This window comes from Phenylobacterium koreense, from assembly GCF_040545335.1.
GTDB classification, from domain to species: domain Bacteria; phylum Pseudomonadota; class Alphaproteobacteria; order Caulobacterales; family Caulobacteraceae; genus Phenylobacterium; species Phenylobacterium koreense.
The window spans coordinates 1,329,629-1,385,693 of sequence record NZ_JBEPLU010000001.1; the positions used below are offsets into that span (position 1 = coordinate 1,329,629).

The 56,065-nt window shown below is 68.4% G+C and carries 52 protein-coding genes and 1 riboswitch (2 of these 53 cut by a window edge); of the genes, 18 read left to right on the top strand and 34 right to left on the bottom strand.

All coding sequences use genetic code 11. The features are described from left to right. The 3 genes from ABID41_RS06630 to ABID41_RS06640 all read right to left on the bottom strand — a co-directional run. Window positions 1-100 carry the 5' end (the start) of an A24 family peptidase gene (locus tag ABID41_RS06630; protein WP_331929729.1) on the bottom strand. It extends 428 nt beyond the left edge of the window, so 100 of the gene's 528 nt are visible here — the first part of the coding sequence; its start codon is at window positions 98-100; the stop codon falls past the left edge of the window. Window positions 101-182: 82 nt separating this feature from the next. Then, the gene (locus ABID41_RS06635) at window positions 183-353 is read right to left on the bottom strand and encodes a Flp family type IVb pilin (RefSeq protein ID WP_331929727.1); all 171 of its coding nucleotides are present in this window, start codon (window positions 351-353) and stop codon (window positions 183-185) included. 56 nt (window positions 354-409) lie between these two features. After that, window positions 410-583, bottom strand: a complete 174-nt coding sequence (locus ABID41_RS06640; RefSeq protein WP_331929725.1) for a Flp family type IVb pilin — start codon at window positions 581-583, stop codon at window positions 410-412. Window positions 584-889: 306 nt separating this feature from the next. Here ABID41_RS06640 and ABID41_RS06645 point away from each other — a divergent pair, with 306 nt between their 5' ends. From ABID41_RS06645 to ABID41_RS06655, 3 genes are all read left to right on the top strand, one after another. Then, complete coding sequence (locus tag ABID41_RS06645) at window positions 890-1,303, top strand: pilus assembly protein N-terminal domain-containing protein (RefSeq protein ID WP_354297340.1); 414 nt, start codon at window positions 890-892, stop codon at window positions 1,301-1,303. Window positions 1,304-1,366: 63 nt separating this feature from the next. Then, a complete protein-coding gene (locus ABID41_RS06650; protein ID WP_331927895.1) occupies window positions 1,367-1,975 on the top strand; it encodes a TadE/TadG family type IV pilus assembly protein in 609 nt (202 codons plus the stop codon). Further along, on the top strand, window positions 1,975-2,487 hold the full coding sequence (locus ABID41_RS06655) for a TadE/TadG family type IV pilus assembly protein (protein ID WP_331927893.1): 513 nt from the start codon (window positions 1,975-1,977) through the stop codon (window positions 2,485-2,487). The genes ABID41_RS06650 and ABID41_RS06655 overlap by 1 nt, the downstream gene beginning before the upstream one ends. Window positions 2,488-2,489: 2 nt before the next feature. Here the strand turns inward: ABID41_RS06655 and ABID41_RS06660 are convergent, their stop codons facing one another. From ABID41_RS06660 to ABID41_RS06685, 6 genes are all read right to left on the bottom strand, one after another. Next, window positions 2,490-3,914, bottom strand: a complete 1,425-nt coding sequence (locus ABID41_RS06660; RefSeq protein ID WP_331927891.1) for an MFS transporter — start codon at window positions 3,912-3,914, stop codon at window positions 2,490-2,492. 204 nt (window positions 3,915-4,118) lie between these two features. Next, window positions 4,119-5,291: a pyridoxal-phosphate-dependent aminotransferase family protein gene (locus tag ABID41_RS06665; RefSeq protein ID WP_331927889.1), complete on the bottom strand. Its 1,173-nt coding sequence runs from the start codon at window positions 5,289-5,291 to the stop codon at window positions 4,119-4,121. Window positions 5,292-5,367: 76 nt separating this feature from the next. Beyond that, window positions 5,368-5,799 carry a nuclear transport factor 2 family protein gene (locus ABID41_RS06670; protein ID WP_331927887.1) on the bottom strand — a complete coding sequence of 144 codons (432 nt, stop codon included), beginning with the start codon at window positions 5,797-5,799 and terminating at the stop codon, window positions 5,368-5,370. 23 nt (window positions 5,800-5,822) lie between these two features. Further along, complete coding sequence (locus tag ABID41_RS06675) at window positions 5,823-6,599, bottom strand: tyrosine-protein phosphatase (RefSeq protein WP_331927885.1); 777 nt, start codon at window positions 6,597-6,599, stop codon at window positions 5,823-5,825. Next, window positions 6,596-7,693, bottom strand: coding sequence for an endonuclease/exonuclease/phosphatase family protein (locus ABID41_RS06680; protein ID WP_331927883.1), 1,098 nt, complete (start codon window positions 7,691-7,693; stop codon window positions 6,596-6,598). Before ABID41_RS06680 ends, ABID41_RS06675 begins: the two co-directional genes overlap by 4 nt. A gap of 57 nt (window positions 7,694-7,750) precedes the next feature. Beyond that, window positions 7,751-9,199, bottom strand: coding sequence for an AMP nucleosidase (locus ABID41_RS06685; protein ID WP_331927882.1), 1,449 nt, complete (start codon window positions 9,197-9,199; stop codon window positions 7,751-7,753). Window positions 9,200-9,324: 125 nt separating this feature from the next. On the opposite strand from ABID41_RS06685, the gene ABID41_RS06690 reads away from it, so the two are divergent. The 3 genes from ABID41_RS06690 to htpX all read left to right on the top strand — a co-directional run bounded on the left by ABID41_RS06690 (window position 9,325) and on the right by htpX (window position 13,312). Beyond that, window positions 9,325-10,575, top strand: a complete 1,251-nt coding sequence (locus ABID41_RS06690) for a dicarboxylate/amino acid:cation symporter (protein WP_331927880.1) — start codon at window positions 9,325-9,327, stop codon at window positions 10,573-10,575. Between the two features lie 105 nt (window positions 10,576-10,680). Beyond that, window positions 10,681-12,219 (top strand): putative bifunctional diguanylate cyclase/phosphodiesterase, encoded by a 1,539-nt coding sequence (locus ABID41_RS06695; protein ID WP_331927878.1) that lies wholly within the window; start codon window positions 10,681-10,683, stop codon window positions 12,217-12,219. Between the two features lie 124 nt (window positions 12,220-12,343). Beyond that, a complete protein-coding gene (htpX, locus tag ABID41_RS06700) occupies window positions 12,344-13,312 on the top strand; it encodes a zinc metalloprotease HtpX (protein WP_354297341.1) in 969 nt (322 codons plus the stop codon). Between the two features lie 16 nt (window positions 13,313-13,328). Here the strand turns inward: htpX and fabV are convergent, their stop codons facing one another. The 8 genes from fabV to ABID41_RS06740 all read right to left on the bottom strand — a co-directional run bounded on the left by fabV (window position 13,329) and on the right by ABID41_RS06740 (window position 21,443). Beyond that, window positions 13,329-14,495, bottom strand: a complete 1,167-nt coding sequence (gene fabV / locus ABID41_RS06705) for an enoyl-ACP reductase FabV (protein ID WP_331933000.1) — start codon at window positions 14,493-14,495, stop codon at window positions 13,329-13,331. A gap of 357 nt (window positions 14,496-14,852) precedes the next feature. Continuing rightward, a complete protein-coding gene (locus ABID41_RS06710; protein ID WP_331933001.1) occupies window positions 14,853-15,650 on the bottom strand; it encodes an enoyl-CoA hydratase/isomerase family protein in 798 nt (265 codons plus the stop codon). A 74-nt stretch (window positions 15,651-15,724) separates the two neighbouring features. Continuing rightward, the gene (locus ABID41_RS06715) at window positions 15,725-16,219 is read right to left on the bottom strand and encodes a Csu type fimbrial protein (protein ID WP_331933002.1); all 495 of its coding nucleotides are present in this window, start codon (window positions 16,217-16,219) and stop codon (window positions 15,725-15,727) included. Then, a complete protein-coding gene (locus tag ABID41_RS06720) occupies window positions 16,216-18,543 on the bottom strand; it encodes a fimbria/pilus outer membrane usher protein (RefSeq protein ID WP_354297342.1) in 2,328 nt (775 codons plus the stop codon). Before ABID41_RS06720 ends, ABID41_RS06715 begins: the two co-directional genes overlap by 4 nt. Continuing rightward, the gene (locus tag ABID41_RS06725; RefSeq protein WP_354297343.1) at window positions 18,524-19,261 is read right to left on the bottom strand and encodes a fimbrial biogenesis chaperone; all 738 of its coding nucleotides are present in this window, start codon (window positions 19,259-19,261) and stop codon (window positions 18,524-18,526) included. Before ABID41_RS06725 ends, ABID41_RS06720 begins: the two co-directional genes overlap by 20 nt. 8 nt (window positions 19,262-19,269) lie before the next feature. Next, window positions 19,270-19,770 (bottom strand): Csu type fimbrial protein, encoded by a 501-nt coding sequence (locus tag ABID41_RS06730; RefSeq protein WP_331930112.1) that lies wholly within the window; start codon window positions 19,768-19,770, stop codon window positions 19,270-19,272. A 164-nt stretch (window positions 19,771-19,934) separates the two neighbouring features. Continuing rightward, the gene (locus tag ABID41_RS06735) at window positions 19,935-20,249 is read right to left on the bottom strand and encodes a hypothetical protein (protein WP_331930110.1); all 315 of its coding nucleotides are present in this window, start codon (window positions 20,247-20,249) and stop codon (window positions 19,935-19,937) included. A gap of 171 nt (window positions 20,250-20,420) precedes the next feature. Next, window positions 20,421-21,443 (bottom strand): ribonucleotide-diphosphate reductase subunit beta, encoded by a 1,023-nt coding sequence (locus tag ABID41_RS06740; protein ID WP_331930108.1) that lies wholly within the window; start codon window positions 21,441-21,443, stop codon window positions 20,421-20,423. A gap of 112 nt (window positions 21,444-21,555) precedes the next feature. Here ABID41_RS06740 and ABID41_RS06745 point away from each other — a divergent pair, with 112 nt between their 5' ends. Then, a complete protein-coding gene (locus ABID41_RS06745; RefSeq protein ID WP_331930106.1) occupies window positions 21,556-22,194 on the top strand; it encodes a glutathione S-transferase family protein in 639 nt (212 codons plus the stop codon). Between the two features lie 12 nt (window positions 22,195-22,206). Here ABID41_RS06745 and ABID41_RS06750 read toward each other — a convergent pair whose 3' ends face one another. After that, a complete protein-coding gene (locus tag ABID41_RS06750) occupies window positions 22,207-23,085 on the bottom strand; it encodes a lipid A-modifier LpxR family protein (protein ID WP_354297344.1) in 879 nt (292 codons plus the stop codon). A gap of 255 nt (window positions 23,086-23,340) precedes the next feature. After that, window positions 23,341-25,206 carry a ribonucleoside-diphosphate reductase subunit alpha gene (locus ABID41_RS06755; protein WP_331930102.1) on the bottom strand — a complete coding sequence of 622 codons (1,866 nt, stop codon included), beginning with the start codon at window positions 25,204-25,206 and terminating at the stop codon, window positions 23,341-23,343. Between the two features lie 325 nt (window positions 25,207-25,531). Beyond that, window positions 25,532-25,700: riboswitch (yybP-ykoY riboswitch) on the top strand. Window positions 25,701-25,716: 16 nt separating this feature from the next. On the opposite strand from ABID41_RS06755, the gene ABID41_RS06760 reads away from it, so the two are divergent. After that, on the top strand, window positions 25,717-26,274 hold the full coding sequence (locus tag ABID41_RS06760; RefSeq protein WP_331930100.1) for a TMEM165/GDT1 family protein: 558 nt from the start codon (window positions 25,717-25,719) through the stop codon (window positions 26,272-26,274). A 170-nt stretch (window positions 26,275-26,444) separates the two neighbouring features. After that, on the top strand, window positions 26,445-26,804 hold the full coding sequence (locus ABID41_RS06765; protein WP_331930098.1) for a hypothetical protein: 360 nt from the start codon (window positions 26,445-26,447) through the stop codon (window positions 26,802-26,804). Here ABID41_RS06765 and ABID41_RS06770 read toward each other — a convergent pair. The 3 genes from ABID41_RS06770 to ABID41_RS06780 all read right to left on the bottom strand — a co-directional run bounded on the left by ABID41_RS06770 (window position 26,801) and on the right by ABID41_RS06780 (window position 32,207). After that, window positions 26,801-28,588, bottom strand: coding sequence for an SLC13 family permease (locus tag ABID41_RS06770; protein ID WP_331930096.1), 1,788 nt, complete (start codon window positions 28,586-28,588; stop codon window positions 26,801-26,803). The two genes, ABID41_RS06765 and ABID41_RS06770, sit on opposite strands and share 4 nt — an antisense overlap. Before the next feature lie 126 nt (window positions 28,589-28,714). Then, the gene (locus tag ABID41_RS06775) at window positions 28,715-29,917 is read right to left on the bottom strand and encodes an OmpA family protein (protein WP_354297345.1); all 1,203 of its coding nucleotides are present in this window, start codon (window positions 29,915-29,917) and stop codon (window positions 28,715-28,717) included. 487 nt (window positions 29,918-30,404) lie between these two features. After that, complete coding sequence (locus ABID41_RS06780; RefSeq protein ID WP_354297346.1) at window positions 30,405-32,207, bottom strand: cation:proton antiporter domain-containing protein; 1,803 nt, start codon at window positions 32,205-32,207, stop codon at window positions 30,405-30,407. Between the two features lie 85 nt (window positions 32,208-32,292). Here ABID41_RS06780 and ABID41_RS06785 point away from each other — a divergent pair, with 85 nt between their 5' ends. The 6 genes from ABID41_RS06785 (at window position 32,293) to ABID41_RS06810 (ending at window position 39,772) form a co-directional block, all read left to right on the top strand. Continuing rightward, window positions 32,293-32,682 (top strand): DUF2946 domain-containing protein, encoded by a 390-nt coding sequence (locus ABID41_RS06785; RefSeq protein WP_354297347.1) that lies wholly within the window; start codon window positions 32,293-32,295, stop codon window positions 32,680-32,682. Window positions 32,683-32,749: 67 nt separating this feature from the next. Next, window positions 32,750-34,813: a TonB-dependent receptor family protein gene (locus ABID41_RS06790; RefSeq protein ID WP_331928960.1), complete on the top strand. Its 2,064-nt coding sequence runs from the start codon at window positions 32,750-32,752 to the stop codon at window positions 34,811-34,813. Continuing rightward, complete coding sequence (locus tag ABID41_RS06795; protein WP_331928961.1) at window positions 34,801-35,319, top strand: YcnI family protein; 519 nt, start codon at window positions 34,801-34,803, stop codon at window positions 35,317-35,319. Before ABID41_RS06790 ends, ABID41_RS06795 begins: the two co-directional genes overlap by 13 nt. A gap of 11 nt (window positions 35,320-35,330) precedes the next feature. Next, complete coding sequence (locus ABID41_RS06800) at window positions 35,331-35,810, top strand: copper chaperone PCu(A)C (protein ID WP_331928963.1); 480 nt, start codon at window positions 35,331-35,333, stop codon at window positions 35,808-35,810. 90 nt (window positions 35,811-35,900) lie between these two features. Then, window positions 35,901-37,532 carry an AMP-binding protein gene (locus ABID41_RS06805; RefSeq protein WP_331928964.1) on the top strand — a complete coding sequence of 544 codons (1,632 nt, stop codon included), beginning with the start codon at window positions 35,901-35,903 and terminating at the stop codon, window positions 37,530-37,532. Window positions 37,533-37,726: 194 nt separating this feature from the next. Further along, window positions 37,727-39,772, top strand: a complete 2,046-nt coding sequence (locus ABID41_RS06810; protein WP_331928968.1) for a M13 family metallopeptidase — start codon at window positions 37,727-37,729, stop codon at window positions 39,770-39,772. A 321-nt stretch (window positions 39,773-40,093) separates the two neighbouring features. On the opposite strand, the gene hisG is transcribed toward ABID41_RS06810, so the two are convergent. The 7 genes from hisG to ABID41_RS06845 form a co-directional block, all read right to left on the bottom strand. Beyond that, complete coding sequence (gene hisG / locus ABID41_RS06815) at window positions 40,094-41,047, bottom strand: ATP phosphoribosyltransferase (protein WP_331928966.1); 954 nt, start codon at window positions 41,045-41,047, stop codon at window positions 40,094-40,096. Then, window positions 41,044-42,183 carry an ATP phosphoribosyltransferase regulatory subunit gene (locus ABID41_RS06820; RefSeq protein ID WP_354297348.1) on the bottom strand — a complete coding sequence of 380 codons (1,140 nt, stop codon included), beginning with the start codon at window positions 42,181-42,183 and terminating at the stop codon, window positions 41,044-41,046. The genes hisG and ABID41_RS06820 overlap by 4 nt, the downstream gene beginning before the upstream one ends. Continuing rightward, the gene (gene hisS, locus ABID41_RS06825) at window positions 42,180-43,649 is read right to left on the bottom strand and encodes a histidine--tRNA ligase (RefSeq protein ID WP_331931220.1); all 1,470 of its coding nucleotides are present in this window, start codon (window positions 43,647-43,649) and stop codon (window positions 42,180-42,182) included. Before hisS ends, ABID41_RS06820 begins: the two co-directional genes overlap by 4 nt. Window positions 43,650-43,927: 278 nt before the next feature. Beyond that, a complete protein-coding gene (pgi, locus tag ABID41_RS06830) occupies window positions 43,928-45,547 on the bottom strand; it encodes a glucose-6-phosphate isomerase (protein WP_354297349.1) in 1,620 nt (539 codons plus the stop codon). Window positions 45,548-45,661: 114 nt separating this feature from the next. Next, complete coding sequence (locus tag ABID41_RS06835) at window positions 45,662-46,273, bottom strand: thioredoxin family protein (RefSeq protein WP_354297350.1); 612 nt, start codon at window positions 46,271-46,273, stop codon at window positions 45,662-45,664. Between the two features lie 16 nt (window positions 46,274-46,289). Next, a complete protein-coding gene (locus ABID41_RS06840; protein WP_354297351.1) occupies window positions 46,290-48,428 on the bottom strand; it encodes a protein-disulfide reductase DsbD family protein in 2,139 nt (712 codons plus the stop codon). A gap of 68 nt (window positions 48,429-48,496) precedes the next feature. Next, a complete protein-coding gene (locus ABID41_RS06845; RefSeq protein WP_331927841.1) occupies window positions 48,497-48,787 on the bottom strand; it encodes a hypothetical protein in 291 nt (96 codons plus the stop codon). Between the two features lie 129 nt (window positions 48,788-48,916). On the opposite strand from ABID41_RS06845, the gene ABID41_RS06850 reads away from it, so the two are divergent. Further along, window positions 48,917-49,309, top strand: coding sequence for a hotdog family protein (locus tag ABID41_RS06850; RefSeq protein WP_331927839.1), 393 nt, complete (start codon window positions 48,917-48,919; stop codon window positions 49,307-49,309). 46 nt (window positions 49,310-49,355) lie between these two features. Here ABID41_RS06850 and ABID41_RS06855 read toward each other — a convergent pair whose 3' ends face one another. After that, window positions 49,356-50,150: a SapC family protein gene (locus ABID41_RS06855; protein ID WP_331927837.1), complete on the bottom strand. Its 795-nt coding sequence runs from the start codon at window positions 50,148-50,150 to the stop codon at window positions 49,356-49,358. A gap of 199 nt (window positions 50,151-50,349) precedes the next feature. On the opposite strand from ABID41_RS06855, the gene ABID41_RS06860 reads away from it, so the two are divergent. Then, window positions 50,350-51,231, top strand: coding sequence for a MaoC/PaaZ C-terminal domain-containing protein (locus tag ABID41_RS06860; protein ID WP_331927835.1), 882 nt, complete (start codon window positions 50,350-50,352; stop codon window positions 51,229-51,231). Window positions 51,232-51,288: 57 nt separating this feature from the next. Next, a complete protein-coding gene (locus ABID41_RS06865; RefSeq protein ID WP_331927833.1) occupies window positions 51,289-52,089 on the top strand; it encodes an acid phosphatase in 801 nt (266 codons plus the stop codon). Here the strand turns inward: ABID41_RS06865 and ABID41_RS06870 are convergent. The 4 genes from ABID41_RS06870 to ABID41_RS06885 all read right to left on the bottom strand — a co-directional run. Then, the gene (locus ABID41_RS06870; RefSeq protein ID WP_331927831.1) at window positions 52,086-52,619 is read right to left on the bottom strand and encodes a GNAT family N-acetyltransferase; all 534 of its coding nucleotides are present in this window, start codon (window positions 52,617-52,619) and stop codon (window positions 52,086-52,088) included. The genes ABID41_RS06865 and ABID41_RS06870 overlap by 4 nt on opposite strands. Before the next feature lie 12 nt (window positions 52,620-52,631). After that, complete coding sequence (aguB, locus tag ABID41_RS06875) at window positions 52,632-53,510, bottom strand: N-carbamoylputrescine amidase (protein ID WP_331927829.1); 879 nt, start codon at window positions 53,508-53,510, stop codon at window positions 52,632-52,634. Next, window positions 53,510-54,517 carry an agmatine deiminase family protein gene (locus ABID41_RS06880; protein ID WP_331927827.1) on the bottom strand — a complete coding sequence of 336 codons (1,008 nt, stop codon included), beginning with the start codon at window positions 54,515-54,517 and terminating at the stop codon, window positions 53,510-53,512. The genes aguB and ABID41_RS06880 overlap by 1 nt, the downstream gene beginning before the upstream one ends. A 117-nt stretch (window positions 54,518-54,634) precedes the next feature. Next, window positions 54,635-56,065 carry the 3' portion of a TonB-dependent receptor gene (locus ABID41_RS06885; RefSeq protein ID WP_331927825.1) on the bottom strand. It continues 996 nt past the right edge of the window, so 1,431 of the gene's 2,427 nt are visible here — the last part of the coding sequence; its start codon lies off the right edge, out of view — the gene reads right to left on this strand; the stop codon is at window positions 54,635-54,637.

A 56,065-nucleotide genomic window follows, 5' to 3' on the forward strand; every position in this document is an offset into this window, starting at 1 on the left:
TCCAGTTCGGGATGGTGAAGCTGGTCAGGTCGCGCAAGGCCCCGACCACGACCATGGCCGGGAAGATCATCAGCAGCGCGAACTGGAGAACCGAGGCCATCGGGAGTTCCGAACAGGTGGTCGCCTGGATTTGGCGGAGCGTTGAGAAGCAGATGCGGCGCGTCTGCTTGTCGATGGTCCGTCTAGGGTTGCGGCGCGGCCGTGGAGAGCTGCTGGAACACGCCGACGAGGGCGTCGGTGATCGGCCCGATCGCGGGAAGCATCACCATGGCGATCAGGCTGGCGATGAGCGCATATTCGATCGCGGTCGTGCCGCTGCGCTCTTTCAGCAAGTTCTTGAGACAAACTCTCATGGCGCCCTCAGAAACGATCGGCCGCGACGAGTAGGGCGTCGCGGCCGACCTGGAACTTAAGTGGCCTTGTTCAGCTCGTCCGAGACCTTTTGGAACTTGGCCTGCAGGCCCGTACCGACCGTGGTCAGAACCGCAATGATGACCACCGCGATCAGGGCGGCGATCAGGCCGTATTCGATGGCGGTGGCGCCGGATTCATCTTTGAGAAAACGCGAAACGAACTTCGACATAGCTCGATCTCCTTTGTTGGCGAGCAGACTGTTGAGGCCTCAAACCTGCTGGTCTGCGCACCCCGAAACGCAGGGCGAACTATGGCGAAGCTTGGCTTAATCGGCAGTAAATAGTCATGTATAAACAAATCTATACCTATGATTGACAGACATTTACTATAAATATTGGTTAACCACGAGGAGCTGGCGCGAGCGATTCCCCCTTGTCCCGCAAGGACTCGCGCGTCCGGCATTTGCGGCAATTCAGGCTTTATTGACCATTCCGCCCCACCCTGCCGGCGTCGAGAGCCAGCCGGAATCCGCCGCATGCGCCGCCTGCCGTTAGCCATCTTCGCCGCTTTGACCCTGGCTTCGGGCGCCGCCCAGGCCGCCCCGGCCCTGATGGCGCCGATCAATCAGAGCGTTCCGATCAACCTGCCGCGGGGAACGCGGGACGTGCTGATCGGCAATCCGGCCATCGCCGACGTCAACGTGCTCGACTCCGGCAAGGCGGTGATCCTGGGCAAGGGCTATGGGGTCACCAACATCGTGGTCATCGACCAGCTCGGCCGCACGGTGATGAACCGGCAGGTGGTGGTGGCCGCGCCGACCGGCAATGTGACGGTGATCCGCGGCGCGAAGTCGGCGGACTATGCCTGCGCCACGCGCTGCGAGCGGGCGGACGGCGCCGCACCCACGGCCGATCGCGCCCCGACCGACGGCGGCGACACGCCGCGTTAGCCATAAGCATAAATCCGAGCTTAGCCGTGACGCCCTAGGCTGGCCTCCAAGCTCGGAGGCGTCATGCTGCGTCGTGCCTCAAAACCCGGTTCGGCCCTGCGCCAGTTCGCCTGCGACCGCCGCGGCGCGACGGCGGTGGAGTTCGCCCTGATCAGCATCCCCTTGATGCTGCTGATGTTCGGGATCCTGGAGCTCTGCCTGATCCTGCTGGTCACCGCGACCCTGGACACCGCCACCGACTTCGCCGCGCGCAACATCAGGACCGGCGTCTTCCAGAAGAGCGGGGCGGTCACCGAGGCGGATTTCGCGGGCCTGGTCTGCCGCAACATGAGCTGGCTGCAGCCGGCCTGCACGGGGGACGGGCCGATCGATCCGGAGCATCCGAACACCAACCGCCTCTATGTGGAGGCGCAGACCTTCGCGACCTTCGCCAGCGCCGCGGCGCCGCAGCCGCGCGACACCCAGGACTTCGAGAGCAACACCCTGTGCTGGTCGGTGGGCAATCCCGGCGACATCGTGCTGGTGAAGACCTATTTCCGCTGGCCGATCTTCACCCCGCTGATGCAGCCGATCTTCGAGAACTACAGCGGCGGGCGGCTGCTGATGTCCACCCGACTGTTCCGCAACGAGCCCTTCGACGCCGCCCTGCGGCCGGTGGGAGACGACTGCTGATGAGGCGCTTCATTGGCGACAAGCGCGGGGTGGCGGTGGTGGAGTTCGCCCTGATCCTGCCGATCCTGCTGCTGCTCTATTTCGGCATGGTCGAGACCAGTCAGGCGGTGCTGGCCAACCGCCGCGCCGGCTACCTGACCACGGCGGTCGGAGACCTGCTGACCCAGCAGGCGCAGGTGCGGTCGGCCGACGTGGAGGACATCTTCGACGCCGGCACGGCGGTGCTGACCCCGTTCACCACGGACGGCCTCTCGATCCGCGTGACCAGCATCGAAATCGACGCCAATGGCGTCGCCACCGAGAAGTGGACCCAGGACCGGGGGACAATCGATCCGGCCGACCTCTCCGACATCGATCCCAAGCTGCTGGAGCCCAACTCGGCCCTGGTGCGGGCGGAGACGGTCTATGTGTTCAGGACTCCGTTCCAGAAGGTCCTGCCGCAGGCCTTCACCTTCAAGCACAAGATGGACCTGCGGCCGCGCACCGGCGTGGCGATCCCGCTGATCGACTGACCTCAGCCGATCTGGCGCCCGCCCCCGCGGACGAACAGCAGGCCGACGAAGCCGATCAGCAGCAGCAGGGTGACGGTGGCGAAGCCGCCCTGCTGGCTCTGGGTGAGCTTGGTGCCCCAGTTGACCATCATCGGCCCGAGCCAGCCGGTGGCGACGCCCGACAGCGCATAGACCCCGAAGAAGGCGCCGGTCTGGTCGGGCGGGGTCACGCGGGTCAGCATGGTGCGGCTGGAGGCGTACTGGGCGGTGATGAACACCGCGTTGGAGAAGCCGATCAGGATGAAGATCCACTCCGGCAGCGTGCGGAACACCGGCCCGTTCCACATCGGCGCATGGGCGGCCGGATCATAGGCCCAGAAATAGAGGATGCGGTCAGGCGCCATGCCCAGCATGGCGATGATGCCCAGCAGGGACATGAAGATCTCCACCCGCACCGCGCCCTTGGGGCCGAGGCCGGAGTCCAGCCAGCGGGCGACGAAGCCGCCGATGACCGCGAGGATGGAGAGGATGATGCCGTAGATCAGCATCTCCAGCGCGCCCCACTTCATCACCCCGATGGCGTAGAGCCCGGCGTAGATGAGGATCGCGTTCATGCCGTCGACGTAGAACATGCGGCTGACCAGATAGATCGCCGCGTCCTTGTAGCGGCGCACCGTGGCCACCATCCGCACAAGCTGGACCGCGCCGTTGCGGAAGGCGGCGAGGGTCGGCACGCCGGTCCTGGGCGCGTCGGGCGTGAAGAGGAACAGCGGCAGGGCGCCAAGGGCGAAGATCGCCGCGGCCATCAGGGCGACGACGCGCTCGGGCTCGTGCGCGGCCGGGTCGAGGCCGAACAGCGGGGCGTGAGGCACGAAGCCCCAGTCCACCTTGCCCGGCAGGGCGAAGGCCCAGGCGGTGAAGGCCAGGGCGATGACGGCGGTGAGATTGCCCAGCGCCAGGGCCAGGCCCGAAGCCTTGTGCGCGCCGGTGAGCCCCGCCGCGCGGATCAGCAGCGAATTGTGCAGCACCTCGCTGAAGGCGAAGAGCAGGCCGATGGCGGTGACCAGGATCATCACGGTGGTGACCGACAGCCCGTCGCCCTCCGGCCTGGCCCACCAGAGGGCGGCCATCATCGGGACCATCAGCGCGACGATCAGGGCCAGCCACTTCTTGCGGGGACCGAGCTGGTCGATGGAGGCGCCGAGCAGCGGCGCGGTCGCCATGACCAGCCAGCCGGCGTACTGGCTCCAGCGGGAGATGATCTCCTGCCCACGCACCGGATCGCCGATCATCACGCCCGCGACATAGGGCATGAAGATGTAGATGGTGATCAGGATCACATAGGGATTGCGCGCCCCCTCGAAGAGCGCCCAGGCCACGCCCCCGCGCCGGAGCCGGCCATCGCCCATGACCTCGGCGGCCGAACCGGCGGCTTCGACTGTGCTCAACCTGACCTCCCGAACCGGCCGCACTGCCGGCGGCCTTGGCTGGAGGTTACGCCTCGCGGCGAGCCTGGGGAGGGGGAAAATGGGCGCGCGGCGGGGTCACGTCGCGTCAGGCCGGGGGATGGTTCGGAGAGGTGGGACCGCCTGGCGGCGGCCCCCTCCGTCGCGCATTCGCGCGCCACCTCCCCTACCGGGGGAGGGAGAGTTTCAGGCCGCGAGTTTTTGTTCGGCGGCGGCGAGGGCGGTGGCGCCGTCGGCCTTGAAGCCTTGAGCGGCGAGGGCTTCGGCTAGGGCGTTCAGGCAGAGGCGGACGTGCCAGGGGGTGGCCGAGGCGCCCATCAGGCCGATGCGCCAGACCTTGCCCTTCAGCGGGCCGAGGCCGGCGCCAAGTTCGAGGTCCCACTTGTCAAGGACGTAGGCGCGCACCGCAGCCTCGTCGACGCCCTCCGGAACGATAACGGCGTTGAGCTGCGGCAGGCGATCCTTGGCATCGACCAGGAACTTCAGGCCGAGGGCCTCGATCCCGGCGGCCAGGGCCTCATGGGTGCGGGCGTGGCGCACGAGCGCCGCCTGCTGGCCTTCCTCGAACAGGGCGACCAGGCTTTCGTGCAGGCCATAGAGGGCGTTGATCGGGGCGGTGTGGTGATAGGTGCGGCCGCCCTCCCCGCCCCAATAGCTCATCAGCAGGTTGAAGTCGCAGAGCCAGTTGCGGACCTTGGTCTTGCGGCCGGCGATCGCGGCCTGCGCCCGCTTCGAGAGCGCGATGGGAGCCAGGCCCGGAGGGGCCGAGAGACACTTCTGCGTGCCGGAATAGACCGCGTCGGCGTCCCAGGCGGCGACGTCCACGGTGATCCCGCCCAGCGAGGTCACGCAGTCGACGATCGAGAGCGCGCCATGCTTGCGGGCCAGGCCGCAGAGGGTGGCCGCGTCCGAGCGCGCGCCGGTGGAGGTTTCGGCGTGGACGAAGGCCAGGACCTTGGTCGGGGCGGCGGCCAGCGCCTCCTCGACCACGGCCGGGTCGACCGGCTTGCCCCATTCGAACTCGAGCTTGACCACCTCGGCGCCGGCCCGGTCGGCCATGTCGGCCATGCGGCCGCCGAAGGCGCCGTTGATGGCGATGACCGCCCGCTCGCCGGGCTCCAGCAGGTTCATGATCGCCGCTTCCATGCCGGCGGTGCCGGGCGCCGGCAGCGGCACGCAGGCGTGGTCGGGAGCGTTGAACAGCCGGGCGAGCGCCGCCTTGATCTCTTCCATCAGCTCCTGAAACTGCGGATCGAGGTGGCCGATGGTCGGGCGGGCCATGGCGGCGAGCACGCGCGGGGTCACGTCGGACGGGCCCGGCCCCATCAGGATGCGCCGCGGCGGCTGGAAGCTCTGCATGTCGTCGTCCCCGTAAGCTGTGGTTGCGAGGACGATTAGGCGATGGGACGCGCCGTGTCAGCCCGCCGTGACGCTGTCAGGCCAGGCCATGCTGGCGCAGCAGCGCCTCTTCGTCGCCCGAGACCCAGCCGAACACCTTCGGATCGCCGTCCAGGGCCTGGATCAGGTAGTGGACATCGAAGTCGATCTTCACCTCCGGCCGGCCCCGCTGGGCGTAGGTCGCGGTCCAGGCGACGTGGGCGACGCAGTGAAGGTCGTCGATCGGCGAGATGCGGACGTCGCGGACCCGCATCGCCTTCGTGCCGATCGCCCGATAGCGCTCATAGCCCTGGGCCATCACCTGCTTGAGCTGGTCGTCGTTCTTGCCGGTCATCACGCCCATGGGCGAGGCGGCGATGAACGCGGAGGCGTAGAGGGAGGCGACCTCGTCCATGCCCAGGTCGCCGCCAAGCGCCCGGTTGAAGACGCTTTCGTATCGCTCGAAGAAGGTCTTCACACGGGCTTCCATGGCCTTTTCTCCAACCGGGCGCTTCAGCCGCCGAGGATGCGGCCGGCGATGCGCTCGCGTAAGGGCCCGTCGACGCCGAGGGCCTGCTCCAGATAGCCGTCGATCGAGCCGTGGCGCTCGGTCATGGCGCTGAAGGCCTCGGCCAGGAACGCCTCGTTGACGCTGACCGCCTGGCGCAGGGCCGCGTCGCTGAGGGTGACGCCGGTGAGTTCCTTGACCCAGGGGCCGAGGAACGAGGTGCGCTTTTCCATCCGCGCCTCGTCGTTGGTGGCGAGGTAGTCGGCCATGGTGTCGTCGCGGTGGACGCCGGCGATGTGGTGGGTCAGGGCGCAGATCATGCCGGTGCGGTCCTTGCCGGCGGCGCAGTGGACGACCACCGCCCCTTGCGTCTCGGCGACGGCGCGGAAGTAGCGGCTGAACAGGTCGACCATCCGCTCGGCGTGAGGCGCGGCGCGGTAGAACTCAAGGCTGTCGCGGAAGAACCAGTCGGCGTCGATCGTGTCGGCGGCCTTCAGGGCGTCGGCCCAGTCGTGCTCGGGTCCGTCGATGTCGTTCTCGATGACCGTGCCGGAAAAGCCCTCCCAGCGGCGGGACGGCTCGCGGTCGCGCTCGCGGCGGCGGCGCAGGTCGACGATCACCTCGACGCCCAGGCCGCGCAGGTCCGCCAGGTCCTTGTCGGTGGCGTAGGCGTGGTTGGCGGAGCGGAACAGCCGCCCGGCCTTCACCCCGCGCCCGCAGGCGGTGGCGTAGCCGCCGAAGTCCCGGAAGTTGTCGATGGCTTCGAATTCGATCTTGGTCATGGCGGAGATTTAGCGCTGGGGCGGCCGATTTGCGAGGGCGCCGCGGAGGCCACCGGCCAGCTCAGCTCGTAGATGACGCGGTAGCCGTCATGGTCGGAAAGCTGCGGGCTTCCGGGCTTGCCGTCGAACAGGCTCTCCTCGCGGATCGGGCGGATGGTGACGCTCTGGCCCGACTGGAAGAGCTGCAGATCCTGGGTGTCCATCCAGGGGGCGTCGCCGTCCCAGGACATCTGCACCTGGCAGAAGTCGGGCTGGGCCATGCAGTACTGCTGGGCGAGTTGCAGGCGCTGGGTGGCGCGGAAGACGTCGAAGCGCGGCAGCGAGCGGCGCATGTTGAAGTCGCCGCCGAGGAGGACGGGGTTCCGGGGTTCGCGATGCGCGCTCATGAAGTCGAACAGCTCCCAGACCTGGGCGCGGTGGACCGGCAGGTGGCGGCGGGCCGAGACGCGCGAAGCGCCCTGGGCGTTCATGTGCGTGTCGAAGAGATCGAGGGCGCCGGGCATGCCCGGGATGACCACCCGGGCGAACAGCGCGCCCTTGTTGCTGAGGCAGTCGAAGCCGGCGCAGGCCCGGCGGCTGAACGGCTCGGAGGCGGTGGTTTCGAGCCGGTAGACGCTGGCGATGGCCAGGCCCGAGCCGACCAGCTTCAGGCCGAGCTCGCCCTTGGACCACTTGTGGCCGGACCTCGACCCGGCGCCCGGAAGCTGCCGGCGCTGCTTGCGGGCAGGCCCGAAGGCCACCTCCGCGTAGCCGGCGCTGCGGACGGCGTACTTGGCTTCGGCGCTGAACGCTTCCTGGAAGAGGACGATGTCCGGCGCCTCGCCGGCCTGCCGCATCTGGGCCAGGTGCTCGCCGATCCGGCGCAACTCCCCGCCGCGCCCGCCGCGGCCGGGGACGCCCTCGATGTTGAAGGTCAGGACGTCGAGCCGGAGGCTGGCGGTCCTGCCATCGGCGGAAATGCGGATGTCCGGCGTCTTCAGCGGCGAGGGCGGCGGCGGTTGAGGGGCCGGCGTGGTGGCGCAGCCGGTCAGCAGGGCCGGCAGGACGAGCCGGACCAGCCATCGGCGAAGGGATCGACGCGCAGCAGCTTGCATGGCTGCCGCGCATACTAACGGCGACGCTGGGCCTCTGCGGTCACGTCGCCGCGAGGATCAGCGGAACGGCGGCTCGTCGAAGCTGCGGAGCTTGCGCGAGTGCAGGCGCGGGCCCTCCTGGCGCAGCAGGTCCATGGCCGCGATGCCGATCTGCAGGTGCTGGCCGATGGCGCGCTCGTAGAAGGCGTTGGCCTGGCCGGGCAGCTTGATCTCGCCGTGCAGCGGCTTGTCCGAGACGCAGAGCAGGGTCCCGTAGGGCACGCGGAAGCGATAGCCCTGGGCCGCGATGGTGGCGCTCTCCATGTCGATGGCCACCGCCCGGGACTGGTTGAAGCGCAGGGACGAGGAGGAGAACTGGAGCTCCCAGTTGCGGTCGTCGGTGGTGACCACCGTGCCGGTGCGCAGCCGGCGCTTGAGCATCTCACCGCTCTCGCCGGTGACGTTCTCGGCCGCGCGGTTCAGGGCGACCTGGATCTCGGCGATGGGCGGGATCGGGATCTCCGGCGGCAGGACGTCGTCCAGCACATGGTCGTCGCGCAGATAGGCGTGGGCCAGGACGTAGTCGCCGATGGTCTGGGAGCCGCGCAGGCCGCCGCAGTGGCCGATCATCAGCCAGGCCTGGGGCCGCAGGACGGCCAGGTGATCGGTGATGGTCTTGGCGTTGGAGGGACCGACGCCGATGTTGACCAGGGTGACGCCCCGCCGGCCCGGCGCCTTCAGGTGATAGGCCGGCATCTGGTGGCGGCGCCAGGGGCCGTCGGCGACGGCCTGCTCGCCGTTCTCCGTTTCGGCGGTGACCAGCACGTGGCCGGCGGCCGACAGCGCCTCGTAGCGGCCGGCCTTGATCTGGGCGCAGCCCCAGCGGACGAACTCGTCCACGTAGCGGTGGTAGTTCGTGAACAGGATGAACTGCTGGGTGTCCTCGGCCGGGGTCCCCGTGTAGTGGGCCAGCCGCGCCAGGGAGAAGTCAGTGCGCAGGCCATCGAACAGGGCGAGCGGGCGGGTAGGCTCGAGGCCCGGGTTCCAGAAGCCGTCGGCGATCTCGTCGCCGATATAGGCGAGTTCGGTGGTCGGGAAGTGGCGGGCGATCTCGGCCGAGCTGATGTCGGCCACCGCGAGGTCGACCGAACCGTCGAGCACGTAGGGAAACGGCATCTCCTGGTGCGAGCGACCGACCTCCACCGAGACGTCGAAGTCGGCCATCAAGAGACCGATCTGCTCGATCAGGTAGTCGCGGTAGAGGTCCGGGCGGGTGACCGTGACCGAATAGTCGCCCGGCTGCGAGAGGCGGGCATAGGCGCGGCCAAGGCGCGGATAGTCGTGGCCGTGCGGCCAGTTCAGGCGCAGTTCCGGATAGGCGAAGATTCCCCGGGCGCGCAGGGCCGGATCGGGCGGCGGGCCGCCGGCGAGGAAGGTCTTGAGGGCGCTGCGGAGAGCTTCGACGGTCGTCTGATATTCTTTATCGAGCCGCTCGACGATGGCGGCAGCTTTTTCTTCTTTGGACATGGGCCAGTATAGCCCGCCTCGCTGCTGGTTGCGAGATGGCTATACCCCGGTTTTGCAACAGTATGGACGAAGGCGCCCGTTCTCGGCCACAAATTGGGTCTGAGTGACAGGGGGACCGGCGCGTCATGAACAGAGTTTTCACCGCCTTCATCGTCGGCGCCATGGTCCTGGGCGTGCTGGTCGGGTGGGGCCTCAACCAGGGCATGGCGCCCGAGCAGGCCAAGGGCGTGGCCGACAACCTGACGATCATCACCGACGTCTTCCTGCGCCTGATCAAGATGATCATCGCGCCGCTGGTGTTCTCGACCCTGGTGGCGGGCATCGCGCACATGGAGGACGCGGCCTCCATCGGCCGGGTCGGGGTGAAGACCATGGCCTGGTTCATCAGCGCCTCGATCGTCTCGCTGACCATCGGCCTGGTGCTGGTGCACCTGATCCAGCCCGGCGCGGGGATGAACCTGGTCGCCGACGCGGCCGGCGGCGGAGCGGGCGTGGACGCCTCGAACCTGACGCTCAAGGAGTTCGTCACCCACCTGGTGCCGAGCTCGATCATCGACGCCATGGCGCGCAACGAGATCCTGCAGATCGTGGTGTTCTCGATCTTCGTGGGGACGGCGGTGTCGTCGATCGACGACAAGGCGCCGGCGGTCCTGGCCCTGGTCGACCAGGTGGCCACCATCATGCTGAAGGTCACCGGCTATGTGATGAAGACCGCGCCGCTGGCGATCTTCGCCGCCCTGGCCGCCACGGTGGCGACCCAGGGGCTGGGGGTGCTGATCGACTACGCCAAGTTCGTGCTCGGCTTCTATTTCTCGCTGGGGGTGCTGTGGAGCCTGCTGGCGAGCGCCGCGATCCTGATCGTCGGACGCCGGGCGCTGGAGCTGCTGGGCGCCATCCGCGGGCCGGCCCTGCTGGCCTTCGCCACCGCCTCGTCGGAAGCGGCCTATCCGCGGACCCTGGAGGAGCTGCAGAAGTTCGGCCTGTCGCGCCGGATCGCCAGCTTCGTGCTGCCGCTGGGCTATTCGTTCAACCTCGACGGCTCGATGATGTACTGCACCTTCGCGGTGCTGTTCATCTGCCAGGCCTATGGGATCGAGATGACCATCGGCCAGCAGATCACCATGCTGCTGCTGCTGATGGTGACCTCCAAGGGCATGGCCGGGGTGCCGCGGGCCTCGCTGGTGGTGATCGCCGCCACCCTCACCTATTTCGACCTGCCCGAGGCGGGCCTGCTGCTGATCCTGGGGGTCGACCACCTGCTGGACATGGGCCGGTCGGCGACCAACGTGGTCGGCAACTCCGTGGCCGCCGCGGTGGTGGCCAAATGGGAGGGCCAGATCGAAGAACCGGAAAAGGCCTACGTCGCCGGCGGCTGAGGCCCGACCTTTGACAGGCTTGGCTTTTTCGGGCCGCCGTTAACGGAAGCTCCGCCATTTCCACATATCACTGCGTTATCCGAGAAGCGGATTGGGGGAGCAGCGGTGAAGCGCAAAGGGCTTCATGAAGACGCCCTGGACATCCAGCGCGTCGAGACGGAACGGCAGGCGCGCCGCGAGGCCGAGGCCCTGCTGGCGTCCAAGGCGCAGGAACTGTCCCAGGCCAACGAGGAGCTGCGCTGCGTTTCCGAGGCGCTGGCCGCGCGGGTCGAGGAGCTGGAGGCCGAGCGGGCTCTGACCCTGCACCTGGCGCGCACCGACAGCCTGACCGGCCTGCTCAACCGCGGGGCCTTCACCACCGAACTGACCGGGCGCCTGGAGCGGGCGCAGGCGAACGGCGAGAGCGTGGCCCTGTTCGTCATCGACCTGGATCGCTTCAAGGGGCTGAACGACAGCCTGGGCCACCACGCCGGCGATCTGCTGCTGCATGAGATCGGCCGCCGGTTGCAGGACACGGCCCAGCCCTGCGACCTGCTCGCCCGGCTGGGGGGCGACGAGTTCGCGGTGGTGACCTCCGGCCGCCAGGCCGAGGAGCGGGCCCAGGAACTGACGGCCGCTCTGACCAGGAGCCACTCCATATATGGCCGGGTGATCACGTCCGGGGCCTCGATCGGCATGGCCCTGTTCCCGGACGACGCCGAGGACGCCAGCCATCTGCAGCGGTTCGCGGACATGGCGCTCTATCGGGCCAAGGCGGCTGGCGGCTCGCGCTGGTCGGCGTTCGACGAGGACCTGCGTTGCGCCAGCGAGGCCCGCCACAGCCTGGAGGCCGAGCTGCGCCGGGCGATTCCGGCCGGCGAGATCACCCCCTGGTTCCAGCCGGTGGTGAACGCGGCCGACGGGCGGATGGTCTCGGTCGAGGTGCTGGCCCGCTGGAACCATCCCGAGCGCGGGATGATCGCGCCGGGCGCCTTCATCCCGGTGGCCGAGGAACTGGGTCTGATCGGTCCGCTGGACAGCTCGGTGTTCCAGGCCGCCTGCCGGCGGGCCGCGCCGTGGGTGGCCGAGGGGCTGATCGACACCATCGCCTGCAACGTCTCGCCGCGGGAGCTGCTGGACCCGGCCTTCTCGCGCGAGCTGATCCGGCGGCTGGCCGACACCGACCTGCCGGCGACCGCCCTGACCGTGGAGATCACCGAGACCTTCCTGCTGCAGGACCTGAGCCTGGCGCGCCGCCATATCGAGCGACTCGCGGCGCTGGGGGTGCGCATCGCCCTGGACGACTTCGGCACCGGCTATTCGAACCTGCACGCCCTGCTGCAGCTTCCGATCCACACCCTGAAGGTGGACCAGTCGCTGATCGGCGGCGTCGGTCGCGACAACCGGATCTCCAAGCTGGTCCGGGCCATGATGAACGCGGCCAAGGCGCTGGGCATCCGGATCATCGCCGAGGGCGTGGAGGACGAGGCCCAGGCGATCTTCCTGCGCGCCGCGGGCTGCGACCGGATGCAGGGCTTCCTCTTCGCCCGTCCGGCCCCGCCCGAGGAGGTGGAGCAGATGCTGCGCGACGAGGCGGCCGGCGGCGGGGCCGACACCGACCGCATCATCGCCGCGGCGGCGACGCTGCGGGTGGCTGGGTTTTAGGCGAGCAGACGCTCCCCGCTGGGGGAGCTGGCGGCGCAGCCGACTGAGGGGCCTCCCCAACGGAGCGGATCTGGGCGCCATCTGCGCTTGCGTGGCGGCGCTGGTCCCCCACATATCGCGCGATATGCAGAACCATCTTCGCACCTTCATGTTGCTGGCGGCGCTGACCGCCCTTTTCGTCGGCATCGGCTACCTGATCGGCGGGGCCACAGGCATGGCCATCGCCCTGGCGATCGCCGTGGCGATGAACTTCTTCAGCTACTGGAACTCCGACAAGATCGTGCTGCGGATGTACGGCGCGCGGCAGATCGAGCCGGGCGTGTCCGACCCGCTGCTGCGCAACTATCTGAACGACGTCTACGAGCTGGCCGACCGCGGGGGCATTCCGCGGCCCAAGGTCTATGTGATGGAGAGCGAGCAGCCGAACGCCTTCGCCACCGGCCGCAACCCCGAGAACGCGGCGGTGGCCGCGACCGTGGGCCTGCTGCGGATGCTTGACCGGCGCGAGATCCGCGGGGTCATGGCCCACGAGCTGGCGCACGTGAAGAACCGCGACACCCTGACCATGACCATCACGGCGACCATCGCCGGGGCCATCTCGTCGCTGGCCAACTTCGCCCTGTTCTTCGGCGGCAACGACCGCGAGCGGCCGGGCGGGATCATCGGGACCATCGCCCTGATGGTGCTGGCCCCCATGGCCGCGGCGCTGGTGCAGATGGCGATCAGCCGCGGCCGGGAGTACGAGGCCGACAAGGGCGGCGCCGAGATCAGCGGCGATCCGCAGGCCCTGGCCAGCGCCCTGCAGAAGATCGAGGCCTACGCTCACGGCATCGTCAACGTGACCGCCGAACGCAATCCGGCGACGGGCCAGATGTTCATCATCAACCCGCTGTCCGGCCATGGCGCCGACAACCTGTTCTCCACCCACCCGTCGACCTCGAACCGGGTCGCGGCGCTGATGAAGCTGGTGGGCGGCGGAGGCGGCGGCGCGGCGCGGCGGAACGCGCCGATCGTCACCGGCGGCGGTCGCTGGGGCGGGACGGCGGTCCCCACCACAGATCCGGCCCCGAAGAGCGGTCCCTGGAATAGCTAGTTCCAGGGAGTTCCATTTAGCTCACGACGCGAGGGTCGAGGTCGGCGGAATAGTCCACGCCCGGCACCCCGAAGCCGAAGATCTTCAGGAAGTCGGCGCGGAAGCCGGCGAGATCGCCCAGCTCGCCGAGGGTTTCGGTGCTGACCAGCGGCCAGCGGCGCTCCACCTCGGCCTGGACCTTCTCCGACAGCTCCCAGTCGTCCATGCGGATGCGGCCGGCCTCGTCGAAGGCGTGCTGAGGCCGGGCTTCGCGGAACAGGCGGTCGATCTGCTCGATGCAGCCCTCGTGCAGGCCCATCTCCTTCATGACCTTGAACAGCACCACGCCATAGAGCGGCACCACCGGGATCGCCGAGCTGGCCTGGGTGACCACGGCCTTCAGCGAGACGACGCGGGCGGCGTCCGGGCCGAGCCGGTCGCGGATCGCCGCCGCGGCGCGGTCGACGTCCTCCTTGGCCTTGCCGAGGGTCGCGCGCCAGTAGATCGGCCAGGTCAGCTTCGAGCCGATATAGGTGTAGTCCAGGGTCTGGAAGCCGTCGGCCAGCAGGCCGGCCCCAGCCAGGGCGTCGACCCACATTTCCCAGTCCTCGCCGCCCATCACCTTGATGGTGGAGGCGGTCTCCTCGGGCGTGGCGGGGGCCAGTTCGGTCTCGAAGACCTCGGCCTTGTCGGTGTTGAGGGTCTTCACCCGCACAGGTTCGCCCAGCGGCTTGATGGCCGAGCGGTAGGTCTGGCCGTCGCGCGGATCGGTACGGACCGGAGCGGCCATGCTGTAGACCAGCATGTCGATCTGGCCGAGCTCGTCGCGCACGGTCGCCAGCACCTTTTCCCGCATCTCGTCGGAGAAGGCGTCTCCGTCGAGGGTGACCGCCTTGCGGCCGGCGGCAGCGGCCTCGATCTCGAAGGCGCGGTTGTTGTACCAGCCGGCGGTGGCGGTCCTGGTTTCGGTCGGCTCCTTCTCGAAGGAGACCCCGACCGTATCGGCGCCGCAGCCGAAGGTGGCGACGATGCGCGAGGCGAGGCCGTAGCCGGCCGAGCAGCCCAGGACGAGGACGCGCTTGGGGCCATCGGCGATGGCGCCGCGCGAGCGCACCAGCTCGATCTGCTGGCGGACATTGGCGGCGCAGCCGGCCGGATGGGCGGTGGTGCAGATGAAACCGCGGATGCGGGGTTCGATGATCACGTGGCTTGGCCTGTCAGTGTCGGCGGGAGGTCCCGCATAAACTGCTGCGCTAGCCAAGCCAAATGCGTAGCGGCGCCGACAGGCGCCGGCTTCAGTAGAGGTCGGTCCGGTAGTTGCTCTCCAGGCCCTTGGCGATGAGGCCGCGATTGACCGCCAGCCGCAGCAGGGTCGCTTCGGCCCCGCGGTCCTTGTTGAGCTTCAGGTGCGCGACCAGGGTTTCGGCCGCATCGACCTCGGGCGCATGATGCAGGCCCGGCCACAGCGCCGCCCGTTGTAGGGCGGCGCGGACCGCCTCGCTGCTCCTCGCGTACCGGACGAGGCTGCATCAATTGCGATTAAGTCGCAACTACAGGATTTCTATCGTCCCTGGAACACCGGCTGGCGCTTTTCCAGGAAGGCGCGGCGGGCTTCCTGACCGTCCTCGCTGCGGAAGGCCCGGCCGATATTGGTGACCTCGTAGCGGAGTTGCTGCTCCATATCGACGGACTCGTAGGACTTCACGATGCCGCGCTTGAGCAGGCGCAGGGTGATCGGGGACCACTCGCAGAGCTGCTGGCAGTAGGCGGCGAGCCGGGCCTCGAAGCCGGCGTCGTCCACCACCTCGCCGGCCAAGCCCCATTCGAGGGCCTCGGCGCCGGTGACGGTGCGGTTCTCCATCATGAAGCGCATGGCGCGCTCATAGCCCATGGCCTGCGGCAGGGTGATGGTGAGGCCGGCGTCCGGCGAGCCGCCGATGCGGGTATAGCCGGCCATCAGCCGGGCGCTGGAGGCGATGAGGCGCACGTCGGTGGCCATGGCCAGGCCGAGCCCCGCGCCGACCGCCACGCCGTTGATCCCGCCGACCACCGGCTTGTCGCAGCGCTTGCGGATGGAGAGCACGAACTGGCCGACCCAGCCGATGTCGTCGAGCTGGGCGCTCATGGCCGGATAGGGATGGTAGGGCTCGGCCGTACCGGAGAGGTCGAGGCCGGCGCAGAAGGCGTCGCCCGAGCCGGTGAGGGCCACGACCCAGACATCGTCGTCGCGCGCGGCGGCGTCCACCGCCTCGACCACGCCCCAGGCGAGGGCCTGGCTGAGGGCGTTCTTCTTGTCCGGACGGTTCAGGCGGATGGTGCGGACGTGACCAGCGTCCGACACTTCGACGAGCTTACCCATGGCGATCCCTACGTTCTTGTTGGGACCACAATGGACGGGCCGGCGAACGGGCGCCAGCTCCTAGGCTGGGGGGCTCAATAGATAACCGTCACCACGACGCTGTCGCCATAGACGCCTCCGGGCACGTTCTGCCCTGCCGGGATGAGGCCGTATACGGGCGTGGTCTGGTCGACCACGAGCAAGCCGAGAAGATAGCTGTTCGTCACGGTCGAGGTTCCACCGGAGCCATTGCCCCACACCGAGGCGTGAGCGGGATCGGTGAAGAGATTGTAGCCGAGGCTGGACGCGCCGTTGCGCAAGGTGCGCTGCGCATAGGTCCCTGACGAACCGGGGCTGAGCTCGATAGTGTAGGATCCGGCCACGGCCAAGACCAGCGTGCACTGCACGCGGATCGATCCGGACGACTGGAGATTCGACGGAGACAGCAGGTTGTAGGCGCCGAAATTCATGCCGGTCGCCGTCGTGGTGCAGGTGCAGCCCACACAGAGCGCCTGGCCTTGCGTCGGCGCCAGGCCCGCCGCCAAGAATCCTACGCCGGCGATCGCCGCCTTGATCCAGCCGCAGGTCATTTGGGCGCCTCCAGTAGAGCACAGCTTAGCGGTCCGATGCGGGGCAGGACGTCGCCACGCGGCGCGCGATCGACGGTCACGCGGCACGGCCCCTCGGGCAAGTCGGCGGTGAGGGACATGCCGGCCCGGACATTGGGCACGAACACCTCGCCGTCATGGCCGACGAAGAGCGACTCGCCAGCGTCGGTCCGGACCGCCGTGCCGGCGTCCACGATCCGGCCGTCCGGCCCCTGCAACAGGATGGTGGCGGGACTGTCCCTCTCGATCGCAAAGCGCGCCCGCGCCGCGCCGCGATACCGCGGCACGACCAGCAGCGTGTCCTCCGGCATGCGCGCGTCGATCGGCACGTCGGAAGGTGCGATCGCCAGCCGGTTCCGATCATAGGCGCGAAGGTCGGGAATGACCGCACGTCCATGCCGGTCGGTTCGGGTGACCAGGCGGTTTTCCTGATAGATGCGCACGCCGGCCAGGTCCGGAACCTCGACCACGGCCACGGCGTCCTCGACGCGCCGTGTCATGCGCGTCCCGCCGCCGGCGAAAAGCACCCCGCCCCTGGCAAGCATCCGCACGCCCGTATCGCCCTGGAAACGCGCCGCCTCGAGATTGACCTCGCCGACGTCGCCCCGCCAATCGAGCCCGGCCTGCTGCCGGTCGGCGTCGCCCGCGCTCGCGGCGAGGCGATAGCCCCATCCCCCCTCGGTGGGCGGCGTCCTTCGGAAATCGCCCTGCAGATTGCGGCTGTCGGCCTGGACGTAGCCGCTGGCGTGCTGACCGAGGGGAATGGTCAGGCCTGCGCCGAAGGTCGTTTCGCTCCGATGATCCTCGATCTCGCTGCGCAGGGCGAAGACGTTCAGATAGCCGCGCTCGCCGAGGCCGATGCTGTAATTGGCCGAGAGGAGCCGTGTGGGCGCCCCGCCGCCATAGCGCAGGTCGGTATAGGCCAGGCCGAGATTGCCCCAGCGCCTCAGGGACACGCCCACGACGGCCTGGAACTGGTCGGTGATGCGGGCCCAATCGTCGCGAACGCCAAGCTGGCTGAAGTCGCTGGTCGCATGCTGATAGCTGAGCGCGACGTTCCAGCGCGGCGTGATCCGGCTGAAATGGAGGCGATACAGCCACCCGGTCCCGTCATCTCCGTCGGAGGCGGCGCCGGCGAACCCGAACTCCCCGACCGGCGCCCAGACGAGGGTCGCGCCGGCGCCGGCCATGCGCACCTCGCCGCTGAGCTCGGCCCGGCTTTCCAGCGTGAGCCAATCGGTGACGCCGTGGCGAAAGCTGCCGGAGACGAAGGGCTCGCCATAGCTGAAGCTTCTGAGGCCATAGTCGCGGCGCTCGGCGCCCGCCTCCAGCGACCAGGCGCTCAGGCCGCGGCTCAGCAGTTGCGAGCTTACATAATAGGATGAGGTCACCCGCCGCTCGACGCCCAGGGCGTCGCGGACGACGAGCGTGACCTCGCCGGCGCCGGAGACCACCGGCGCCTGGTCGATCGAGAACGGCCCCTGCCCCACCTCGGTATGGAAGCGCAGCGCGTCGTTGACCAGCAGCTCGACATTGGACGGAACCGCCGCCTGGCCGCTGAAGGAGGGGGTCGGAAAGGTGATGAGGCCGGGTTTCAGGCTGAATTCGGTCCCCCAGCGCAGCCCGCCGAAGCGGACCTGGCGCGTCCAGTTCGCCGCATCGGTGACCGTGTCGCCGACGACCAGGCGGGTCAGACCTTGCGGGTCGTCGCGCAGAAAGTAGCTGTCGAGACGTGTCACGCCCTGGCGGCCCGCGCCTTGACCGGCGACGACCGTACTGGCGACCAGTCCCCAGTCATCCGAGACGCCGGCCTCCAAGAAGGCGGCGCCCCGCACCTTGTCGCGGTATTCGGCGGAAAGGTCGTAGTTGAGGAAGGCGGCGAAGGCGCCTTCCGTGAGTGGCGCATAGGTGGTGGAGGCCAGGACCCGTCGCGCCTCGAAGAGTTCGGCCGGCATGGTGAGCAAGAGCCGCTGCCCCGGCGAATCGAACTGGACGCCTGCGCCGGCGAGCGCGTTCAGCGGCAGATAGTCTTCGCCCTCGATGACGACCATGGCCGCGACCGGGCTCCGGACGCGCCACTGCGCCAGGTCGGCGGCCCGCACGAGGAACACCCAGTTGCGCCAGGCGACGAGAAACTGCCCCTGCTGATCCACGCCGTTGATGGCGACGGCCACCAGCATGAGCTCGTCATCGCCCGGCGGGGGTTCTTGCGGCGGCGCAGAAGCCACGCCCTGAGCCTGGGCGTCGACGGCGCCTGCGAGGATGCAAAGCGCCCCGAGGATCGTCTTAAGGCCGGGCCGCTTCACCCGGCCCAGCCTCGCTGACGAGATCGACCGACATAGGCCCGTGATCAGTCACCGCGTCGAGTTTGATCGCTTGCCCGGCGTCGGCCCTGGAGCTCACGTCGAGCAGGACCTGTTTGGCCGTACCCGGCAGCAGATAGACCGAGACGTCGGAGCCGCCGATCCGGCCGCCGCCGCGACGCGTCAGCGAGAGCCGGTTGAGCTGCACATGCTCGCCGCCGTCGTTGCGGATCGCCAGCGCCATCTTCTGCGGCCCCGCCGGCCTCGCACGCCAGGAAAGGCGCGGCGCGGCGCCGGGCGCGGGCACGAAGATGGGAATGCTGATGCGCAGCAGGGTCTGCACCTCGCCGATCTTCGTCGGCCGGTCGGTCGGCACTTCCTCGAGGAACACCCGGTAGCTCTTCTCGGCGGCGCCGGGCTTCGTCCGCAGGCCGAAACGCGCGATCTGCTGGCCCTGGGGCGGAAGCTCGAACAGCGCCGGATTTGCAAGCACGTCGCGCGTCGGCTCGAAGACGTCCTCGCCGTCCTGCTGTCGCCAGGCATAGACCCGAAGCTGGATCCGCGAGGACTCGGCGCCGTCGTTATGGATCGTCATCGTCTGCACCGATTCCTGCGGCGTCAGCAGGAGCCGGACGGGAAAGACCTTAAGCGACCCGGCGGCGGCTACGCCGGGTATCAGCCCCGCCACGAAGCAGGCCGCCGCCCACCAGGATGCGCGCACGGCGACGCCTAATAATTGACCGTGACGGTGATGGTGTCGGAATAGGCCCCGAGCGGCACGTTCTGCTCTGCGGCGACGCGGCCGTAGACGGTGAGCGTGTTCGGCAAGGCGGTGGCGGTGGTCGCGGCCGGCGTGTCCGAAGCGGGCGTATTGCCCCAATTGTTGGTGCGGGCTGCTTCCTGGAAGAGCGCGTAGTCGAGGGTGTCGGTCCCCTTGGTCATCGCTCGGGTGGTCACGGTGGCGCCGCTCGCAGCGCCTGCGTTGAGCCCGACGGTGAACGAGGTGCCCGCCGTGCACAACACCGTCAGCGTCGTCTCGGCGTCCAGGGGCGTCGTGGAGGTCGGATCGTAGGCGCCGAAGGCGAGGGGAAGGGCCGTGACGGAGCACGCCGTCAACACGGTGGCGCTCACCGGGAACGTGGTCGTAGTCGTCGCGGCCAATGCTGTCAGCGGCGCCCCCGCTCCGAACAAGATGAGTCCGGCGAGAATTCCAAGTTTTCCGTACTTCATGTGCTTTCTCCCGATGCGACAGCACTACGGCGATGAGAACGCTAATCTGTCATGGCGCCAGGAGAAGGTGTATTGGGGGAAAATACCTACATCGAAGGTCGATCACCCCGCCGGGCGGCAGCCAGCACATCGCCAAGGCTGGCGACTGCTTCATCTTGGAGCAACTAGAAAATTATGCTGGTGCGCACGGGTAGGGTTTTGCCTGACCGTGCGGCGGCCTCGTTCTCGACGAGCGGCGACGGTCTGACCTCGCGAACAATGCGAGGTTGTGGCTGCTTGGCGTCGGCGCAGGTGACGACGGCCGACGCGCCAGCCTCGTCTCGGGCGTCAGGCGCGATCTTGCAGGGCGTGACGACGGTGGCCCCGACGACCATGCGGGCGGACGAGCTGTCGCCAGCCGCAGCGCCGAGCAACAGCACCGCGCCCAGGGCGCGATGGGCGAAGGCATAGCACGGCCGCGCCCCCAAAAGGCGTCCCACGGCCGGATGTGTCCATCCGCCGCCAGCGTACTCCTGCCTGACGCCCAGTTCCCTGCTCCCCGCTTCTGCAGCCCCCGGCGATTGTAGGGGCAGGCCAACTCGCAGGCGTTAAGGAATACGGTGAAGGGACGCGGCGGTTTCGTTAGGCATACCGGCCGCGGACGTCCCCGATCATTCCGCCGGGAGGTTCTCGCCGCGCTTGGCCAGCACGCGGTCGAACTCGGCCCAGACGCCCTCGTTCCCGTGCCATTGGCCCTTGGTGGCGGCCTTGGAATACTCGGTGGAGCGGGCTTCGAAGAAGTTGGCGTGCTCGACGCCCGAGAGCATCGACTGCAGCCAGGGGAGCGGGTTTTCCTTCACCCCGTAGACTTCCGGCAGGGCGAGCTGGCGCAGGCGCCAGTCGGCGATGAAGCGGATATAGGCCTTGATGTCGTCCGGGGTCATGCCCTGGACCTCGCCGGCCTCGAAGGCCAGGTCGATGAACTTGTCCTCCAGCCCCACGACGGTCTTGCAGCAGTCGACGATGTCATCGGCCACCGACTTGGTGACCGCGCCGGTCTCCTTGTTGAAGGCGTGATAGAGCTTGATGATGCCTTCGCAGTGCAGGCTCTCGTCCCGGACCGACCAGGAGACGATCTGGCCCATGCCCTTCATCTTGTTGTGGCGCGGGAAGTTCATCAGCATGGCGAAGGAGGCGAAGAGCTGCAGCCCTTCGGTGAAGCCCCCGAACATGGCCAGGGTCCGGCAGATGTCGGCATGGGTGTCGACGCCGAACTTCTGCATGTAGTCGTGCTTGTCGCGCATGGCCTGGTAGTCGAGGAAGGCCGTGAACTCGCTGTCCGGCATGCCGATCGTCTCGAGTAGCAGGGCGTAGGCCGCGATATGGATGGTCTCCATATTGGAGAAGGCCGACAGCATCATCTTCACCTCGGTGGGTTTGAAGACGCGGCTGTAGCGTTCCATGTAGTTGTCGTTCACCTCGACGTCCGATTGGGTGAAGAATCGGAAGATCTGGGTGAGCAGGTTGCGTTCGCGGTCGTTGAGCTTGGCGGCCCAGTCCTTGAGGTCCTCGCCGAGCGGCACCTCTTCGGGCATCCAGTGGACCTGCTGCTGCTTCTTCCAGAAGTCGTAGGCCCACGGATAGCGGAAGGGCTTGTAGGCGTAGGATGGGGTGAGCAGGCCGGGCTGGGTCACGGGCGCGACTTTCGAATCTGGACGACGTACAAGGTTACCCCCCGTTCAGTGACAACATCTAGCGGGGAATTGGGTTCCCGCCCCAACATCTTGTGAACATATGGAGGACGCCATGAGCCCGCAATGGACCCTGTTCAGCGCTCGCGGATCGGGCGCGGTGGCGGTGGAGGCCGCCCTGACGCTGGCGGGCCAGCCCTATCGGCTGGTGGACGCCTACACCTGGGACCAGGATCATCCGGAGAGCGGCGACCAGGTGCTGGGCGCCAACCCGATGCGGCAGGTGCCGGCCCTGGTGCTGCCCGGCGGCGAGGCGATCACCGAGAGCGCCGCCATCCTGGTCTGGATCGCCGAACGATTTCCGGACGCGCGGCTTGCGCCGGCGGCGGGCGAGCCCCGAAGGGCTCAGTTCCTGCGCTGGATGAGCTTCGTCTCCAGCGCCATCTATGCGCTCTACTGGGTGAAGGACGATCCCTCGCGGCTGGTCCCCGATCCGGCGGGGCACGAGGCCCTGACCGAGCGGACGCTGGAGCGGATCGCCGAGTGCTGGAAGATCATGGGCGAGCAGGTCTCGCCCGGCGCCTACATCCTCGGGGACGAGCTCTCCGTGCTGGACCTCTATGTGGCGGTGGTCTCGCGGTTCCGGCCGCGGCGGGCGCGGTTCTACGCCGAGGCGCCGAACCTGAAGCCGGTCATGGAGCGAGTGGACGCCGACCCCCGGCTCGCGGCCCTGTGGGAAGAGCGGATGGGGTGAGTTTTTCTCTTTTCAGCGCTCGGGCTTGATGGTCAGCGAGAAGGCGACGACGGAGTCTTCGCGGGTGCGCTCGCCGAAGATCATGTGCTCGCCCTTCACCTCGCGGTGGATGTAGCCGAACGAGGTCTGCATCGCGCCCTTGCGGTAGCCGACCCCGACATGGGCGTCGCCGATCAGGGCGGTGGAGGCGTCGGTCGTCCAGCCGTCGCGGTTCCAGCCGGCTTCGCTGCGCAGCACGTTGAGACCCACGGCGCGGCCGCTGGCGGCGGCGAACAGGTACCAGCGGCCCTTGTCGCCATAGGCCCGGCCATCGCCGATACCGAGGTCGGAAAGCCGGTCGCGAGCGATGTCGTCGCGCTTCTGGCCGACCGTGAGGGTGGCGCCCGCCTCGGCCTGGCCCCCGGCGTTGGACATGCCAAGGCCGGTGCGCGGGGTCAGGCTGACGTCGTACTCGCCAGCGTCGAAGCGGACCGGCGCCCAGTCGCGGGTGACGGCCACCTCGTAGGCGCCGGTGTCGAACTGGGCGCGCTGGTCGAGATTGGGCGGAAGGCCGGTCGGGGAGCGCAGCGCGCCGCCGACGGACAGGCGCAGGCTGTCCACCGAACCCTTCTTCGTTTCGCCGAGGGTCACGGTGTCGGTGCGCCAGCGGACGGGATCGCCCTTGACGGTGAATTGTTCGCGCTCGATCAGGTTGGAGAAGTCGTCGCCCTTGAGTTTGGGGGCGAAATCGGTCGCGCCGGCGGGCCGCGCATAGGGCAAGGCGTCGGCGTCCCCGCGGATTCCCTCCTGCGCCGCAGCGTCCGTCGCAGCGACACAACCAAAGGCGATGGCCAGCCCAGCCAACAGCCTCATCGCGACCTCCCATACCGCATCCTTGATCGTGCGGCTCAATGGCATCCTTCCACGACAGTGGAATGGCGCAATGGGAAATTCCGTTCCTGAACGCAGATCACGTCAGGTTTACGCCGGAGCAGCCGGTGACCGTGCCGAAACGGCACGTTTTCAGGGAGTTGCGCCCGCCCTCCCCTTCATGGGGAGGGACAGGCGGCGTAGCCGCCAGGGTGGGGCTGCGGAGTCAGAAAGACCCCACCCGTCTCGTCGCTTCGCGGCGATCCACCCTCCCCATGAAGGGGAGGGAGAAGAAAATTACTGGCAGGCGAGGCATTCCTCGTAGTCGGTGCGGCCGGCCGGGGCGTCGATGACCATGGCCGCGCCCTCGCCGCCGGCGTGGGCGGCGCGCTGGACCGACTTCGAGCGCAGATAGTAGAGCGACTTGCAGCCGCGTTCCCAGGCCTGCCAGTGCAGCATGTGCAGGTCCCACTTGTCCACGTCGCCCGGCAGGAAGACGTTGATCGACTGGGACTGGCAGATGTCCGGCGTGCGGTCGGCGGCCAGCTCGATCACCCAGCGCTGATCCAGCTCGAAGGCGGTCTTGAAGACGTCCTTCTCGTCCTGGGTCAGGAAGTCGAGATGCTGGACCGAACCTTCGTTCTCCAGGATCGAGTCCCAGGTCGCAGGAGTGTTGCGGCCCTTCTCGTCCAGCAGGCGCTCCAGATAGGGGTTCTTCACGGCGAAGGAGCCCGAGAGCGTCTTGTGGGTGTAGATGTTGGCCGGGATCGGCTCGATGCCGGCCGAGGTCCCGCCGCAGATGATCGAGATCGACGCGGTCGGCGCGATCGACATCTTGTGGGAGAAACGCTCCATGACCCCGCGCTCGGCCGCGTCCGGGCAGGCGCCGCGCTCGGCGGCCAGGGTGCGCGAGGCCGCGTCGCACTGACGGCGCAGGTGCTTGAAGAGGCGCATGTTCCAGGACTTGGCCAGGGCGCTCTCGAACGGGACGTTCTGCATCTGCAGGAAGGAGTGGAAGCCCATGAGGCCCAGGCCCACCGAACGCTCGCGCTGGGCGGCGTAGACGGCGTTCTTCATGTCCGCCGGCGCGTTCTGGATGAAGTCCTCCAGGACGTTGTCGAGGAAGCGCATCACGTCCTCGATGAAGGTCGGGTGGTCGCGCCACTCCATGAACTTCTCGGCGTTGACCGAGGAGAGGCAGCAGACGGCGGTCCGCTCGTTGCCCAGGTGGTCCGTACCGGTGTGGAGCATGATCTCCGAGCACAGGTTCGACTGGCGGACCGAGAGGCCGAGCTCGCGCTGATGCGGCGGCATGGCGCGGTTCACGGTGTCGGAGAAGATCAGGTAGGGCTCGCCGGTCTGCAGGCGGATCTCGAGGATCTTCTGCCAGAGCGAGCGAGCGTCGACCTCGCGCAGGACCTCGTTGGTCTTGGGCGAGCGCAGGCCGAACATGGCGCCGTCGCGCACGGCCTCCATGAACTCGTCGGTGACGTTGATGCCATGGTGCAGGTTCAGGGACTTGCGGTTGAAGTCGCCCGACGGCTTGCGGATCTCGAGGAACTCCTCGATCTCCGGATGGTGGATATCGAGATAGACCGCCGCCGAACCGCGGCGCAGGGAGCCCTGGCTGATGGCGAGGGTCAGGGAGTCCATCACGCGGATGAAGGGGATGATGCCGCTGGTCTGGCCCGCGCCCTTCACCTTCTCGCCGATCGAGCGGACGCCGCCCCAGTAGGTGCCGATGCCGCCGCCGTTGGAGGCCAGGGCCACGTTCTCGTTCCAGACACTCTGGATGCCTTCGAGCGAGTCGCCGACCGCGTTCAGGAAGCAGGAGATCGGCAGGCCGCGACCGGCGCCGCCGTTGGAGAGCACCGGGGTCGACGGCATGAACCAGAGGTTCGAGATGTAGTCGTAGACCCGCTGGGCGTGTTCGGCGTCGTCGGCATAGGCCGTGGCGACCCGGGCGAACATGTCCTGGTAGCTCTCGCCCGCCAGGAGGTAGCGATCCTCCAGGGTGGTTTTACCGAAGTCGGTCAGCAGGTCGTCCCGCGACCGATCGACCTCGACCTTCCGGACGAGCTGCAGTTGCGGCCGTTCGTGCCTTTCAGGCGCCGTCTGGGTCGCTTCCGAAACCGTCCGCATCACCGCTTCGCCGCTGCTCATGCCCCAAAACCCATAACTATCAGACGCTTTGCCTCCGGGACACCGCCCGGCCGTTTCACCGCTATATCTTGTGGCTGCCCCGCCCTCGATACGCTCCATATGGGGCCACGAAGCCTAATGACTCGTCAACGGGTGACCGAGGTTCATCCCCACCTGAATTTGGTGACCCGCCGTTAACCTTTCCAGTCCGAGCCCGGCCTGCTTGAGTTTTCCACAAGCCGTCGAAGACCCGCGCCGGGCCTCGCTCACGAGCATGTGAAAACTGGCCGACCTGGCAGACGCGAGTCGTTCTCACTTGCTCGCGCGGTCGAGCGCCCCTATGCACGCCGCCGTCACTGGGGAGTAGCCGCCCGCGACTCCAGCGGGGGACACGTCAACAGACTTGCCGCAAGGCATGGCGTGTCCGGCGAATGCTTGGCGAGACCTTTGGCTTTCGTGCGTCGGTCCATGCGGGGTCGGCGGCGCGGAAGGCCATTGGTATGCCTCGACCCCGCCTGGACGTCCTTACGCATGGAAGCGCTACTCGTCTCCACGGGCCTCGTGGCGATCGCCGAGATCGGCGACAAGACTCAACTCCTGGCCATCCTGCTGGCGGCGCGGTTCCGCAAGCCCCTGCCGATCATCCTGGGGATCCTCGTCGCCACGATCGCCAACCACGCCCTGGCGGCGCTGCTGGGCGTGACGGCGGGCGGCTTCCTGCAAGGGCAATGGATGCGCTGGGTGCTAGGCGCGGCGTTCATCGCCTTCGCCGCCTGGGCGCTGATCCCCGACAAGTTCGAGGACGACGAGGCGCCGAAGGACCGGGCGGGCGTGTTCCTGACCACCCTGGTGGCGTTCTTCTTTGTGGAGATGGGCGACAAGACCCAGGTCGCGACCGTGGCCCTGGGGGCGAAGTTCCAGAGCGTCTACTGGGTGGCGGCCGGCACCACCCTGGGCATGATGCTGGCCAACGTCCCGGCGGTGCTGCTGGGCGAGGCGGCGGCCACCCGCATCCCGCTGAAGTACGTCCGCTGGGCGGCGGCGGGCTGCTTCGCGACGATCGGTCTCTGGATCCTGATCTTCGGCTAACGACCGGAGGCGCGAGGAGGGCGAAGGATCGCCCTCCTCGCCGGCGCCCGCAGACATAGCTAACCGACGGACACCTTGCTCGTTCATACCTGGGCAACAATTCACGGCCTACCTGAGGCGAAGGTCACCACAACCCAGTGCTGTAAACTCGGTTCGACTCGGGGGGTATCATGTCTTTCCTTCAGCGCATTTTCGGCGCGATCGACCGCAGGTTCCTGGCGCGGTCCTACGTCATCAGCTTCGCGATCGCCGGCCTCTTGATGTGGGTGCGTTCCAGGAGCGAGACGGGCGACGTCGCCGACGCCACCGCCTTCTACGTGTTCGTGACGCTCAACGCGGCGCTGTTTCCGTTCGCGAAACTGGTCTGGAACGAGCTGCGTGACTTCCTGATGGGTGACAATTTCATTCTGGCGAACGCGATCCTCGTGTTCGGGGCGAAGTTCATCGTCAACGTCATGCTCTGGGGCTGCGCGCTCTTCATCGCCCCGGTCGGCGTCGCCTATCTGTGGTTCAGAACCCGCTCGGCCTAGCTCAGGGCGCGCAGCGGCCAGAACCAGGCGATCAACGGCGCGCCGATGATCAGCACCAAGAGGGTGAGCGGCGCGCCCAGCCGCGGATAGTCCGAGAAACGATAGCCTCCCGGCCCCATGACCAGGGTGTTGCACTGGTGGCCGATGGGGGTAAGGAAGTCGCAGGCCGCGCCCACCGCCACCGCCATCAGGAACGGATCGGGATTGAGGCCGAGCTGGCGGGCCATGCTGGCCCCGACCGGGGCCACGATCAGGACGGTGGCGGCGTTGTTCAGGAACGGTGTGGCGGCCATGGCGGCGGCCATGATCGAGAACAGGGCCAGCATCGGCGCCTGGTTCCGAAACACCGACGAGAGCCAGCCGCCGATCAGTTCCGCGCCGCCGGTGCTCTGGATCGCCTCGGAGACCGGGATCATGGCCGCGATGAGCACGATCAGCGGCCCGTCGATAGCGGCGTAGGCCTCACGCATCCGCAGGGAGCCGACGGCGATCATGGCCACGGCCGCGCCAAAGAAGGCGATCGCCACCGGCAAGACCTGGAAAGCCACCAGGATCATGGCCGCGGCGAGGATGATGGCCGGGACGAAGGTGTGGCGGAAGCCGCCCAGCCGCACCTCTCGCTCGACGAGCGGAAGCAGGCCGAGGGCCGACAGCGCCGGGGGCAGGCTGCGCTCGCTGCCCTGGAGCACGACCACGTCACCGGCCTTGAAGCGGATGCGGTTGAGGTTCTGCTTGATGCTGTAGCCGGCGCGACTGACGGCGAGCAGGTTCACCCCGTGCTGGCCATAGAGGTCGAGCCGCTGGGCCGAGCGGCCGACGACGACCGACTCGGCGCCCACCACCGCCTCGAGCACCCGCACCTCGTCGGTGGGCTCGTCCATGGCCACGGGGCGGTCGGCGCGGGTCAGGCGCAGCTTGCCGCGGTTGATCAACTCGTCGAGGGCCTGGGGCTCGCCTTCCACCAGAAGGACGTCGCCGGGCAGGACGTTGAGGTTGGGATGGGGCCGGGCGCGCCGGCGCCCCTCGCGCAGCAGCATGATCACCCTCGCCTCCCCCTGGGCCAGGGCGTGGAGGTCGGCCACACGGCTCCGTCCGAGCGCCCAGTCCTCTGGGACCTCGACCTCGGTGATGTAGGCGTTGGCGGCCAGGGCCTCCTCGATATTGCCGGCAGGGACCCGGTTCTTGGGCAGGATGCGGTAGCCGAAGGTGAGGAAGACCAGGCCGAGCGACGCCAGGGCCAGGCCCACCGGGGTGTAGTCGTACATGCCGAACGGCTTGCCCAACATCTCCTCGCGGACCTGGGAGACGATGATGTTGGGGGCGGTGCCGACCAGGGTGACCATGCCGCCGAGCATGGCCCCAAAGGCCATGGGCATAAGCAGACGGCCGGGTGACGAGCCGGTGCGGCGGCAGATCTGCAGCGCGACCGGCATCAGGATCGCCAGGGCGCCGACATTCTTGGTGGCGGTGGACAGCAGGGTGACCGCAGCGGTCAGCGCCGGAACCTGGCTGCGTTCCGACTTCAGATGAGGGATCAGCGGGCGCAGGGCGACCTCGACGATTCCCGACCGGGCGAAGGCGGCGCTGACCACGAGGGCTGCGGCGATGATCACCGTGACGTCGTTGGCGAAACCTGAGAAGGCCTGCTTGGCGGGGATGACGCCGAGCGCAACGCCGGCGAACAGGGCGCAGATCGCGACCACGTCGTAGCGGAACCGCCCCCAGATGAAGGCGGCGATGGTCAGCGCGACGAGGCCGAAGGCCAGTCCCTGGTCGAAGGTCATCCGACCCCCGCAGCGATTTGAGAGGGAACGCCGTCGCTGAGCCCTGGCTGCGTCGGCGCATAGCAAAAGAGCCCGGCCTTTCGACCGGGCTCTCCGCTAGTTCGGCTGATCGCCGAGATCGATATCTTAGAAGTTGATGTCGATCGTCGAACGGCGGTTCAGCGGTTCCTTCACGCCATCCGGGGTCGGGACGGCGAGTTGGGTTTCGCCCTTCCAATCCACTTGCAGCGTTTGCTGGCCGACACCCAGGCCAACCAGCGCGTCGGCGACGGCCTTGGCGCGACGTTCCGACAGGCGGAGGTTGTACTCGTGCGAGCCGGAGGTGTCGGTGTGGCCGACCACGATCACGCGGGTCGCGTTGCCGCTGGTCGCGTAGGTCGCAGCTTCCTGAACCACCGTCTGGGCTTCCGGCGTCAGCACGTACTGATCGAACGGGAAGTAGACGATGAATTGCTTGGCCTCATACGCCGGCGGAGGCGGCGGCGGAGGCGGAGGCGGCGGGGGAGGCGGCGGCGGGGGCGGCGGGGGCGGCGGCGGCGGCGGCGGCGCAGCGAAGGAATAGCGCAGGCCGAGGGTCACCGACTGGTCGCGGTATTCGCCCGAGAACACGCCCGGCTGCAGCGAGTGCGAACCCACCGACGCGAAGTCGAGGTCCGAACCGCCCAGGTAGCGGTAGGTCAGGTCAACGTTCAGGCGGTCGGTCGCGCGCCAGGCCAGGCCCGCGATCAGTTGCCAGGCCAGAGCCGTATCATCGTCGTCGATGGTCAGGTTCTGGTGAGCCGGGTTGGCGGCGGTGTAGCCGGTGGCCGGCGGAACGATCGGAACCGTCGAGAACTGGCCGACGGTGTCGATCTTCACGTGGTTGATACCGATGCCGGCGCCAACGAACGGGTTGATGACCGAGTTCGGCATGAAGTCGTAGATGACGTTGCCGAGCAGGGTCCAGGCTTCCATGTCGCCGGACGGCGCGCCGCATTCGGCGCCCGCGCCGCGGACGACGTTCGGGGTGCAGAGGCCGATGATGGCGTTGTTGCCACCGCCACGGATCGACGAGATGTCACCCGGGCGATAACCGCCTTCGAGTTCCACGCGCCAGTGATCGTTCAGTTGGTAGCCCAGACGAGCGAAGCCGGCCCAGTCTTCTTCCTGGTTGAAGTCCCAGGAGTAGGGCGAGCCGTTGACGGCGTTGTTCGACGAGTCGGCGTCGATGCTGTCCGGCCAGTGATAGCCGAGGTCGACCGCGCCGTACCACCCGACATTCTGCGCCGAAGCGCCCGACGCGGCGAACACCGCAGCCAGGGCGGCCCCCGCTAGGAGTTTGAATTTCATATTCAGAGCCCTCTCTTGCCCTCTGCTGCGGCCAAATGACCCAGCGTTGTTATATCAAGGCCGAACCATTACGAAAGTGTCGCCACAGCAACACCGACGCCAATTCGCCGACGCCTACGAACTAACCCCAGACGTTAGACACGCTTCCCCTCGGCTTTCAACTTCGGGGCGAGGGACCCGGCCCTCGTTCGGTCGCCAGCGATGCGTCCGGGCAACACCTCGGCGCCGAATCTCTCGTTTTCGGGCCCAAAAGCGGTCGAATCCAAGGTCACCCAGACTCTCGGATCACGCTTCGACCCGTTTGATTCCGTTAAATAATGCAGCGAAGCTTGTCCGGCGTCCATCCTCCGCCTTCGGTGCATATCGCAGCCGATCGCCTCGTCAGCGCTCACCATCTCGGAAGGCATATCCCCTCGCCCTCGGCGCGAATTTCGCGCTCTTCTTCGAGCACAGAAACACCGACCTTGAGCATTGGTTCCATTACGGCTCAGCTTTCTTGTGCGCGTCGGTAACGGCGCGCACGGCCGCCGAGAGCCTCTGGCCGGTTAAGCGCTTTTCGGAACTCATCTCGCCTCTCATGGATGGATGCGATGATTAGCCCCATTGGCACGCCGATCTCCACGAGAACCGCCTCAGACAATTGTAAACTAGCTTCAACCGTCTCCGGGACGGCGTCGGTGGCGCCGAGTTCGTAGAGGCGCTGGGCCTGGCGCGCGTCCCTGGCCCGGGCGACGATCGTAAGATCAGGGCGCATGGCGCGGGCGGTGGCGACGATCGCCTCGACCCCTTCGGGCGCGTCCATGGTCACCACCAGGGCGGGGGCGGTCTCCAGGCCGCAGCGCTTGAGGAACTCCGGCCGGGACGCGTCGCCGAAGAAGAGCTGCTCGCCGGCGTGGCGGGCGCTCTCGACCAGCTTGGGATCGCGCTCGGCGCCGACCCAGGGGATGTCGTGCCGGTGCAGCATGTCGCCCACGAGCTTGCCGACCCGGCCATAGCCGACGACCAGGACGGGGGGCGTCTCGTGGCCGCCTTCCGGTTGGTCCGAGCTGGGCGCAGGTTCGGGCGCCAGGCCCTGGCCGGCAGTCATCCGCCCGCCGATCTTCAGGCCCAGGGCCGCCAGCAGCGGGATGCACATCATGGAGATGGTCGCGGCCACCAGCACCGTCTGGCCGAGCGGCCGGGACACAACCCCGTCGGCCATGGCGGTGGAGAGGATGACGTAGGCGAACTCGCCCCCGCCGGCGAGCAGCAGGCCCGCCTCCGCCGCGCCGCGGGCCGGAAGCCCGAACAGCCGGCCCAGCAGATAGATCACCACGGCGTTGAGCAGCACCACCCCCGCCGACATGCCGAGGATCACCAGGGGCTTGGCCGCCAGCAGGGAAAGGTCCAGGCCGATGCCCACCGAGAGGAAGAAGAGCCCGAGCAGCAGGCCCTTGAACGGCTCGATGGTGACCTCGACCTCGTGCCGGTATTCGGTCTCGGCCAGCAGAAGGCCGGCGATGAAGGCCCCCAGGGCCATGGAGAGCCCGGTGAGGGCGCTGACAAGGCCCGCGCCGATCACCACCAGCAGGCAGGCGGCCATGAAGAGCTCCTCGCTCTTGGCCCGGGCCACCGACTTCAGCATCGGCCGCAGCAAGAGCCGCCCGAAGGCCAGCAGCGCCATCACCCCGATCGCCGCGGGCGCGAAGGCGAGCAGAAGGCGAGGCGAGAACACCTCGCCCTCGCCGCCCCGGCCGAGGATGGCCAGGGTGACCAGCATCGGGGCTACGGCCAGATCCTGGAAGAGCAGGACCGAGAAGGTGGCGCGGCCGGCCTGGGAGTGCTGGCGCTTGTGCTCGGTCAGGATCTGCATGACTACGGCGGTCGAGGAGAGCGCCAGGGCCGCGCCGATGGCCGCCGCCGGCGCCGGCGGCAGGCCGAGCGCCATGGCCGCGAGCGCGATCGCCCCGAGACAGAGCGCGACCTGCAGCGCGCCGAGGCCGAACACCCACCGCCGCATCAGGCGCAGGCGCTCCCAGGAGAGCTCCAGCCCGATCATGAACAGGAGGAAGACGACCCCGAACTCGGCGAGCTGGGCGATCTCCTCCGGGTTCGCGATGGTGAAATAGGACAGCCAGGGGAACGAGCCGCTGAGGGCGCCCAGGCCGAAGGGGCCGAGCACGACGCCCGCGCCGAGGAAGCCGAGGATGGGGCTGATCCGCCAGCGGCGAAACAGGGGCACGATCACGCCGGCGGTGGCGAGGAAGAGCACGACGTCCTTGTATTCGCCCGGCGATACGTGACCTTCCATGCGCTCTCCGTCCTGCAGTGAGCTCTACTATGCGGGCTGGAGCCCACTTGCGTAACCCACAGGCGGACGCTTAAGACGCGCAGCCATGCGGTTGGGGCGAAAAATCCACGCGACCCGCGTCCGTCTGGGCATCCTGGCGGCGATCCTGGCCCTGTTCGGCCAGGCCGTGCTGCCCGCCGCGGCCATGGCGGCCGAATCACTCACCTCCGTCCGAGTCGAGCTCTGCACCGACGAAGGCGCCAAGATCGTCGCCGTCGGCGCCGACGGCGAGATCGAGAAGGGCTTCGCCGGCCTGCCCTGTCATGACTGTCTGGCGGCCGCCATGGCGATGGTGGTCACGCCCGAGCTGGCGGTCACGCCGGTGGCCTACGTCCACGTCGAGATCCGGCGCGCCGCGCCGACCGCGCCGCTGCGCCCCCGGGCCCGCGCGCCGCCGAGACCGCCCGGCCAAGGCCCGCCGTCCCTGAACGTCTGACCATCTTCGCTCGCGGGCGCGCCGATCGCGCCCGTGCGTCGTGCCGTTCGTCCAAGGACCTTCCTTCATGTCCGCCTATCCGCGCGCTTCGCTGCGCGCCCTGCTGCTCGCCGCAGCGACTTCCGCCCTGCCCGCCATCGTCCCGGCCTGGGCTCATGCCGAAGAGACCGGCCAACTGGTCGACGCCGTGGTCGTCATCGCCAATCCGGATCCGGAAGATCCGCCCGTGGTGGCCGGCGCCCGTCGCCGCCTGGCCGAGACCCCCGGCGCGGTGGCCATCGTCGCCGCCGAGGCCTATCGCGACCGCTACGCTCAAGGGCTGACCGAGACCCTGCGGGACGTGCCCGGCGTCTTCGCCCAGAAGAAGTGGGGCGACGACACCCGGCTGTCGATCCGCGGCTCGGGCATCGGCAACGCCTACCACAACCGCGGAACCCTGCTGGCCCAGGACGGCGTGCCGTTCAACGAGGCCGACGGCTATGGCGACTTCCAGCTCATCGACCCGCTGATCGCCCGCTTCACCGAGGTCTACAAGGGCGGGAACGCCCTGCGCTTCGGCGGCGCCCTGCTGGGCGGGGCGGTCAATTTCGTGACTCCCAGCGGCAAGGATGCGACGGCGCGGAACCTGGTGCGGCTGGACGGCGGCTCCTATGGCCTGCTGCGCGGACACGGCGAGGTCGCGCGGGTGATGGGCGACTGGGACGTCTTCGCCGCAGCCACGGCGATCACCTCCAATGGCTGGCGCGAGCAGAGCGACCAGACCGCGCAGCATGTCTCCTTGAATCTCGGCCGCAGCTTCGGCGCGGAAAACGAGGTCCGTCTCATCCTCTCCGGGCACAATGTGGACCAGGAAATCCCCGGCTCGGTGAGCCTGGACGATGCGCTGACCCACCCCAAGCGCGCGCTGCCCGGCAATATCGCCGGCGAGAACCAGCGCAACATGCGCAGCGTGCGCGGCACGCTGCAGAGCCGCTGGCGCCTGGCTGACCACGCCGTGTTCGAGGGCGGGGTCTACGCCGGCTGGAAGGACCTGGACCACCCGATCTTCCAGGTGCTCGACCAGGAGAGCCGCAATTGGGGCGCCTTCGGGAGAGTCGATTTCGAAGGAAGCCTCGCAGGCCGCCTGGCGGACCTGTTCGTCGGCGCCTCGCTGCGGAAGGGCGACATGGACGCCCTGCAGTGGGTGAACCTGAAGTCGTCACGCGGAAAGAAGACCGCCGACAGCGCTCAGAACGCGACGGCGCTGGACGTCTTCGCCGAGGGCCGGGTGTTCGTCACCGACGAGCTGGCGGTGGTCGGCGGCGGCTCTCTGGGCTCGGCCAAGCGCAAGTTCCGCAACAATTTCGACCACGGCGCCGACCGGACGGTGACCTACGAGTGGTTCGCGCCGCGCATCGGCCTGCTCTGGCAGGCCCCGGATGGGGCGCAGGCCTTCGCCAACCTCACCCGGTCGGTGGAACCGCCGAACTTCAGCGCCCTGGCGCAGGCCGGGCCGTTCACCGGCTTTGCGCCGCTGAAGCCGCAGGACGCCTGGACCGCCGAGATCGGCACGCGCGGGCGGCGCGGGCCCTTCACCTGGGACCTGGCGCTCTATCGGGCGGAGCTGGAGAACGAGCTCCTCAACTTCATCGTCACCCCGGACATCCCGGCGGCCACCTTCAATGCCGGCAAGACCATCCACCAGGGGCTGGAGGCGGGGTTTGGCTGGCAGATCGGGCCAGTGCGGCTGCGGCAGACCTATAGCTGGTCGGACTTCCGTTTCGACGGCGACCAGGCGTACGGCGACAACCGGCTGCCGGTGATCCCCCAGCACTTCTATCGCGCCGAGCTGCGCTATGATCATCCGCAGGGCTGGTTCATCGCCCCGTCGATGGAGTGGTCGATGAGCGACACCTATGTCGACTACGCCAACACCATGAAGGCGCCCGGCTATGCGATCGTCTCGCTGAACGCCGGCTGGCGCGGTCCCGACGGGGTGAGCCTTTTCGTCGAAGCGCGGAACCTGGCCGACAAGCGGTATGTGTCGAATTTCTCGGCGGTGACGGACGCCAGCGCGCCCGGCGTCTCGACCGCGGTCTTCTATCCCGGCGACGGCCGGTCGGTGTTCGGAGGCGTGTCATGGGCGTTTTGAGCCATTTTCGCCGCTCGTTCAGGGCGGACGCGTCCCTGATCGCGGGCCTTGCCCTGCTGGCCCTGCCCTCACTGGCCTGCGCGCACATCGTCGCCGATCCGGGAACGGCGACGGCGGGCGCCTATCAACCGGTCGTGTTCCGGGTCGGGCACGGCTGCGGGGCCGCGGCGACCACGGCGATCCGGATCGAGATCCCGGCGGACATGGCTTCGGCGCGGCCGCAGGCCAAGCCCGGCTGGCGGCTGGAGATCGAGAGGGCCGGCGAGAAGGTCCTCTCCATCACCTGGCGCGGCGAATTGCCCGATGATCAGTTCGACGAGTTCGCGATCCTGTTCAAACTGCCGGACAGCCCCGGCAAGCTCTATTTCCCGACCGTCCAGACCTGCGGCCGGCAGGAGACCCAGTGGACGGAAATCCCGCAAGCTGGCGAGCGCGCCGCCTATCCCGCGCCCTCGCTGGTCATCGAAACCAAGAGGGCCGGAGAGGCCCCGTCCCATCAGCACTAAAGGAGCATCTGGTGCGCCACTTCATCACTGCAGCCGCAATCACCCTGGCCATGGCCGCCAGCGCCCAGGCCGCCACCTATCGCCTGGGGACCCTGGAGGTCGCCAATCCGTGGAGCAGGCCCGCCGCGGCCGGCGGCAACGGAGCCGGGTTCATGGTCGTCACCAACCGGGGCGACAAACCCGACGTCCTGAAGGCCGTGGAGACCCCGGCGGCCCGCAAGGCCGAGATTCACCTGAGCTCCATGACCGGCGGCGTCATGCGCATGCAGCGGCAGGACGCCGGCGTCACGATCCCGGCCGGCAAGTCGGTCACCATGGCTCCCGGCGGCTATCACCTCATGCTGCTGGGCCTGACCAGCCAACTGAAGAGCGGCGACAAGGTCCCGGCGACCCTGGTCTTCCAAAGCGGGGCCCGGCTGAAGGTCGAGTTCCAGGTCGCCGCGACCGCGCCGGGCGCGCCCGATCCCATGGCCGGCCACAAGCATCACTGAGCCGTTGTGGCGCAAGGCGTTCAGGCGGCGTTGACAGCGCCGCCTGCGCTATCGTCTATGCCGCCCATATTTTAGTTATGGAGGATCGCCTTGGTTTGGAATTACGCAAACCTTTGGGAGTCCGTCGCCGCGGCCACTCCCGATCGCATCGCCCAAATCCAGGGCGACCGCAGCATTACCTGGAAGGATTTCGACCGGCGCGCCAATGCGCTGGCCAAGGCCATGGTCGAGGCCGGGCTTTCGAAGCAGTCGAAAGTCGCCGCCTATCTGTTCAATTCGCCGGAATACCTTGAGACCTATTTCGCGGCCTTCAAGGGCGGTCTCGTGCCGTTCAACACCAACTACCGCTATGGCGGCGACGAACTGACCTATCTGTTCGACAACGCCGACGCCGAGGCGGTGGTCTTCCACTCTTCCTTCGCCGAGATGGCCGACAAGGTGCGCGGCCGCCTGCCGAAGGTGAAGATCTGGATCGCCGTGGCCGAGGAAGGCCATCCCGTTCCGGCCTGGGCCAAGGACTACGATTCGATCGTGGCCGGCGGCGCCGACCACTTCGAAGCCCCCTGGGGCCGCTCGGGCGACGACCTGCTGATCATGTACACCGGCGGCACGACCGGCATGCCCAAGGGCGTGATGTGGCGCCAGGAGGACCTGTTCAAGGCCCTGGGCGGCGGCGCGAACATCCAGCTCGGCCTGGCCGCCATGGAGCGCGTCGAGGAAGCCGGCGAGCGCGCCAAGATGGTCGATGCGACCGGCGCCCCGACCAACATCACCATCCCCGTGGCGCCGCTGATGCACGCCACCGGCCAGTTCATCTCGTTCGGCACCATGGTCGCCGGCGGCGCTGTGGCGACGATGCCCGGCCGCAAGTTCGACCCGGTGGTGCTGTTCAACGAGGTCGACCGCCTGGGCGTCTCGGGGCTGATCATCGTCGGCCCGGCCTTCGCCGCCCCGATGCTGGACACGCTGGACGCCAATCCGGGCCGTTGGACCCTGCCGTCCCTGAAGCGCATCGTCTCGTCGGGCGCCATGTGGGGCCTTGAGAACAAGCAGGGCCTGCTGAAGCACCTGCCGAACGTGATGCTGGTGGACAGCCTGGGCTCCTCCGAAGCCCTGGGCCTGGCCTCCTCCTCCTCGGGCGGCGGCGCTGCGGCCAGCACCGCCAAGTTCGTCACCGGCCCGAACGCCGCCGTCTTCACCGAAGAGGGCGAGCGCGTGCAGCCGGGTTCGGGCGTGCGCGGCATGGTCGCCGTCGGCGGCCATACGCCGATCGGCTACTACAAGGACGAGGAAAAGTCGGCCAAGACCTTCCGCGTCTACGAAGGCCGCCGTTGGAGCATCCCGGGCGACTGGGCGACGGTCGAGGCCGACGGCTCGATCACCCTGCTGGGCCGCGGCTCGCAGGTGATCAACACCGGCGGCGAGAAGGTCTTCCCGGAAGAAGTCGAAGAGGCGCTGAAGCGCTTCCCGGGCGTGCGCGACGCCGCCGTGGTCGGCCTGCCCGACCCGCGCTTCGGCGAGCGGATCGGTGCGATCGTGGACTTCGTCGGCGAGAACCCGCCGAGCCTGGCGGACCTTTCGACGCACGTGAAGGGCCTGCTGGCCGACTACAAGGCGCCGCGCGAACTGGTGCTGGCCCCTGTGGCCCGCGCCCCGAACGGCAAGCTGGACTACAAGGCGCTGAAGGCCCAGGCGCTCGCGGCGCTGAGCGCCACCGCCTAAAGCACGATGCGGTCGGATGTCCCATCCGACCGCTGAATCGTGCTTTGGAATCTTAAGTTTGGAGCGCGTTTTGGGGCGAAACCGCCAACACTTTCGCCTGACGCGCTCCCGCGTAACAAAAATGTAACGTGCTTTAGCGGGCGCGACGGGGTCACCGTCGCGCCCATCTTTTTGGCAGGAAGGCTCGAAACTTGATCAAGACCCTCTGGCTGGGCGCGGCGTCCGTCGCGGCCCTGTTGTGCGCGTCGGCCCCAGCCCTGGCCGCCGACCTTCCCGACCTGTCCAAGGCCCCGCGCATGGGCCCCTGGGGCTTCGACATGGCCGGCCGCGACACCTCGGTCGCTCCCTCGAAGGACTTCTTCGAGTACGCCAACGGCGTCTATCTGAACAAGCTGGAGATCCCGGCCGACCGCTCGCGCTATGGCGCGTTCGACGCCTTGCAGGAACTGTCGCAGCAGCGGATGCGCGCGGTGGCCGAGGGCGCCGCGGCCAAGACCGCCGCGACCGGCGACGAGGCCAAGGTCGGCGCCTTCTATCACAGCTTCATGGACGAGGCGGCGGTGAACGCCGCCGGCGCCAAGCCGATGGCCGCGGACCTGGCCGCGATCAAGGCGGTCAAGGACAAGACCGAGATGGCCCGCCTGATGGGCGCGACCATGCGCAAGTTCGGCGGCTCGTTCTTCGGCGCCTATGTGCACGACGACGCCAAGGATCCCGAGCGCTACACCGCCTACCTGTCCCAGGCCGGGCTCTCCCTGCCTGACCGCGACTATTATCTCGAAGATCGCTTCAAGACCCAGAAGGCGGCCTACGAGGCTTATGTCGCCAAGATGCTGGGCCTCGCCGGCTGGGAGAAGCCGGCGGAATACGCCAAGGCCATCGTCGCCCTGGAGACCGAGATCGCCCAGGTCTCCTGGACCCGCGCCGAGCGCCGGGACGACGACAAGACCTACAATCCGTTCGAGGTGGACAAGCTGCAGGCCTATGCGCCGGGCTTCGACTGGAAGGCCTTCCTGGACGGCGCCCATCTTCCGCAGGCGAGTCGTGTGATCGTGGCCGAGAACACCGCCTTCCCGAAGATCGCCCAGATCTACGCCAATACCCCGCTGGACGTGCTGCAGGCCTGGTCGGCCTTCAGCCTGGCGGACCAGGCCGCGCCCTACCTGTCGAAGGACTTCGAGGACGCGAACTTCAACTTCCGCAGCAAGACGTTGTCGGGCACTCCGGTGCAGCAGCCGCGCTGGAAGCGGGCGGTAAACGCCACCGACAGCAGCCTGGGCGAGGCGCTGGGCAAGCTCTATGTCGAGGCCTACTTCCCGGCCGAGAGCAAGGCCAAGATGGAAGAGCTGGTCGGCAACATCCAGGTCGCCATGAAGGGCCGGATCGAGAAGCTCGACTGGATGAGCCCGGCCACCAAGGCCAAGGCCCTCGAGAAGCTGGCCAAGTTCCGGGTGAAGATCGGCTATCCCGACAAGTGGCGGGACTATTCGGCCCTGCAGATCAAGGACGGCGACCTCTACGGCAATGTCGAGCGCGCCGCCGCCTTCGAATGGGACTATCGCGCCGCCCGCTATGGCGGCCCGGTGGACGACGACGAGTGGGGCATGACCCCGCCGACCATCAACGCCTACTACCAGCCGACCAAGAACGAGATCGTGTTCCCGGCGGCGATCCTGCAGCCGCCGTTCTTCGATCCGGACGGCGACCCGGCGGTGAACTATGGCGGCATCGGCGGGGTGATCGGCCACGAGATCACCCACGGCTTCGACGACCAGGGCCGCAAATCGGACGGCGACGGACGGCTGGCCGAATGGTGGACCGCCGAGGACGCGGCCAAGTTCAACGCCCAGGCGGCGAAGTTCGGCAAGCAGTACGCGGCGGTGGAAGTGCTGCCCGGCGCGCATATCAACGGCGACCTGACCATGGGCGAGAACATCGCCGACCTGGGCGGGCTGCTGGTGGCGCTGGACGCCTATCACCTGTCGCTGAAGGGCAAGCCGGCGCCCACGATCGACGGCGTGACCGGCGACCAGCGGGTCTTCCTGGGCTGGGCGCAGGTGTGGCGCGGCAAGTACCGGGACGACCGGATGCGCCAGCAACTGGTCTCCGACCCGCACTCGCCGCCGAAGTACCGGGTGCAGGTGCCGGTGCAGAACATCGACGCCTTCTACGAGGCGTTCGGGGTCAAGCCGGGCGACGCCATGTACCTGGCGCCGGCCGATCGGGTGCGCATCTGGTGATTGCGGAGGGCGGGGATCGGACCTCGCCCTTTATTTTTGACACTTGAGTCAAAATTTATTGCGGGCAAAAAATTGGCCCGCTGCGGGGGATAATCGCAGCGGGCCTCTTTTTGAGCAGTCGCTCCTATTGAGCGGGCGTTTCCTCCCCGAAACGCCGGAGACTGTCGGACTTAGTGGCCGCCATGTCTCTCGCAGGAATGAGAAAACGGCAATTTCTGACCCAAGTCAATGCAGCGAAGCCGCCCCTCGCCGCAATTTTCGATCAGATTTGCGCGACTAACGCATTTTCAATTCCAGGTTGGAATCTTTTTGACATCTGCGTCAAATTTGTACGCGCTGACGTAGCGCGACCGCCGCTTCACAACCTGATTTGTACACAAAATCCGGACGGCTTGCAGTCACCGGTCCGATTCCGGCGCCGGCCAGCGAGATGGAAGCCTCCGAAACCCAGCCGGCCGGAGTAAGCAGGCCGTTCGGCCGGCGGCTGGCGCCGCGAGCGACGAGGGCGTCGACGATGGCTTCTTCCCGGACGGGATCGGCCGGCCAAGTGAGCATGGCGCTCTCCTTGGCGGCGGCTCTCGCCTCGATAATCCGCAGCAGGCGCTCGGCGGCGTCGAGCTGGTTGGGATTCCACCCGATGCGCAGGCTGGCGGCGAGCTGGGCCTGGCTCTTCAGGATGACGCCGTCGTCCAGGATTTTCAGGCCATTGGCCTGCAAGGTCGCGCCGGTGGTGGTGATGTCGACCACCAACTCGGCCGAGCCCGCGGCCGGCGCGCCCTCGGTGGCCCCGCCGGACTCGGTGATCCGATAGTCGGCGACCCCATGACGGGCGAAGAAGGCGCGGGTCTGGGCCAGGTACTTGGTGGCGACCCGCATGCGACGCCCGGATCGCGCCAGCAGGTCGTGCCCCACCTCCTCCAGGTCAGCCATGCTGTCGACGTCGATCCAGCTCTTGGGCACGGCGACCACGAGGTCGGCGCGGCCGAAACCCAGAGCGCGCAGCAGGAGGACGCGGGCGTCCACATCGCCGCCGCGCTCGCGCAGCAGGTCCTCGCCGGTGATGCCCAGATGCACTTCGCCCAGGTCCAGCGCCTCGGCGATGTCGCCGGCCGACAGCAGGCGGACCTGGATGCCGGAGACGCCCTTCAGCTCGGCCATGTAGCCGCGCGAGCCGCCGGCGACTGAGAGCTTCAGTCCGCAGTCGGCCAGCCACTCCTCCACCTGTTCCTTGAGGCGGCCCTTGGAAGGGACGGCCAGGATTAGGGATTCGCTCATGCCTCGCCTCCCGCCCAGGCCCGCCAGGGCCGGACCATGCAACCGACGGCTCGCGCGCCGGCCGCGCCGCCCAGGCGCGCCGGGAGGCCGTCATAGCGGCCGCCCACGGCGACCGCGCGTTCCGGATCGAGCGCCGCCGAGCGGATCTCGAAGCTCAAGCCGTCGTAATAGTCGAAGGCGTGGCCGAGGGCCGCGGCGAAGCGGATGCGGTCAGCGGGAACCTCGCCCTGCTCCAGGAGCGTCAGGCGCTGGTCCCAGGCGGCCAAGGCGCCGTCGAGCGCGCCGGGGCGCTGGCCGCCGATGGCCTTGATGGCGGCGAAGGCCGCCGCGGGGCGATCTTCGATCGCCAGGAAAGCGCGGATCGCCTCGGCCTGGGCCGGGGTCAGCGCCGGCGCCTGGGCCGCCTCGGCGCGGCGGATCAGCCGCTGGGCGATGTCGGCCGGGCTGCGGCCGCCGACAGGGTCGATCCCGGCCAGGGCCCACATCTCCTCCAACACGGTGGCGGCATCGGCTTCCGAGAGGCCGGAGAGCAAGCCGGCGAGGCGCGCGCCCTCGGCGGCGGCCGGCGCGGGCGCTTCGGCGCGGGCCAGCTCGGCGGCCAGCAGGCGCGGCCGCGCCGCGACCCGCTTCAGGCGCGCGGCCAGGGGTTCGGCCAGGCCCAGGGCGTCGATGAAGGCGGCGAAGAGGGCGATATCCCCCAGCCACAGCGAAAGGTCGCCGCGGCCGCCGGCCAGGGCAGAGCGCCAGGCCAGCAGCGCGATCTCGGCGTCGGCGACGACGGGCGAGGCGCCCTGCTCGTCGAAGCGCTCCAACCCGATCTGGCGGAACTCGTCGGGGCGGCCCGGTTCGGGAGAGGCGCGGAAGGCCTTGCCCTCGTAAAAATAGCGGCCGGAGGACCGACCGCTTTCGAGGTGCTGGCGCACGACGGGGACCGTGAAGTCCGGACGCAGACAGGTTTCCTCCCCGCCCTCGGACTGGACCACGAAGAGGCGCGCGCGCATGGCTTCGCCGGCCAGCTCAAGCAGCAGGCCGAGCGGCTGGAGGATCGGCGCATCGACGGTTTCGGCCCCGAGCGCCTCGAACGGCGCGCGGATCAGGGCAAGGGCGTCGGCGGGAACGGCGGGTTCGGCCCTCATCCTTGCGCCTCGATGATCTTCCGGACGGCGGCGACCAGTTCGCCGCGATCGATGGTCTGCTGGCCGGGACGCTGCTCGCGCCATTCGGTGTTGTCGGTGACGCCGGCCGAGAGGGCGCGGCCGAGGTCGAGGTCCTTGATGGTGACCTTGCCGGCGGCGATCTCGTCCCCGCCCAGCATGATCGCGGCCGGCGCCATGCGGCGGTCGGCGTACTTCATCTGGGCCTTCATGCTCGAGCCTCCGAGATAGACCTCGGCCGGAATGCCGGCGGACCGCAGCTCGCCCACCACCTGGAAGTAATGGGGCATGTCGTCCTGGCTGAAGGCGATGACCACCACCGGGCCGCGGGTCTCGCCGCCGAGTTCGCGGCCGGCCGCGCGCAAGGCCGAGGCCAGGCGCGAGACGCCGAAGGAGAAGCCGGTGGCCGGGGTGCGCTCGCCGGTGAAGCGGGCGACCAGGTCATCATAGCGCCCGCCGCCGCCGATGGAGCCGAAGCGGACGGCGTTCCCCTTCTCGTCTTTGGTCTGGAGCAGGAGCTCGGCCTCGAAGACCGCGCCGGTGTAGTATTCCAGGCCGCGCACGATCGAGGGATCGAACATGGCGCGGTCGGCGCCGACGCCAAGGCTGGCCAGGGCCCTGTCGATGGCGGCCAGTTCGGCCAGGCCCTCGTCGCCCTCGGCTGAGCCGCCGATGACCGCGGCGATCTTGTCGAGGGTTTCGGAACGGCCGGACGCGCCGGCGGCGGTGAAGGCCAGCACCGCATCGGCGCCAGCGGCGCTGAGCCCCGCGCCCTTGGTGAAGGCGCCGCTCTCGTCCTTGCGGCCCTCGCCCAGCAGCAGGCGCACGCCCTCCGGACCCAGGCGGTCGAGCTTGTCGACCGCGCGCAGCACGCCGAGCTTCTGAGCCTCGTCGGTGACCCCGGCGGCGGCCAGCAGCCCGTTCAGGAGCTTGCGGTTGTTGATCTTGATGACCGCCGAGCCGGTGGGCAGGCCGGCGGCTTCCAGCCCCTCCACCGCCATGGCGATGATCTCGGCGTCGGCCTCGGGACGGGCGGAACCGACGGTGTCGGCGTCGCATTGGGTGAACTCACGGAAGCGGCCGGGGCCAGGCTTCTCGTTGCGCCAGACGCTGCCGAAGGCGTAGCGGCGGAACGGCTTGGGCAGGGTCTCCCAGTTCTGGGCCACGAACCGCGCCAGGGGGGCGGTCAGGTCGTAGCGCAGGGCCATCCACTGCTCGTCGTCGTCCTGCAGGGCGAAGACGCCCTCGTTGGGGCGGTCGGCGTCGGGCAGGAACTTGCCCAGGGCGTCGGCGTATTCCAAGGCCCCGGTGTCCAGGGCCTCGAAGCCGTAGCGTTCGTAGACAGCGGAGACCTTGGCGAGGATCTGGCGTTCGAAGGCCAGGTCGCGGGCGCGGCGGTCGACAAATCCGCGCGGGGCGCGTGCTTCGGGGCGGGGAGCGTCGGTCATGGCGCTCGCCTAAAGGCTCGAAGGCCGCGCGGCAAGGCGCTGCGGCGTCGTAGGGGAAAGGGTGATGTCCATCGTCGAAAGTCCTTGGTGGGCTTGAGGACGGATGGAGCTGGAATTTTCGAGCCCCATCCGCGTGTGCGGGAGGCTCGGGGCGGGTCGCTTAGGCCATGCGAACCCGGCCGATCCCGCGATGCGAGGTCGGATGGTGATGGCCGTGATGGTGCGAAACGCGGGTCATTGCGTCGGCGCTTCTAGCGGCAAATTGTGAAGAAGGCGAGTCAGCGGCGCTTCAGCAGCGCGACCAGGGCGGCGGTGGACGGATCGTGCGCGCCGGGCTGGCCGCCTTCCAGCTCATCGAGGATGCGCGAGGCCAGGGTCTTGCCCAGCTCAACGCCCCACTGGTCGAAGCTGTTGATGCCCCACAGCACGCCCTCGACGAAGGTCTTGTGCTCGTAGAGGGCGATGAGCGCGCCGAGAGCCGCAGGGGTCAGGCGATGCATCAGGATGAAGCTGGACGGCCGGTTTCCAGGGAAGGTCTTCTGGGGCGCCAGGACATCGATGTCGGCGGGCGCCATTCCCTGCGTCTTCAACTCCTCGCGCACGACCGCCTCGGGCTTGCCGACCATCAGCGCTTCGGCCTGGGCGATGGCGTTGGCCAGCAGCTTGGCCTGGTTGGCGGGGTCGCCTTCGGAGGCCTCGGCGACGGCGATGATGTCGAGGGGGATGATGTCCGTGCCCTGGTGCATCAACTGGAAGAAGGCGTGCTGCACATTGGTGCCGGCGTCGCCGAAGACCGCGGCGGCCGTGCTGCGCGCGACCGGGCGGCCGTGGATGTCGGCCCGCTTGCCGTTGGACTCCATCTCCTGCTGCTGGAGGAAGTTGGGCAGGAGATGCAGGCGCTGGGCGTAGGGCACCACCGCCCGCATGGGCCGGCCGAGGCCATTGCGGTTGAAGATGTGCGCCAGGGCCAGGAGCACCGGAGCGTTGCGCTCCAGCGGCGTATCGCGGAAGTGCCGGTCCATGTCGTGGGCGCCTGCGAGGAACTCTTCGAAGACGTCAGCGCCCAGGGCCAGGGCGCAGGAAAGTCCGACGGCGGACCACACCGAATAGCGGCCGCCCACCCAGTCGCGGAAACCGAAGATCTGGTCGGCCGGCACACCGAAGGCCTTGGCGACCTCGGGGGCGGCCGAGACGGCCAGCAGGTGGCTGTCGCCGGCCGGTCCGAGCGCGGCGCGCAGCCAGCCCCGCGCAACCTCGGCGTTGGCGATGGTCTCCTGGGTGGTGAAGGTCTTGGAGACCACCACCACCAGGGTCCGGGCCGGGTCGAGCCCGTCGAGGGTGAAGGCGATGTCGGCCGGATCGACGTTGGCGGCGAAGCGCAGCTCGATCTGCGGGCTTAAGGGACGCAGCGCTTCCCAGACCAGCCGGGGGCCGAAGTCGGAGCCGCCGATGCCGATGTGGACGATGGCGCTGAACGACAGGCCGGTCGCGCCGCGCCGGACGCCGGAACGGACCGCCTGGGCGAGTTCGGCTATCGCCCTGCGGGTGGCGTCCACCTCGGCCGAGACCGGCTCGCCCTTGGCCCTGTAGTCCGAGCCGAAGGGCGCGCGCAGGGCCGCATGCAAGGCCGCGCGGTCCTCGGCCGGATTGACCGCCTCGCCGGCGAGCTGCCGCTCGCGCGCGGCCTCGACGCCGCCGGCGCGGGCGAGGTCGAGCGCCAGGGTCAGATCGGCGAGGGACCAGGGCTGCTTGGAGAGATCGACGAGGAGTTCCGGCGCTTCCACGACAAGCTCATCGAGCCGTGCGGGCTCGGCTGCGAACAGGCCCTCGATGCAGCGATCTCGGGCGTCCTGGGCGGCGGTCTCCAGCTTGGTCCAGGCGGTCGCGAGATCGGTCATGCGTCGTCCTTCAAAGTCGATGGAACAGCGTGCCGCCGCTAGCAAAGGGCGGGCCGCTTGTCTTTGGCGTTTCGAAGAAGCTGGAACGGCGCGAGGGGTTCCCCGCGCCCTTCCCTATTCGGCGTATTTCACCGAGCAACCATAAGGCCTGCTTACCGGCGTGGCGACGGCCCGCCCGGCTTTGACGTCGGAAAGGGCGGCGGTGACGTAATTCTTGGCGCCCTTCAGGCTGGCCGGGTCGGCGGTGGGTCGATCATCGATGCCGCCCATGTAGACGAGCGTGCCCGCCTTATCGACGACATACATGTGCGGGGTGGTTCGGGCGTCATAGGCCTTGCCGACCTGACCGCCGGGATCGAGCAGCAGGGCGGCGGAACCGGCGTCGTTGCTGGCCTTCCAGGTCCTGGCCTCGGCCGGTGAGACATAGCCCTGCTTTCCGGGCGCGGACGAGACGAGGGTCAGCCAGACCACGCCATCGCGGGCGGCGCTCTTCTGCAGGGCCTGCATGTTCCCGGACTTGTAGTGTTTCTGGACGTAGGGGCAGCCAGCGTTGGTCCATTCCAGGACGACGGTCTTGCCCTTGAACTCGGCGAGCGAGCGGGTCTTGCCATCCCCGTCCTGGGCGGCGAAGGCCGGCGCCGGCTGGCCGAGCACCGGGGCGGCCACAGCGGGAGCAGCGAAGGCGATGGAGAGGCCGGCGGCCAGTACGAGCGAAGGGGTCTGCATAGGCGCCTCCTAGAAGTCAGCGGCCCTGGGCGTCCTTCAGCGCGCGGACGACAAGGCCTTCCGTCAGGATCTGCGGGAGGATAACGCCATCGCCTCCGCTCGCGCCATAGACGAGGTAAAGCGGAACACCTGCCCGCCCGTGCTTGGCGAGCTCGGCCTCGATCTCGGCGTCCTTCCGCGTCCAGTCCGCCTTCAGATAGACGGCGCCGGTCTCCTTGAAGGCGTCGGCGACGGCCTGGCTGGTGAGGGCCACACGCTCGTTGACCTGGCAGGTGACGCACCAGGCGGCGGTGAAGTTCACGAACACCGGCTTGCCGGCCCCGCGGGCGGCGGCGAGCTTCTCGGGGCTGTAGGCTTCATAGGGGACACTGGCCTTGCCTCCGCCGCGCTCCGTCGAGGCGACGGCGGTTCCCTCGCCATAGTTGGGCCAGACCGCGGCCAGGGCTGCGGCGATCACCAGGACGGCGCCGAGGCCGACAAGAGCCAGGGGCCGGCCGCCGGCTGCCTGGCGACGCTGAGCCGCGCCGAGCAGCCAAAGCGCCAGGGCCAGGACCACGGCGGCCGCGAAGATGCGGGCGAGCGCGGTTTCCCCGGCCTGCAGGGTCAGCACCCAGACGAGCCAGGCCGCGGCCGCGTACATCGGGAAGGCCAGCAGCTTCTTGAAGACGTCCATCCAGGGGCCGGGCTTGGGAAGGCGGCCGAGCAGGCCCGGCAGGAAGGCGATGAGGGCGAAGGGGGCGGCGAAGCCGAGGCCCAGGGCCAGGAAGACGGCGATGGCGGCCGGCGCGCTCTGGGTCAGCGCCCAGCCGAGGGCCGGGGCCATGAAGGGCGCGGTGCAGGGCGCGGCGACGACCACGGCCAGGGTCCCGGTGAAGAAGGCGCCGGCCATGCCGCCCCGGGAGGCGAGGCCGGTTCCAACGCCCTGCAGCGAGGCGCCGACCTGGAACACGCCGGAAAGGTTCAGGGCGACGGCCAGCATCATTAGGGCGAGGCCGGCGACCACCGGCGGCGACTGGAGCTGGAAGCCCCAGCCCACGGCCGCCCCGCCCGCGCGGACGGCGATCAGAACCCCGGCCAGGACCAGGAAGGTCGCCAGCACCCCGGCCAGGAAGGCGATCCCCTGTCCTTGGGCGGCGCGGCGCTCATGGGCGTGGCCGGCCAGCGAGGCGGCCTTCATGGCCAGGATCGGGAAGACGCAGGGCATCAGGTTGAGGATCAGGCCGCCGAGGAAGGCGAAGGCGGCGGCGAGCGGCAGGCCGAGCCCGGCGCCCGCGCCGCCCGAGGCCTTGGCCGGCGGCGGGCCGAGCCCCGAGGCGGTCGGCGGCGGCGGGCCCTGCATGGCCGAGACCTCGTAGGACTTGCCGGCGACGGTCAGCACGCCGGCCATGGTCTTGGGCGTCTGCGGCTGCTGGAAGGCGTAGCCCGGGGTGAGGGTGAGGGTCAGGCCCTCGGGACCGCGCTCGATCATCTGCGGCTTGGCGTGGTCGATCACCGTGGACTCGAAGGGGAAGAAATAGGCGTCGGAGAAATCGGCCCCTTTCAGAGCCGGGCCGGTGATCGCCAGCGCCAGGGCGCCGTCCGGGGTCTTCTGGAACGCAGCCTCGAGCCCCGCGGGGGCCGGAGCCTGGGCGAGGGTCTTGGCGATGGCCGCACCCCAGACCGGGTTCGGTTCGGCCAGGCCGTCCCGCACGGGCAGGGAAATGGTCAGCACCGCGTCCTCGGGGACGCAGATCTCTTCGCAGACGAGGAAGGAGGCGGCGGCCTTGAAGGTGACGGTCTCGCCGGGCCGTGCGCTCGCAGGGGCGGTGATCGGCACGGGCAGCAGCACCTCGCCCTGGTAGCCGTAGTTCATCAGCGGGCCGGTGGGTTGGCGATGAGGGGCGGGCCAGACGATGTCGCCGGCTTTCCAGCCCTCGGGCAGGGTCCACTGAATGCTGGTCGCCTCGCCGCTGTCGCCGCTGTTGCGCCAGTAGGTGTGCCAGCCCTTGTCGATCTTCTGGCGCAGGGCGACGTAGGTGGTGGAGCCGGGAGCGATGGACTGGTCGCGCGCCACCAGCTCGGCCTCCAGGTGGCCGGTGTCCACCGGTTGGGCCATGGCCGGAAAGGCGGTCAGGAGCGCGAGCGCGGCGATGAGCTTCGCAAGAAGTCGGATCATTCCATCGTCCCGTACGAGTACGCCTCGCTATATGGCCCGCGACGCCGCCAGGGCAAAGCCGCGCCCGCCTATTCGGCCAGGGCCAGCCAGCGGCGGGGCCATTTCCAGCCCAGGGAGCGGACCTCGCCGGGCTTGAGCGCCAGCGACCTGGCGGTGCGCGGAGAGAGCGGTCCGATGACGTGCACCGGCTCCAAGCCCTTGAAAGGACTGGCCGCCACGCCGCCGATCAGCATGGCGCGGTCGATCGCCGTCCATTCAGCCTTGGCGCGATCTTCGTGGGCCACCGCGAAGAAGTGACGAATGGGCGCAGGTTCCCCCGCGAGTTCCACCATCACCCCGATCAGCCATCCGCTCGACATGGAAAACCTCTTAGACCGGGCCGGGCGGGCGGCGAAAGCGCAATGGCGGCCACGACTTTGGCGCTCGACTTGGCGCTGCGGCGGGTGATGATCGGCGAATCAGCGTTTTCCATATTGGGAGTACGTCTCGTGCCCGCGTCATTCGATGACATCGAAATGGGTCAGGTGGTCTCGATCGGCGAACTGCCGGTCGATCCAGCCGCGTTGGAGGCGTTCATCGCCGCGTTCGCGCCAGGCTGGCCGACCGAACGAGGAGCCCCGGACGCCATGGTATACGCCATCTGGTGCCGGCTGGACGCCGCCTCGGCCATGGAATGGCCGCAGACCAAACGGCTCGGGGTCGACGCCCTGCGCTGGGCGCGCAATCCCCCGGCGGGCGAGATCCTGCGCGGCCGGATGACGGTGATGGGCAAGGATCCGGTCGGAGACGGCAAGGGCATCGTCATCGCCCAGCATGACCTGCTCGACGAACAGGGCCGCCTGGTCTTCTCCTGCCTGACCCGCAGCGTGTTCTCGCGATAGGGACAAAGAAAAACGGCGGACCCGAAGGCCCGCCGTTTCCCGATGCTTAGGCGTTGTTGGCCGGGGCTTGCGCGGCCCGCGCCAGGGCCAGGGCGATCATCCGCTCCCAACCGGCCAGCGAGACCAGGTGGGCGTAGATCTGCGCCAGGGCGCCGTTGTCCCGCAGCTCGATGAATTTCTCCTGCGGCAGTGCGTTGAGCTTGGCTTCCGAGACGCCGAAGTACTCGGCGATCACCTGCTGCTCGCCGGCCGAACCGTCCTGGTTGGTCGGGGTGAAGGTCGCGGTCTTGGTCTCGAAGAGGTCGTTGTCCTTCAGGAGCTGCACGAAGCTCTGGGTGCGCTGGCGCTCGACCTCGTAGTCGTTGCAGAAGTTGATGCAGTTCTGCGTGTACTCGGTCGGCTTGCCTTCGGCGTCGAAGAACAGTTGGTCGGCCTGGTCTTTCGGCACGATGAACTCGGCCGAGCGGTCGATGCAGAGCACCATCTGGCCGGCGGCGTTGTCGGTGGCGAAGACGAACGGGAAGCGGCGGATATAGGCCGGGACGTAGGTGCCCGCCTCGAACATACCGTCGTCCCGGAGGTACATGTTCTGGCCCTGGTTCAGGCCCATGACCGCCAGCGGAATCTTATCCTCGCCGACGAAGATGATCGGGCCGCAGAGCGAATAGGGACCGAACTCGGTGACGGTCAGCGGAACGGCGTGACCTTCCTTGGCGAACTTGAACGGGCCGGTCAGGCTCTTGACGCCCAGGTCCTTGTGCAGGTCGACGGAGAGCGGCTCCGGCTTGCTGTAGAACAGCACGTTACCGGTGATCTGGCCGTCGGTGTTAGCAGTCGCCATGAAATACCTTCGATGATCTGGGCGATGGATGGACGCGCGAGCAGGCGATCGTTCTGGCGTTGCGCGAAGTCCGCGCTTCTACCCGATCCAAGGAGCGGCGGCAAACCTGCTCGCAGCCGTCTTGCCTATGCAAGGCCGAGGCGCTTCAATCCGCGCCATACAAAGCGAAGCCGTCAGGCGACATACCGGAGGATATATTTTGGCAATCTTCTATCCCGACATTCTTGACCAGAAGACCGCGCCGCGGACTTTCACCTACGGCGACAAGGACGTGATGCTCTATGCCCTGGGCGTGGGCATGGGCCAGGACCCGATGAACGAGACGGAGCTGCCCTTCGTCTACGAAAAGAACCTGAAGGTGATTCCGACCGCTGCGACCGTGCTGGCCTCCGGCATGCGCGGCGCGGCCGGTCCGGCCCCGGAAATGCCCGCCGGCCACCGTCCCAGCCAGATCAACTTCCTGATGGTCGTGCACGGCGAGCAGAAGGTCGAACTGCACCGCCCGCTGCCGAAGACCGGCACCTTCACCGCCCAGGGCCGCACGATCGGCGCCTATGACAAGGGCGAAGGCAAGGGCGCGGTCGTGATCAACGAGACCGTCTGGACCGACGAAAAGGGCGAGAAGGTCGCCACCCTGACCTCCTCCACCTTCGCCCGCGGCGACGGCGGCTTCGGCGGCCCGTCGGAAGGCGCTCCGGAACCGCACGTGGTGCCGACCCGCGCGCCGGACCTGTCGGTGGACTTCACCACCCGCCCCGACCAGGCCCTGCTGTACCGCCTGAACGGCGACCGCAACCCGCTGCACTCGGATCCTGATTCGGCCCGCCGCTCGGGCTTCCAGCGCCCGATCCTGCACGGCCTCTGCACCTACGGCATCACCTGCCGCGCCGTGCTGCAGGCGATCACCGACTTCGATCCGGACCAGATCTATTCGCACCAGGCGCGCTTCTCGGCGCCCGTCATCCCCGGCGACACCATCACGGTGGACCTGTGGAAGGACGGCAAGAACATCTCGTTCGAGGCCCGCGTGAAGGAACGCAACGCCACGGTCATCAAGAACGGCCTGACGGTCCTGCGCTAAGTCGCCGCCCCTCCGGAACGGTTCCCAAGGCTTGGGAGCCGTTCTAGAGAGGGCCGCATGATCCGTAGCTTCACCTTTGTCGCCGGCGCGGTCCTCGCCGCCGGCCTCGCAGCCTGCGCCGCCACCGGGACCGCGGAAGCCCCGCCGGTGGACGAGAGCCTCTCGGCGGCCAACGCCCATCCCGTCGCCACCAAGCTGGTCGGCTATCTCAAGTCCGGCGACCTGGACGGCGTGGCCCTGCTCGGCCCGCCGCCGGCGCCTGACAGCCTGACCGGCAAGGCCGACCGCGCCCGATACGAACAGACGCGCTCGCTGGAAGGCAGCGCCCGCTGGAAGCAAGCCATCGCCGACAACGACCTGTGGGGCGGCGGGGCGCTGAAGCAGTACGCCTGCAAGCTGGGCGTCTCGATCGACGAGAAGCAGACCCCGACCGCCCTGCGCGTGCTGGAGCGGGTGGAGCTGGACGTGCGCACGGTCGGCAAGCCGGCGAAGGACGCCTTCAACCGCACCCGGCCGCTGATCGGCGACGACAAGCCGGTCTGCATCCCGCGCGAGGATTGGCTGAAGACCAACGCCTCCTACCCCTCCGGCCACTCGATGACCGGCTGGGCCTGGGCCCTGATCCTGGCCGAGCTGGCGCCGCAGAAGGCCGACGCGATGATGTCGGTGGGCAAGGAGATCGGCGAAAGCCGGGTCATCTGCGGCGTCCACTACGCCAGCGACGTGGAGGCCGGCCGCATCCTGGCCTCGGCCATGGTCGCCCGCATCCACGCCGACCCGCAGTTCCAGGCCGACATGCAGAAGGCCCGCGCCGAGATCGCCAAGGCCGGCGCCGCGCCGACCGGCTGCGCCGCCTAAGAGCGCGCCGCCCGGTAGACGACAGTCGCCCGCAAGGGATCGGCTTCCTCATGCCCCGGGAAATCGAAGTCGGAGGCGGCGTCATGGCGCATGCCGATCCGCTCCATCACCGCGCGAGACCGCCGGTTGGTCTGGGCGGTGATGGCGATGATCTCGGGAAAGCCCAGGCGGTCGAAACCATCCTTCAGCACGGCCGCAGCCGCTTCGCTGGCGTACCCACCGCCCCAGGCGGAGCGCGCCAGCCGCCAGCCGATGTCTATGTACGGCGAGATCGGCGCCTGTTCGTGGCCCGGCATCAGGCCGCAACATCCGAGGAAGGCGCCATCGGCCCGGCGCTCGATCACCATTCGGCACATGCCGAGGGTCGCAAAGGCGTCGTCGGCGCGCCGCTTGTAGGCCCGCACGCCCTCGTCGTTCAGGACGCCGCCCAGCCAGACCATGACTTCGGGGTCAGCGCTCATGGCCGCAAACGGCTCAAGGTCCGCCTCGCGCCATAATCGCAGGATGAGCCGGGGCGTTTCGATGATCATGCCCCGATCAGATCAGGCCGGACGCGGCCCGGTCAACGCGCCGTAGAGGTCGGTTCGGCGGTCGCGAAAGAAGCCCCAGGCAGCGCGATGAGTTGACAGGAAGTCGAGGTCGAAGCTGGCCTGCACGATCCCCTCGTCCTCGCGGCCGAGAACCGAAACCAGGTCGCCGCGATGGTCGGCGATGAAGGACGAGCCGTAGAAGCTCTGGCCGCCATTGGGATAGCCTTCCCACGGCTCGAAGCCGGTGCGGTTGGCGCCGACCACCGGGATGACGTTGGAGACCGCGTGGCCCTGCATCGCGCGGCGCCAGGGGGCGGCGGTGTCGAGGGTCGGATCATGCGGCTCCGAACCGATGGCGGTCGGATAGAACAGCACCTCGGCGCCCATCAGGGCCATGGCGCGGGCGCACTCGGGGTACCACTGATCCCAGCAGATGCCTACGCCCAGGCGGCCGAAGCGCGTGTCCCAGACCTTGAAGCCGGTGTCACCGGGCCGGAAGTAGTACTTCTCCATGTAGCCCGGGCCATCGGGGATATGGCTCTTGCGATAGACGCCCATCAGCGAGCCGTCGGCGTCGACCATGACCAGGCTGTTGAAATAGTGCGGCCCCTCGCGCTCGAAGATCGAGATCGGCAGGACGACGCCCAGCTCGGCCGCCAGCGGCGCGAGGGCGGTGACGCACGGGTGCTCGCGCCAGGGGTGGGCCTCCGCGAACCAGCGTTCCTCCTGGGCGACGCAGAAATAGGGGCCCTGGAACAGCTCGGACGGCAGGACCACCTGGGCGCCCTGGGAGGCGGCCTCGCGGATGAAGTCCGCGGTCTTCCTGATGTTGGCGGCAAGATCCATCCCGTAGGAGGTCTGGATCGCGGCGACGTTGATCGTGCGGGCCATCAGGCGGGCTCCTGCTGGGTGATGCAGTGGAACGAACCGCCGCCCGAAAGGATGGCGTTCGACGGCAGGCCGATGACCTCGCGGTCGGGGAAGACGGTCTTCAGGCCCTGGAGCGCCAGCTCCGCGGCCTGGCCTTCCTTGTAGGTCGGCATGATCACCGCGCCGTTGGCGATGATGAAGTTCATGTGGCTGGCGGGCGCGGCGCGGCCCTCGCCGTTGTCGATCCAACCCGGCGAAGGAATGCGCACGACCTTGAGCTGGCGGCCGGCCGCGTCAGTGGATTCGGCGAGTACGCGCGCGGCGGCGTCGTAGGCGTCGGCGTTCACATCGCCGCGACCATAGGCGATCGGACAGACGACGACGCCGGGCGCGACGAAGCGGGCCAGGTTGTCCACGTGGCCGTCGGTGTGGTCGTTGGCCAGGCCCTCGCCCAGCCAGATCACCTTGCGGGCGCCCAGGGATTCGGCCAGGGCCGCCTCGGCGATCGCCTGGGTCCAGCCGTGATTGCGGTTCTCGTTCAGCAGGCACTGGCCGGTGGTGAGGATCGTGCCCTCCCCGTCGTGGTCCACGGCCCCGCCTTCGAGGATGTAGTTCTGCATGACCAGCGGCGTGCGCGAGGCCGTCGCGATCTGCTCGGCCACCTCGTCGTCGTGGTCGAGGAGATACTTGCCGCCCCAGCCATTGAAGACGAAGCCGCGCGCCTCGTCACCGGCGGCGCCCTTGGTGAAGATCGGGCCGGTGTCGCGCAACCAGATGTCGCCGAAGCGGCCGGGCACGATCTCGACGCCGGCCACGTCGCCTAGCAGGCGGCGGGCGGTCGCCTCGCCTTCGGGCGTGCCGGTCATCAGCTTGACCTGCTCGCGGCCGGGCCCGGCCAGGGCGCGCGCCAGGGCGGCGACCTCTTCCTGGGCCTGGGCCAGGTCTTCCTGCCAGAGGTCTTCATGGCTGGGGAAGCCGAGCCACATGGCGCGGTGCGGGGCCCACTCGGCGGGAACGATCACGGACATGGCCTACCTTCTCCTCGGACGCGCGCAGATGGGCGGATGAACCCCGCCCGTCAAGACCACAACGAAAAAGGGCGGCTGCATCGCTGCAGCCGCCCTCTCTCTCCTACGATGCGCGCCTTAGAATTCGGCGTGCAGGGTCAGGATGAAGGTCCGCCGGAAGCCCGGCTGGGCCAGGGCGGTGCCTTCGAGGTTGGTGGTCATGTCGCCGAGGTAACGCTCGTCGAAGAGGTTGGCGACGTTGGCCTGCAGGTAGGTGCCTTCGAGGCCGAACTGGTCGAGCTTCCAGCGCACGTCCGCATCCCACACGGTGTAGCCCGGGAACTTCTCGGTGTTGGTCAGGTTCGACCAGCGGTCGCCGACGAATTTGCCTTGGACGCCGAAGGCCAGGGATTCGATCGGATCGTAGGTGACCCGCACGGCGCCCTGATGCTTCGGGTTCTCATAGAGCATGTTGCCTGCGGTCGGCAGCGACACGCCCTTGATGTTCCCTTGGATTTCCGAGTCCGTGTACGAGTACGAGGCGTAGGCGCTCAGGTATTCGGTCGGTTGCCAACCGATCTGACCGTCGAAGCCCTTCAGGTCGACGTCGCCGACGTTCGCCGAGAACGAGATGCCGTTGGCTTCGTCCAGAACCCGCTCGATGCGGTTGCTGAACTTGCTCATCCAGACCGCGCCCTGGATCATCAGTTGGGGCGTCTGGTAGCGCAGGCCGAGGTCGAAGGCCTTGTTCGTTTCCGGGCCTGGATCGACCAGGATCTGGTCGTACAGGTCGTCGGTGCGCGGAGCCGAGAGGGTTTCGGCGTAGCTCGCATAGACCGTCCAGGCGTCGGTCAGGTCGTAGCTGAGGCCGACGTTCGGCAGGACGTCGTCGTACTTCAGCTCCCACTTGCGCGGGTTGCCGTACTGAAGGCCCGCGTTGCTGTTGAGAGCGGCCTGCGGGAACGTCACGAGCGGGCGCCCGGTGCCGTCGTCCGTGCCCGCGACCGGCGAGCCGATCTGGGTGGTGCAGTAGGCGTTGAAGGTGTTCTGCTGGTAGCAGAAGTTGTTCAGTTCGCGCTTGAAGAACGGCGCACGCAGGCCGACGTTGACCAGCAGCTTGTCGTCGACGAACCGGCCGCGATATTCGACCGAGATCTGGTTCAGGGTGGCGATCGACAGGCGGTCGCGACGGCGCAGGTTCATGCCGTCGGCGCCGACGACCGGCGTGCCTTCGCCGTCCTTGCCCGCGAACGGGTTTTCCGGATGGCCGTTGGCGTCGATGAAGCCGACGTCACCGGTCTGGCGGTGCTTGGCGCGGTCGAAGGTGTAGGCGACGCGGACGCTCTGGTTATCGGCGAACTTGTAGATCAGCGACGAGGTGACGCCGTAGCGGCGGGTGTTCGTCGTGTTCGGACGATAGAGCAGGACGCGGTCAGCGACGTCGCCGTCGCCATTCAGGTCCACGCCCGCGGCGTTCGTGTTGCCGATCAGTTGCGGGTCGGTCTCGTTCCAGTAACCGCCGCCGCCGCCGTTGGCGAGCGTGTACTGGAAGGACGGGTCGACCGTCAG

Bases quoted from the DNA above. Each gene is read 5' to 3' on its own strand.
- ABID41_RS06745 (WP_331930106.1), top strand. From the start codon at position 21,556: ATGAGCCCGCAATGGACCCTGTTCAGCGCTCGCGGATCGGGCGCGGTG.
- ABID41_RS06795 (WP_331928961.1), top strand. From the start codon at position 34,801: ATGGGCGTTTTGAGCCATTTTCGCCGCTCGTTCAGGGCGGACGCGTCC.
- ABID41_RS06715 (WP_331933002.1), bottom strand. From the start codon at position 16,219: ATGACCTGCGGCTGGATCAAGGCGGCGATCGCCGGCGTAGGATTCTTG.
- ABID41_RS06650 (WP_331927895.1), top strand. From the start codon at position 1,367: ATGCTGCGTCGTGCCTCAAAACCCGGTTCGGCCCTGCGCCAGTTCGCC.
- aguB (WP_331927829.1), bottom strand. From the start codon at position 53,510: ATGGCCCGCACGATCAACGTCGCCGCGATCCAGACCTCCTACGGGATG.
- ABID41_RS06775 (WP_354297345.1), bottom strand. From the start codon at position 29,917: ATGAAATTCAAACTCCTAGCGGGGGCCGCCCTGGCTGCGGTGTTCGCC.
- ABID41_RS06755 (WP_331930102.1), bottom strand. From the start codon at position 25,206: ATGAGCAGCGGCGAAGCGGTGATGCGGACGGTTTCGGAAGCGACCCAG.
- ABID41_RS06655 (WP_331927893.1), top strand. From the start codon at position 1,975: ATGAGGCGCTTCATTGGCGACAAGCGCGGGGTGGCGGTGGTGGAGTTC.
- ABID41_RS06670 (WP_331927887.1), bottom strand. From the start codon at position 5,799: ATGGAAGCCCGTGTGAAGACCTTCTTCGAGCGATACGAAAGCGTCTTC.
- ABID41_RS06770 (WP_331930096.1), bottom strand. From the start codon at position 28,588: ATGACCTTCGACCAGGGACTGGCCTTCGGCCTCGTCGCGCTGACCATC.
- ABID41_RS06730 (WP_331930112.1), bottom strand. From the start codon at position 19,770: ATGAAGTACGGAAAACTTGGAATTCTCGCCGGACTCATCTTGTTCGGA.
- ABID41_RS06765 (WP_331930098.1), top strand. From the start codon at position 26,445: ATGTCTTTCCTTCAGCGCATTTTCGGCGCGATCGACCGCAGGTTCCTG.
- hisS (WP_331931220.1), bottom strand. From the start codon at position 43,649: ATGACCGACGCTCCCCGCCCCGAAGCACGCGCCCCGCGCGGATTTGTC.
- ABID41_RS06870 (WP_331927831.1), bottom strand. From the start codon at position 52,619: ATGATCATCGAAACGCCCCGGCTCATCCTGCGATTATGGCGCGAGGCG.
- ABID41_RS06635 (WP_331929727.1), bottom strand. From the start codon at position 353: ATGAGAGTTTGTCTCAAGAACTTGCTGAAAGAGCGCAGCGGCACGACC.
- pgi (WP_354297349.1), bottom strand. From the start codon at position 45,547: ATGACCGATCTCGCGACCGCCTGGACCAAGCTGGAGACCGCCGCCCAG.
- ABID41_RS06820 (WP_354297348.1), bottom strand. From the start codon at position 42,183: ATGAGGGCCGAACCCGCCGTTCCCGCCGACGCCCTTGCCCTGATCCGC.
- ABID41_RS06835 (WP_354297350.1), bottom strand. From the start codon at position 46,273: ATGCAGACCCCTTCGCTCGTACTGGCCGCCGGCCTCTCCATCGCCTTC.
- ABID41_RS06880 (WP_331927827.1), bottom strand. From the start codon at position 54,517: ATGTCCGTGATCGTTCCCGCCGAGTGGGCCCCGCACCGCGCCATGTGG.
- ABID41_RS06680 (WP_331927883.1), bottom strand. From the start codon at position 7,693: ATGCAAGCTGCTGCGCGTCGATCCCTTCGCCGATGGCTGGTCCGGCTC.
- ABID41_RS06845 (WP_331927841.1), bottom strand. From the start codon at position 48,787: ATGTCGAGCGGATGGCTGATCGGGGTGATGGTGGAACTCGCGGGGGAA.
- ABID41_RS06760 (WP_331930100.1), top strand. From the start codon at position 25,717: ATGGAAGCGCTACTCGTCTCCACGGGCCTCGTGGCGATCGCCGAGATC.
- ABID41_RS06675 (WP_331927885.1), bottom strand. From the start codon at position 6,599: ATGACCAAGATCGAATTCGAAGCCATCGACAACTTCCGGGACTTCGGC.
- ABID41_RS06665 (WP_331927889.1), bottom strand. From the start codon at position 5,291: ATGCAGAGCTTCCAGCCGCCGCGGCGCATCCTGATGGGGCCGGGCCCG.
- ABID41_RS06685 (WP_331927882.1), bottom strand. From the start codon at position 9,199: ATGTCCAAAGAAGAAAAAGCTGCCGCCATCGTCGAGCGGCTCGATAAA.
- ABID41_RS06710 (WP_331933001.1), bottom strand. From the start codon at position 15,650: ATGGGTAAGCTCGTCGAAGTGTCGGACGCTGGTCACGTCCGCACCATC.
- ABID41_RS06690 (WP_331927880.1), top strand. From the start codon at position 9,325: ATGAACAGAGTTTTCACCGCCTTCATCGTCGGCGCCATGGTCCTGGGC.
- ABID41_RS06785 (WP_354297347.1), top strand. From the start codon at position 32,293: ATGCGGTTGGGGCGAAAAATCCACGCGACCCGCGTCCGTCTGGGCATC.
- ABID41_RS06855 (WP_331927837.1), bottom strand. From the start codon at position 50,150: ATGGCGACTGCTAACACCGACGGCCAGATCACCGGTAACGTGCTGTTC.
- htpX (WP_354297341.1), top strand. From the start codon at position 12,344: ATGCAGAACCATCTTCGCACCTTCATGTTGCTGGCGGCGCTGACCGCC.
- ABID41_RS06640 (WP_331929725.1), bottom strand. From the start codon at position 583: ATGTCGAAGTTCGTTTCGCGTTTTCTCAAAGATGAATCCGGCGCCACC.
- ABID41_RS06840 (WP_354297351.1), bottom strand. From the start codon at position 48,428: ATGATCCGACTTCTTGCGAAGCTCATCGCCGCGCTCGCGCTCCTGACC.
- ABID41_RS06645 (WP_354297340.1), top strand. From the start codon at position 890: ATGCGCCGCCTGCCGTTAGCCATCTTCGCCGCTTTGACCCTGGCTTCG.
- ABID41_RS06865 (WP_331927833.1), top strand. From the start codon at position 51,289: ATGATCCGTAGCTTCACCTTTGTCGCCGGCGCGGTCCTCGCCGCCGGC.
- ABID41_RS06780 (WP_354297346.1), bottom strand. From the start codon at position 32,207: ATGGAAGGTCACGTATCGCCGGGCGAATACAAGGACGTCGTGCTCTTC.
- hisG (WP_331928966.1), bottom strand. From the start codon at position 41,047: ATGAGCGAATCCCTAATCCTGGCCGTCCCTTCCAAGGGCCGCCTCAAG.
- ABID41_RS06790 (WP_331928960.1), top strand. From the start codon at position 32,750: ATGTCCGCCTATCCGCGCGCTTCGCTGCGCGCCCTGCTGCTCGCCGCA.